Here is a 57,671-nt window from a genome sequence, read left to right on the forward strand (position 1 = left end):
GGGGAGTGGCTTTTTTGTGTTTAATTATGTATATGAGCTAAATTTAGAGTTGAGTGATTGTAGATTTTAGTTAGTTGCTCAATAAATCATGTTAAGCGCTCTATCGTCTCGCTTACTCGCTCAATGAGGCATGGCACGTGCTCTATCGTCTCGCTTATCCGCTCAATGAAGCGTGCCATGCGCTCTATCATCCCGCTTCCTCGCTCAATGCACCCAAACCATCGCTCTAGGTCAACGGTAATCCGCTCAATGCACCCAGACCATCGCTCTACATCAACGGCAATAATCCGCTCAATAAAACCCATCAAGTGTACTATTCATTCCCTTATTTGACTACACGACCCCTGTCATGCATTCTATTCTTCTCGTCCACTCCACAAGCGTCCATCGTAATCTACAATTTAAAAGACTTTCCTTGAGTTTTTAACTAAGGCGCGATACGATTATCCTACTTGTTTAAAGGAGTGGTGCAATGGTAATGATATTAATAATTTTCGCAATCAATATTGTCTATGTTACTTTCATGACAATACGAATAATCCTGACACTGAAAGGCTATCGTTATATTGCTGCAACTGTGAGTATGATAGAGACAGTAATATACGTCATCGGGCTTGGTTTAGTACTTGATAATCTAGATCAAATTCAAAACTTGATTGCTTATGCGCTCGGGTATGGCATCGGGGTTATTATTGGTTCGAAAATTGAAGAACGTTTAGCACTTGGTTATATAACGGTTAACGTGATAACGGCAGATATCGATAAGGAAATGCCTGCTGTGTTGCGAAGACTTGGATATGGTGTTACAGACTCGGCAGCTAATGGACTAAGTGGTTATCGTTCAACTATGCAAATTTTGACGCCTCGTAAATACGAAGTGCAACTGTATAAAACGATAACGGAACTAGATCCGAAAGCCTTTATTATATCGTATGAACCTAAGTCGATACACGGTGGCTTCTGGGTGAAGAGTGTGAAAAGAGGCAAGTTATTCAAATGAGTAAACAAAAGGTCTGGTTTGATAGAGAAGAAAATGAAACGCTTGATGAATGTTTGGAAAGAATTCAAAGTTTGGGATATACCGTTGTTGCTAGAAGAGAGAAACCCCTATTTAAACAGGTTGGAGAAGAGTATATTCCAATTAGACAACAAACACAGTTTCAAGCTATCAAAAATAGCTAATAACTGTTAAGGGAAAGAGAACTAACGTTTAACCATTCATATGTCAACTTAAAGACGAATGATTGTAAAAGACCTATAATGTAATGTTCGTCTTTTAGTTGACGGATTATGTATTAATTGATAATATAATAAGAGTAAATGAGTTCCCCGTATATGCCGCAGAATTGGCTGTGGCGTTTCTACCAAGACACCGTAAATGTCTATACTATGTGGGAAAGCAATTTTTCTTGGATAATCATGGAGAATGGCTAAGTTACGATAGCTACGTATCCATATTGGTAAGGGTCCTTGAAAGTTCTGCTTTTTGTGCATGTGAAAAGTGGAGTTTTCAAGGACCTTTTTATTATTTCATATTAAATCATGTTGTGCATGAAGGAGCGGATTAGATTTGGAACCGAAGATTGGGATCATAATGGGCAGTAAGAGCGACTGGGAAACAATGAAGCATGCATGCGACATATTGGATGAACTAGGAGTTCCTTATGAAAAGAAAGTAGTGTCGGCCCACCGTACACCGGATTTCATGTTCGACTATGCGGAACAAGCGGAGAAAAAAGGATTATGCGCTATTATCGCAGGAGCAGGCGGAGCTGCCCATCTACCAGGGATGGTTGCAGCAAAAACGCTAGTTCCTGTTATTGGTGTGCCTGTGCAGTCTAAAGCATTGAATGGTATGGACTCGCTGTTATCCATCGTTCAAATGCCAGGAGGTGTACCTGTAGCGACTATGTCAATTGGTAAAGCGGGTGCTACAAATGCAGGCCTCCTTGCAGCTCAAATGCTCTGTGCACAAGATGAAGTATTACGCAATAAACTGCAGCAAAGACGCGATGAAATGAAGCAAATCTCGCTAGAAAGCAGTGGTGAATTAAATTGAAAATGATTCAACCAGGACAGACAATCGGTATCATCGGTGGAGGGCAATTGGGACGGATGATGGGACTTGCGGCAAAAGAGGCTGGTTTCAAGATTGCGGTACTTGATCCAACAAAAAACTCTCCATGCGGACAGTTAGCTGATATCGAAATAGTGGCATCGTATAATGATGAAGAGGCATTGAATGAATTAAGCCAAGTAAGTGATGTTATTACATTTGAATTTGAAAATATCGACTATGAAGGTTTGAAGCGGCTGACAAAGAAAGCTTACGTACCCCAAGGTGCTGAGCTAGTCCGTATCACACAAAACCGCATCAATGAAAAGGCCGAAATTCAAGCGGCTGGAGTACAGGTTGCGCCTTACATAACCGCTGAAACATATAAAGAGTTAGAAGAGAAAATTGATGATTTTGGGTTCCCATGTATCGTGAAAACTGCTTTTGGAGGCTATGACGGTAAAGGTCAAGTAAAGCTTGAATCGAAAGAACAAATTGAAAGTGCCAGAGATTTGTTTACACATTCTTCTTGTATAGCGGAGGCCTTTGTTCCATTTGAAAAAGAGATTTCCGTTATCATTCAAAGAAATCCAGCAGGACAAACATATTGCCTGCCAATTGCTGAAAATATTCATAAACATCATATCTTGCACGAATCGATTGTACCGGCACGAGTAGAACAAAGGGTTTTGGAGCAAGCAGAAAATGCTGCAAAGAAAATCGCAGGCCATTTAGAATTAATAGGAACACTAGCAGTTGAAATGTTCGTACTGCCTGACGGTGAAATCATGATTAATGAATTAGCACCGCGCCCGCATAACTCTGGTCACTATTCAATAGAGGCATGTAACATCTCACAATTCCATCAACACATTCGTGCAGTCTGCGGTTGGCCGTTACGTGAGCCGAAGTTATGGGGGTCGTCCATAATGGTGAATGTACTTGGGGAACATGTAGCACCGCTTCAAGAACGTATCGCGGACTATCCAGATTGGTCCATTCATTTATACGGCAAAGCAGAAGCAAAAGAAAAACGTAAAATGGGTCACGTGACGATAATGACAGAAAACCTTGAAAAAACTTTGCAAGAAATTGAGCAGTCTGGTATTTGGCAAGATATTAACTAATAAAAACTATTATTTCCACTTTGGGAGGAACCGACAATGACGAAAGTAACAATTTATGTAACACTACGTGAAAGTGTTGTAGATCCACAAGGCATCGCGACAACTGAAGCACTTCAAAAGATGGGCTACGAAGACGTAAAAAGTGTACGAGTTGGAAAATTAATTGAATTAGAGCTTGATGGATCAGAACAGACAATCGAAACACGCGTGAATGAAATGTGTAACGATCTATTAATTAATAAAGTCATTGAAGATTATCGCTTTGAAATCGGGGAGGTTGCCAGCAAATGAAGTTCGCCGTTCTAGTATTCCCAGGTCTTACTTGTGATCTTGATATGTACCATGCAATTGAGGAAACAGTAAAGCAAGATGTTGAATACGTTTGGCATACAGAGGCCGACCAACTCGATTCATTCGATGCGGTACTATTACCGACAGGCACTTCATACGGCAACTACTTGCGTCCGGGTGCATTGGCGAAAAGTTCACCTGCGTGTAAACAATTACAAGCATTTGCTGAATCAGGTAAATTAGTTCTTGGCGTAGGTAATGGTTTTCATATTTTAGTAGAAGCAGGCATTCTCCCAGGTGGATTCTTACGTAATCAAAACTTGAAATTCCGTTCAGCCCTAGAAACAGTACGGGTGGAAAATAATAATACTGCGTTTACAAAAGACTATACACAAGGTCAAATGCTCACATTGCCAGTTGCTAATGAATTTGGTAACTACTACGCGGATGAGCAGACAGTGGAAAAACTTAAAAACAATAATCAAATTGTCTTCACATATGCGGATGAAAATACAGATGGTAGCACAGAAGCTATCGCGGGTATCACAAATGAAAGAGGCAATGTTCTTGGTATGATGCCACTACCTGAACGTGCAGTAGAAGCAATCATCGGTGGAACAGATGGAACGGCTTTATTCCAATCAATCATGAACAGTCGGGGTGAACAGCATGTCAATTAATCACGAACCTACAGCGGAGCAAATTAAAGAAAATCGTCTATATCTCCAAATGGGCATGACGGATGCAGAATATGAGCGTGCAGTGGAAAAACTTGGGCGTATTCCAAATTATGTGGAAACAGGTTTGTTTTCAGCTATGTGGTCGGAGCACTGTTCATATAAAAGCTCAAAATCTGTATTACGCAGATTTCCTACTGAAGGTGCACGTGTACTACAGGGACCGGGTGAAGGTGCTGGAATTGTAGACATCGGTGACAACCAAGCTGCTGTTTTTAAAATGGAGTCCCATAACTCACCATCTGCAATTGAGCCTTTCATTGGTGCAGCAACAGGTGCTGGCGGAATCATTCGGGATGTATTTTCTATGGGTGCACGTCCAGTAGCATTAGTAAATTCACTTCGTTTCGGAGATTTAACAGAGCCTCGAGATAGATTTTTGTTTGAAGAAGCAGTTGCTGGAATTGCAAGTTACGGTAATGCAATGGGAATCCCGACAGTAGCCGGTGAAGTCCAGTTCGATCAGTGCTATTCGAAACGTCCACTAGTCAATGCGATGGCAGTCGGTTTGTTGAATCATGAAGATATTCAAAAGGGTGTTGCGGCTGGTATTGGCAACACAGTGATATACGCCGGTGCAACTACAGGGCGTGACGGGATTCACGGAGCCACCATGTCTTCTTCTGAATTATCTATTGAAGAAGAGCAAGAACTGCCGGTAATGCAGGCGGGAGATCCATTCATTGAAAAGTTATTGATGGAGGCTTGCCTAGAACTAGTTCAATCAGATGCGTTGATCGGTATTCAAGATATGGGTGCAGCGGGTCTAACTTCATCAGCAGCAGAAATGGCTTCAAAAGCCGGCTATGGCGTGGAATTGAACTTAGACCTTGTACCACAGCGTGAAGAGAATATGACAGCGTATGAAATGATGTTGTCCGAATCTCAGGAACGTATGTTGATCGTGGTGAAAAAGGGTCGGGAAGAAGAAGTGATTGCCCTCTTCACAAAGTACGGAATTACTGCAGCGACAATTGGACATGTAACAGATGACAAAATGCTGCGTTTGCTTCATAAAGGTGAAGTTGCAGCAGAAGTTTCGGCAGATCTACTAGCTGAAGATGCACCGAGCTATCAGAAAGAATCTAAAGAACCTGCATCATTTGCGAAAAACCAAGCGATTGAAAACAAAGAACCACAAGTAACGGACTTAAAAGAAACTTTACTCGACTTATTGCAACGTCCTACGATTGCTTCTAAAGAGTGGGTATATAATCAGTTCGACACAGGTGCAAGAACGAATACAGTTTTAGCACCAGGGGCATCTGCAGGTGTGATCCGTGTTAGAGGAACAAACAAGGGTATTGCAATGACGGCGGATTGTAACTCTCGATTCATTTATTTGGATCCAGAAGTTGGTGGTAAGATTGCGGTAGCTGAAGCTGCACGTAACCTTGTATGTTCAGGCGCAGAACCAATCGCTTTGACTGACTGCTTGAACTTCGGTAGCCCAGACAAGCCAGAAGTATTCTGGCAGTTGGAAAAATCAGCGGACGGTATTTCAGAAGCATGTCGTAAATTAAATGCACCGGTCATTGGTGGTAACGTATCTCTTTCCAATGAAGTAAACGGTGTGCCAATCTATCCAACACCAACCATTGGTTTGGTAGGAATCGTCCATGATTTAGGTCAAGTGACAACGCCTGGTTTCAAACAAGCTGGAGATGCAATCTATTTGATCGGTCAAACAGAAACAGAGTTTGGCGGCAGTGAGTTGCAACAAATGATCGAAGGAAAGATCTTCGGTAAATCACCTGCAATCGATTTAGACATAGAGGCAACTCGTCAACAACAGCTTCTTGGGGCAATCCAAGCTGGAATCATCCAATCGGCTGATGATTTGTCAGAAGGTGGATTTGCAGTAGCGCTTTGTGAAGGTACATTTGGTTCACAAGGTTTGGGTGCTGACGTAACAGTGGAAGGCTCAGCAATCACTGCGTTATTCAGTGAAACACAGTCACGTTTCTTGGTTACTGTACAAGCTGATCAAGTAGCCGCATTTGAAGAGAAAGTTCAAGATGCTGTGAAAATAGGAACGGTAACAGATGGCGAAGAAATCGTCATCAAAGACGCAGAGGGAACTGTCTTAGTAGAAGGGACGGTAGAAGAATTCCAAACTGCTTGGAAAGGGGCAATAGCATGCTTGCTGAACTCAGAGGACTAAACGAAGAGTGCGGCGTATTTGGGATATGGGGACATGACGATGCAGCACAACTTAGCTATTATGCATTGCATGCTCTTCAGCATCGTGGACAAGAGGGAGCTGGTATCGTCGTAAAAGGCGATAATGGCCTCCATGCAGTTAAAGGTGAAGGCCTGGTCAATGAAGTGTTCTCAGGTGAAAAGTTGGACTCGCTTGAGGGACGAGGCGCAATAGGGCAAGTTCGTTATACGACAAAAGACGGACGTGGTATAGAAAATGTTCAACCACTTGTCTTTCGTTCCACAACGGGTAGCTTGGCGATTGCGCATAATGGGAACTTGATCAATGCGACAGATTTGAAAGAACATTTGGAGCGGCAAGGTAGCATCTTCCAAAGTACATCCGATACAGAAGTACTTGCTCACTTGATAAAACGAAGCAGTGGTTCACGTAATCATCGTGACCGGGTGAAGAAGGCACTGGCTATTTTAAAAGGTGCATTTGCATTCGTTTTAATGACAGATGAAGGGTTGATGGTTGCGCAAGATCCAAACGGTATGCGTCCATTATCTTTGGGGAAAATTGGTGATGCATGGGTCGTTGCTTCAGAAACTTGTGCGTTTGAAATTATCGGTGCTGAGTATGTTCGTTCTGTGGAACCAGGTGAATTGCTAATCATCAATGATAATGGATTAGTGTCTGAGCGTTTTGCAGAACCGGCAGACAACGCGATGTGTTCTATGGAGTATGTCTATTTCTCTCGTCCTGATTCAGATATCGATGGGATCAATATTCATGCCGCGCGTAAACGTTGTGGGAAGCAACTGGCGCGTGAAGTACAAATCAGTGCCGATGTCGTCACTGGGGTTCCGGATTCTAGTATTTCAGCAGCTATAGGATTCTCTGAACAAAGCGGGATTCCATATGAATTGGGATTAATCAAAAATCGCTATGTTGGACGAACGTTTATCCAACCATCTCAAGCATTGCGTGAAAAAGGCGTAAAAATGAAACTGTCACCTGTACATCAGGTCGTTTATGGTAAGCGTGTGGTTATGGTCGATGATTCAATTGTTCGTGGAACGACATCTAAACGAATAGTCTCCATGCTTCGCGATGCGGGAGCAAAAGAAATACATGTCGTCATTGCTTCACCGCCATTAATCGCGCCGTGTTATTACGGTGTAGATATTAGTTCAGATTCAGAATTACTTGCGACAGGTCGTACTATAGATGAAATGCGCGATGTGATTGGTGCAGATTCACTATCATTCCTATCAATAGAGGGAATGTTGGAATCGAATGGCCGGTCATCTGAAATGAAAAACTGCGGACAATGCTTGGCTTGTTTCACGGGTGAGTATCCAACAGAGATTTATTCGGATACGGCAATGCCGCACGAAAAAGAAATCGTACGATAGGAGGCCTTTCCATGTCGAAGGCATATGAAAAAGCGGGAGTAAATATTGAAGCTGGCTATGAGTCAGTTGAACGCATGAAATCTCACGTAGCACGAACATCTCGTAAAGGTGTAGCAGGTGCATTTGGTGGATTTGGTGGAATGTTCGATTTATCTGCACTCGAATATAAAGAACCAGTACTAATTTCTGGAACAGACGGTGTTGGCACGAAGTTGAAATTGGCTTTCATGGCGGACCGTCATGACACAATTGGAATAGACTGTGTCGCAATGTGTGTAAATGATATCGTAGCGCAAGGTGCTGAGCCTCTCTATTTCCTTGATTATGTAGCATTAGGTAAAGCGGTTCCTGAAAAAGTGGAAGCAATCGTCAAAGGTGTAGCGGATGGTTGTGTACAATCGGGTGCAGCATTGATTGGTGGAGAAACGGCTGAAATGCCAGGACTTTACGAAGAAGATGAATACGATTTGGCTGGTTTTGCCGTAGGAGCGTGTGAAAAGAGCAAGCTTGTTACGGGTGAACGTGTGCAAGCAGGAGACGTACTAGTTGGAATCGCATCGAGCGGTATTCACTCGAACGGCTACTCTTTAGTACGCCATATTGTATTCGAACAATTGGGCGCCGATATTAACGATACGATTGAAGGCTATGAAGATCTTGGCACAGTAGCTGATGCATTGTTAAAGCCAACTAAGATTTACGCAAAGCCGGTACTTGAAATGCACCAACAGCTTGACGTGCACTCCATGGGTCATATTACAGGCGGTGGATTCTTTGAAAACCTTCCGCGTATGTTCACTGAAGAATTTGGAGTAGAAGTAGATCTAGGTGCTTGGCCAGTACTTCCTGTATTCCACATGTTGAAAGAAAAAGGTGAATTAACAGATCGTGATTTATATAGCGTATTCAACATGGGTGTTGGATTCGTTGTAGCCTTGCCGGAAGCAGAGGCTGAAAAAGCAATTGAAATCGCTAAAGCACACGGTGAAGAAGCATATGTAATCGGACGTGTTACGAAGCATGCAGGCGTAACATTTAACGGTGAGCATGACGGGACATTGTCATAATGAATAAAGTAAAGATCGCAGTATTTGCTTCAGGAAGCGGTAGTAACTTTGCCGCTTTGGCAGAGGCTTGTAAAGCGGAGCGAATTCCAGCTGAAATCGTTTTGATGGTAACAGATAAACCAGATGCTTTCGTCAATGAACGGGCGAATGAAAAAGGTATTTCAATTGCAGCCATTCGTCCTCGTGACTTCGAAACGAAAGAAGCATATGAACAAGCAATACTCAAAGCATTACAAGAAGCACAAGTGGAGTGGCTAATATTAGCTGGCTATATGCGATTGATCGGTCCAGTTTTATTGGACGCATATCCTGAACGGATTATCAATATCCATCCATCGCTGTTGCCTTCATTCCCAGGTAAGGATGCAATTGGACAAGCAGTAGCTGCTGGCGTTAAAGTAACTGGTGTCACAGTTCATCTGGTAGACGAGGGGATGGATACGGGTCCGATTTTAGCGCAACGCGCAGTGGATGTTGTTGATGGGGATGCCGAGCAGACCGCTTTAGCTATCCATGCCGTGGAACATGAATTATATGTAGCAACATTGCAAAACGTATTTAAAAATTGATGAGCCTGTTGAGATGACAGGCTTTTTTTATAAACTGGAGGGAATTCCTTTGAAAAAACGCGCATTGTTAAGCGTATCGGATAAAAGTGGAATAGTAGAATTTGCGAAAGAACTTGAACAGCTTGGATATGAATTATTGTCTACTGGTGGTACGATGAAGCATTTGAAAGACAATGGCGTTGCCGTAACGGCTGTAGATGAAGTAACAGGATTCCCTGAAATCATGGAAGGCCGCGTGAAAACGTTGAACCCGATGATTCACGGTGGGTTACTTGCAAAACAAGATGACCCTGGACATCAAGCACAAATGGAAGAGCACGGCATCCAGCCAATCGATGTAGTTTGTGTGAACTTGTATCCATTCAAAGAAACGATTTCCAAACCAGATGTATCAGCGGAAGATGCAATCGAAAATATCGATATCGGTGGACCAGCAATGCTTCGCGCGTCTGCAAAGAACCATGCATACGTAACAGTCATTGTGGATGCAGCTGACTATAGTGTAGTACTTGACGAACTAAAAACGGATGGCAAGACGACTCTTGAAACACGTCGTCGTTTGGCAGCTAAGGTGTTCCGTCATACGGCAGCTTATGATTCATTGATTTCAGGCTACTTAACAGACCTTGCAGGCGAACAATTCCCGGAACAAGTTACCTATACATATGAGTTGAAGCAACCATTGCGTTATGGAGAAAATCCTCATCAGCAGGCAGCGTTCTATAGCCGCCCGCTTGGATCTGATTTCTCGATCGCCTATGCGGAACAGCTTCATGGTAAAGAACTCTCTTATAACAATATCCAAGATGCGAATGCAGCGATACAAATCGTTAAGGAATTTTCTGAGCCTGCAGCTGTAGCGGTTAAGCATATGAATCCATGTGGTGTGGGTACAGGAGAGACCATTGCTGAAGCTTTCCAAAAAGCCTACGAAGCAGATGCTACATCTATTTTTGGCGGAATCATTGCATTGAATAAAGAAGTAGATCAAGAAACGGCAGTGCAACTTGCCGATATATTCCTTGAAATCGTTATTGCTCCTTCGTTTACAGAAGAAGCACTTGAGAAATTGACGAAAAAGAAAAACATCCGTCTCTTGATGATTTCATTTGAACAGCAGAAAAAAGATCAGTGGAACACGGTATCTGTTGAGGGCGGATTATTAATGCAACAGCCTGATGCCGACGGTTTTGAAGAAGCAGATATCAAAGTGGCAACAGACCGTGAGCCGACTGAGGCAGAATGGAATGCGATGAAACTTGGATGGGCCGTTGTGAAACACGTGAAGTCTAATGCAATCGTCATTACAGATGAGCATATGACAATCGGCGTTGGCGCAGGTCAGATGAACCGTGTAGGTGCTGCGAAAATTGCTCTGACACAGGCAGGCGAACGTGCAAGAGGGGCAGCTCTTGCTTCTGACGCATTTTTCCCTATGGATGATACAGTTGAAGCAGCGGCAAAAGCGGGTATTACGGCAATCATTCAACCGGGTGGTTCGGTGAAAGATGAGGATTCCATTAAAAAAGCCAATGAATACGGCATGACGATGGTATTCACAGGCGTACGTCATTTCAAACATTAATAGTGCAGGGAGTAGATGAACATGAAAGTACTTGTAATTGGAAGTGGCGGTCGTGAACATGCCATAGCCAAACAGTTCAACCAAGCGCCTTCTGTATCGGAAGTATTTGTGGCGCCTGGTAACGACGGAATGCAGCAAGATGCAACATGTGTCCATATTGCAGCTACAGACTTTGAAGCTTTAGCAAATTTCGCAATTGAACAGCGTGTTACGTTGACGTTTGTTGGACCGGAACAGCCGCTTGCGGAAGGTATTGCTGATTACTTCCTAGAAAAAGGTTTAACAGTATTCGGTCCGACCCAGGCAGCTGCTCGTATCGAAGGTAGTAAGTCATTCGCTAAGGAGATCATGGACAAATATGATATACCAACAGCGGCTTATGGAACTTTCACGGATGCTGAAGAAGCAAAATCATTCATCCGTGAACAAGGTGCTCCAATCGTAGTGAAGGCTGATGGATTAGCAGCTGGAAAAGGCGTAATTGTCGCAATGGAATTACAGGAAGCATTAGACGCGGTAGATGACATGATCGGCAATCAAAAGTTCGGTGAATCATCATCACGTGTGGTGGTAGAAGAATTTTTAGATGGCGAAGAGTTCTCATATATGTCGTTCGTCCATGATGGACAAATCTATCCAATGGTAATTGCACAAGATCATAAACGTGCGTATGATGGAGATCGTGGTCCAAATACAGGTGGAATGGGAGCTTATTCCCCAGTCCCACAAATTTCGGATGCAATTGTGCAGGAAGCGTACGATCGTGTAGTCGTACCAACCGTTGAGGCTATGACTGAGGAAGGAATTCCTTTCACAGGAATCCTGTATGCTGGTTTAATACTTACTGATCAAGGTCCGAAAGTTATTGAATTCAATGCCCGCTTTGGTGATCCTGAAACACAAGTTGTCTTGCCACGTATGAAGTCGGATTTTGGTAAGTTCATGGAAGCCCTGATGGCTGGAGAATCATTTGATCTTGAGTGGCATGAAGAAGCGATGTTAGGCGTAGTCATTGCATCGGAAGGGTATCCTAACGACGTAGTGAATGGTCACGCACTTCCTAACCTTGATGTACTAACAGATCAAGGGCTTGATGTATTCCATGCAGGGACTAAACTGGAAGATGATCGCTTTATCGGAAATGGTGGTCGTGTACTTCTCGTTGCAGCGAAAGCAGCCACTTTAAAAGAAGCACAAGAAAAAGTCTACACTGGTCTCGCTGATCAACAATGGGATGGATTCTTCCATCGTACGGATATCGGATGGCGTACATTTGAATAATAGATGAAACAGGATTGTCTTAGAAGTGTTGTCTGACTTCTAAGACAGTCTTTTTTTAATACTAAAGGAAGATGTTTAGAGTCTACGAACTTATAGTAAATGCTGCATACACTTTAGTTGAGTTGAAAAATATGTTATCCACAGCATTTTTTATGATCTGTGGTTTATAAGTGGAAAAGGTGTGGGTAAGTTGTTGGTAATGTGTGTAAGTTTCCAGTTTTTTGTGGATTAGTGAAAATCTACTTGTGGACAACCTTTGCACGACACATCTATTCGAGATTGGATTGCTATGTTACTATAAAGCAATAGTTAACAAATAGTAAAACTACTTTTAGGGACGGTGATCTGCATGTGGAGTGCGAAAGAAATACAATCGCAACTAGCGATTATTAATGGTCAGAAAGCGCCTGACATCGTAATTGAAAATGCTACCTACTTACATTCTATATTCAAGAAGTGGATGCAAGGGAATATTTGGATTCAGGGTGACCGGATTGTCTATGTAGGGGAACGCATGCCGGCTTTGCTTGAAGGAACAGAACGTGTCGATGCTTCAGACAAGAAAATAGTACCTGGATATATCGAGCCGCATGTTCATCCATTCCAATTATATAATCCCGAAACATTTGCAGACTACGCCTCTCGCCGTGGGACAACCACTTTTATATCAGATAACCTCATCTTGTTTTCAATGCTGAATCAGCAAACTGCAATTACGTTCATTGATCAACTAAATGAACTGCCATTTGCATTTTATTGGTGGGCACGTGTTGATTCACAAACCGTACTGCAAAATGAAAAAGAACTTTTCAATCCCGTAGATATTGTGAAATGGATGGAGCGTCCTGATGTGTTGATGACAGGAGAGCTGACAGGTTGGCCTAAATTACTACAAGGTGATCAAAATATGATGCAGTCATTAGTAGAATCAAAACGTCTTGGTAAAAAGATTGAAGGACATTTTCCAGGTGCATCGGAACGTACACTGGCCCGGATGAAATTACTTGGAGCGGACGGCGATCATGAAGCGATGACTGTAGATGAAGTAGAAAGACGCTTGCAGCAAGGGTATGCTGCCACATTACGCTATTCGTCAATTCGTCCCGACCTACCAGATTTATTGAAAGGTATTGTAGAGAAGGAATGGGATGTCTTTGATCATTTGATGATGACGACTGATGGTTCTCCACCTTCGTTCTACCGTGAAGGTGTTATGGACCAATGCATCCAGGTAGCACTTGACGCGGGAGTATCACCGATTGATGCGTATCAAATGGCATCGTATAACGTGGCGAGGTACTATGACATTACGGACTTGCATAGTGTAATTGCGACGGGCCGTTTTGCGACATTGAACTTTTTAGAGAATGAACATAACCCTGTGCCGACTGACGTGCTATCTAAAGGGAAGTGGGTTCTACGAGATAGTACATCGTCTGACGCCTTTAAAGCAGTAGATTGGAAAGCATTACCGACATACGAATTGCCTTATGAACTGACAGATGAAGACTTCACATTCTCATCTTCAATAGGGATTCAGATGGTCAATGATGTTATTACGAAAGTATACGAAAGTGATCTGGATCTCACTAGTCCTACTATTGCTACTGGTGATGAGTGCTATTTGATATTACTGGATAAGAACGGAAAATGGCGAGTCAATACTATGTTGAAAGGGTTTGGTAATAATCTGCAAGGTTTTGCATCTTCCTATTCAAATACTGGAGATGTATTATTAATAGGACAGGATTGGCAAGAGATGAAGAGAGCATTTAATGAAATCAAGAATATAGGTGGAGGCATGGCACTCGCTGAAAATGGTAAAATTATTGAAACATTACCTTTAGTGGTAGCAGGCGGACTGTCAGTTCAACCGATGGAAGTGATTATCGAAGAAGAGCTAGCAATGAGAAAAGCGCTAGGAGAACGTGGCTACGCACATGGAGATGCCATATATACGTTATTATTCCTTCAATCTATTCATTTGCCATATATCCGAATCACGCCAGTTGGTGTCTTGCAAGTAATGAAAAATGAACTATTAATTCCTCATGTAGAAAGGTAGGAACGTATATTGATAGGGAATGGACGGAAGTTACTCATGATAGCCTTAGTTAGCGCAGTATGTCTTGGAGGTTGTTCTTCGAAAGATCAATCTGAACCGGAGGAACAAGGAAAAACGAATGAAGTATCGTTGTTTACAGGCGAGATAATTGCAGATTCCATAGACAACCGTCCTATTTTAGCGACAATTAGCAATATACCTGCAGCACGTCCACAGTCGGGACTTTCAGATGCCGATCAAATATACGAATTCTTAGCAGAAGGTCAAGTTACGCGCTATGCTGCACTTTTTCAAAGTAAAGTACCGGATCAGTTAGGGCCTATTCGAAGTGCACGTGATTATTTTGTACAATTAGCTGTAGGTATGGATGCATTTTATATAGCGCACGGTTATAGTCCGGATGCAAAAAAATTACTTGATGATCGAGTAGTTGATCATATAAATGGCATAAATCATGACGGGACTTTATTCGAACGTTCAACAGATCGCCGTGCCCCACATAACTCTTATATTTCAAAGGAACATATTGAAGAAGCTTTTAGTCTCGTGAATGCTTCTGAAAAGATCACTGAACGGCCGTCCTTTTCTTTCCTAAATCCTAATGAAAGTGATAAAATAGGGGATATGGCATCAGCGGTACAAGTATCGTATAGTTCAGACCCGAATTTTATTAGTACGTATCAATATAATCAACAAGCAAATCGATATTATCGATCTGTTAATGGCATTGATACAGTGGATAAGTTAAACGAACGACGTATAGAATTAGCGAATATTATCGTGATGGAAATGGATCATCAAACAGTTGATCAAAAAGGCCGACTTGCAATAGATCTAGAATCAGGCGGCCCTGCTATGCTGTTTCATGAAGGGATCGCTAAACCGATCGAATGGCAAAATAAAGATGGGTTTTTAACTCCAATGGATCAAGGTATACCTGTTAAATTAACGGTAGGAAAAACTTGGATCCACATTGTTCCATCCTTATCAGGTCCTTCTGCTTCCGTCACTTATACTCCGTAAGATCGACATAGAGAGAGGGCGAGAACATGCAAATAGATAAAATCCGCGGAGAACAAATAGATCAGTTGTTTCAAGCCATTCTACAGCTAAAAAATGTAGAAGAATGTTACATGTTTTTCGATGACATTTGCACGATGAGCGAAGTTCAATCACTAGCACAAAGACTGGACGTCGCACATAAACTTAAACTGAAAAAAACATATGATAGTATCCAACAAGAAACAGGTGCAAGCACAGCTACGATTTCCCGCATACGTCGTTGCGTAGACTACGGGTCTGGTGGTTACAACCTCATGTTGGATCGACTCTATCCTGAACTCCAAAACAACCAAACAAAAAACGACTAACACAACCGGCCAGGGATAAAACCCCACCGGTTTTTTAAAAGTTATATAAAACGAATATACTAAAAGAAGGTGGAAAGAAAATATGGACTATAAAACATGGCGGCATGCATTTAAAATTGATCCGGCCAAATACCTCTCAGATGAACAGATAGAAGCGGTGGCGGAATCTGGAACAGATGGAGTCATCATCGGTGGATCTGACGGAATTACATTGGAAAACGTACTTGATTTACTTGCACGTTTCCGTCGCTTTTCCGTGCCACTTGCATTGGAAGTATCTACTGTAGAATCGGTAACACCAGGCTTCGATTATTACTTCATTCCAACGGTCTTAAATACGACAGATTCGAAATGGCTGAACGGTTTGCATCACGAAGCACTTCGAGAATACGGCCACATGATGAACTTCGATGAAATGGTTACAGAAGGTTACTGCATTTTAAATCCGGATTGTACAGCTGCGAAAGTGACAGGTGTAGATCGTGTTCCGGATGAAGAAGATGTACAAGCATATGCACGTATGGCTGAACACTTATTTTCCTTGCCGATTTTTTATTTGGAGTACAGTGGACAATACGGTGATCCACAGATTGTTCGGTCAGCGAAAGAGTTACTAACTCACACTCGTCTCTTTTATGGTGGTGGAATTCGCTCAACAGAACAAGCAAAAGAAATGGCGGCTATTGCAGATACTGTAGTGGTAGGAAATGTTGTATACGAAAATCTACAAATGGCTCTTAAAACAGTCGATGCTGTGAAATCTGTTCCTTTACCTGTGTGAGTACTATATAATGAGAACAAATGTTCATTAAAGGCGGTACGAATATGAATAAACTATCAGATGATTTACTAAAAGGCATGAATCCTGAGCAAGCGCGCGCGGTCAAAACGACAGAAGGCCCTTTGCTTATTATGGCGGGTGCTGGTTCAGGAAAGACCCGTGTATTGACGCACCGAATTGCATATTTGGTTGTGGAAAAACAAGTGTATCCTTCCAATATATTGGCCATTACATTTACCAATAAGGCAGCACGTGAAATGCGTGACCGAATTGATGGCTTACTTGGTCCGGGTTCTGGAGAACGTATGTGGGTTTCAACATTCCACTCGATGTGTGTTCGAATTCTACGTAGGTTCGTGGATCGGATCGGTTTATCCAAAAACTTCACGATCCTTGACAGTGCGGATCAACTAACTGCAATGAAACGTGTTTTGAAAGAACTGAATCTCGACCCGAAGCAGAATGATCCGCGGGCAATGCTCGGAATAATTAGCAATGCGAAAAATGAATGTATAGATGCGATTGAATTCCGGAAAAATTCGAATCCTCAAAATCCCCATGAACGTACAGTAGCAGATATTTACGATCGTTATACTAAAAAACTACGTCAGAACCAATCAATGGATTTTGATGATTTAATTATGATGACCACGGTCTTGTTTGAACGAGTTCCTGAAGTGCTCGAGTATTATCAAAATAAATTTCAGTATATTCATGTGGATGAGTACCAAGATACAAATAACGCGCAATATCGTCTCGTGAAAATGCTGGCATCAAAATTCCGTAATGTCTGCGTAGTAGGCGATTCCGATCAGTCAATCTATCGCTGGCGTGGTGCGGATATCGGTAATATTCTGTCTTTCGAGAAAGATTATAAAGAAGCGAATGTCATTCTTTTGGAACAAAACTACCGTTCCACCAAGAGAATTTTGCAAGCAGCAAATGAAGTGATCGACAATAACAAAAGTCGCTATGATAAGAAATTGCGCACAGATAACCCCGAGGGTGAATTAATCTCAATCTATAAAGCGCGCGACGAAAAAGATGAATCACAATTTGTTGTACAACAAATCATTGAGTTAAAAGAAAAACTAGGATTAACATTGGATCAATTTGCGATTCTCTATCGAACTAATGCACAATCCCGTCTAATTGAGGAATATTTATTGAAGTCAAATCTCGATTATACAATTGTAGGCGGGACGAAGTTCTATGATCGCAAAGAGATTAAAGATCTACTCGCCTATTTACGTCTCATTGCGAATAACGATGATGACCTAGCTTTAGCGAGAATCATTAATGAACCGAAACGAAGCATCGGTGCAACTTCATTTGAACGCATGGCTACTTTTGCATTACAAAATGACCGCTCCATATTTGATTCGCTGCAGGAAGTGGATTTCATGGGTTTACCTAAACGAGCATTAACAGAAGCGGTAAAATTCCATGAACTCATCAATGGATTCACTCAAATGCAAGAGTTTTTATCAGTCACTGAACTAGTGAAAGAAGTCATTGATAAGTCAGGCTATCGTGAGATGTTGGAAAAAGAAAAATCCATCGAAGCAGAAAGCCGTCTGGAAAATATTGAAGAGTTCCTATCGGTTACAGAAGCGTTTGAGAAACGTGCAGCGGAGGAAGAGGAGGAACCTTCACTCGTTGCATTCTTGACTGACCTCGCTTTAGTAGCGGATATCGATACATTGGATAAAGAAGAGAACACTTCTACTGAAAAAATCGTCCTAATGACGATGCACGCAGCAAAAGGCTTGGAATTCCCCGTGGTCTTCGTTCTCGGCATGGAAGAAAACATATTCCCGCATATTCGGGCACTGACAGATCCGGAAGAAATGGAAGAAGAAAGAAGACTCGCGTATGTGGCGATTACACGCGCGGAACAGCGCCTTTACCTGACTAGCGCAGGTCACCGGATGTTGTTTGGTAAGTCAAACTTTAATCAACCATCCCGTTTCCTCAATGAAATCTCGCAAGAACTGACAGAGCTGTTGGCCGATGGGAATGGCATGAGTGTACCTTTCGCCCAAGCACCCAAAGCAAAAGCTAAACGTCCTGCAGTCAAACGTCCAGCCTATAATGAAAGTGGCGGAGAAAAAATGCAGTGGAAACCTGGAGACAAGGCATCCCATAAAATATGGGGAACTGGAACGGTTGTGAGTGTTAAAGGTGAAGCAGAGGATATGGAGCTGGACATTGCCTTCCCTAATCCAGTAGGTATTAAGCGACTTTTAGCTAAATTCGCACCGATTGAAAAAGAATAAAGCCCCTTTAAGGAGTGTGGAAAATAGATGGATGATGTTCTAGAACTAGAGAAGCGGGTAGAGGAGCTCAATAAAACGTTGCATAAATACGGGCGCGCATACTATGACTTGGATGCCCCCATCGTTCCCGATTCGGAATATGATGAGAAGATGAAGGAATTGTTGGCGATTGAAAAAGAACATCCCGACTTGATCTATCCTGATTCACCGACACAACGGGTGGGTGGAGAACCACTTGAGGTGTTTAAAAAAGTCGTTCATCGTTATCCAATGCTAAGTTTAGCGAACGCCTTTAATGAAGAAGACTTAAAGGATTTCGACAGACGGGTAAAAGAAGCAACAGGTAACGCGGTGTATGTTTGTGAACTGAAGATCGATGGTCTTGCCGTTTCATTGCAATATGAAGAAGGTCGCCTTGTGCAGGGCGCTACTCGTGGAGATGGTTCAGTTGGAGAAGACATCACAGCTAACTTAAAAACTATTCGCTCAATTCCACATAAATTGAATGAGCCTTTAACGATTGAAGTGCGTGGCGAAGCGTATATGCCGAAGAATTCATTTGTTAAATTGAATGAATACCGTGATGAAGCGGGTGAAGTTCCTTTTGCCAATCCACGAAATGCAGCTGCGGGATCACTTCGTCAACTAGACTCAAAAGTAGCAGAGAGCAGAAATTTAGCTACTTTCATTTATGCGGTAGGCGGCGATGCAGATGTCTATGGTCTAGATAGTCACACGGATGCGCTCAATAAAGTGGATGAACTAGGTTTGACGACGAATAAAGAACGTAAGCGTTGTACAACAATTGAAGAAGTATTGGACTACGTAGCCTACTGGTCAGAAAATAGACTACACCTTGATTATGAAATTGACGGTATTGTAATAAAAGTCGATAACTTCGAATCGCAGGAGCAACTGGGCTATACGGCAAAGAGTCCTAAATGGGCAATTGCCTATAAGTTCCCTGCAGAAGAAGTGCACACTCAACTGTTGGATATTGAGTTAAGCGTAGGGCGGACAGGTGTAGTGACTCCAACAGCTATTCTTGAGCCCGTTCTTGTGGCAGGTACGACAGTGGGACGAGCATCTTTGCATAACGAAGACTTGATCCGAGAGAGAGATATTCGTATCGGTGATCACGTCGTGTTGCGAAAGGCAGGCGATATCATACCTGAAATCGTCATGTCATTGAAAGAACAGCGAACGGGTGAAGAAGAACCATACCATATGCCTGACAACTGTCCTGTTTGCGATTCAGAACTTGTTAGGATTGAAGGGGAAGTAGCACTGCGTTGTGTGAACCCTAAATGTCCCGCGCAGATGAAAGAAGCGTTAATCCATTTCGTTTCAAGAAGAGCCATGAATATAGATGGCGTGGGCGAAAAGCTTATTGAACAATTGTATACGGCTGATTTGGTACAAGATGTATCTGATTTATATATTTTAACGAAAGGGTCGCTATTGAGCTTGGAACGGATCGGTGAGAAATCCGCAGCAAATATTTTGACGGCCATTGAACAGTCGAAAGAGAATTCATTGGAAAAATTGCTATTTGGATTGGGTGTTCGTCATGTCGGTGAAAAAGTTGCAAGAATCTTAGCGGAAGAATACCGTACTCTCGATGCGTTAGAACAAGCAACAGAAGAAGACCTTATGAAAATTTTTGAAATCGGTGCGATAGTTGCTGATTCTGTGACAACGTACTTTAGTACAGAAGAAGTTCACGAAGTGATGAACAAGTTGCGCTCTTACGGTGTAAATACCGTTTATAAAGGTACCACACGTGAGGAGTTGCCAACTACTGGACCTTTCGCTGGAAAAACCATCGTATTGACAGGAAAGCTCTCAGAATTGACGCGTGGAGAAGCTAAAGAACAAATTGAATCACTTGGCGGAACTGTTAGCGGCAGTGTTAGTAAGAAAACAGATCTGGTCATTGCGGGTGAAGATGCAGGATCCAAATTGACCAAAGCAAAAGAATTGGGGATTGAAATTTGGGACGAACAAGCTATGCTTGATGCCCTTGGAGTGGATATGAATGAAAAGAAAGACTAAATGGCTTATAACGGGTATTCTGTCGACAGTATTGCTGACAGGCTGTGTACCTTCGCCGAGCGATGATCAGGAAAAAGCAGTGCAGGAAACAGAAGAGAGTGAGCAGGAAATGGTGCTCATCCCTGATGCTCAAATTAAAAAATCCTATTACCGGACACCGGTTCCATTTAAAAAGAGCGCCAGCCGGGGGTTGATCGTCAATAATCTCCATACGAAGTACGATATTCAGGAAACAGAGGAAGGCTTACTGCGCCTGTCATCGTTGTATTACGACCCGAAAGATTATTTCTTCCAGGAGGGTCAGTATATTGACCGCGATACTGCGAAGCAATGGATCTCCAGAAAATCCAATTTTGAAGCAGGTCTCAATCCGGCAATAACCGATGATATGTCACCGGCTCAAATTGCAGATGAGGCACCGATATATCTTGCACATATCGTCGAGCAAAACTATTTACAAATGACGGACGATAAAAAAGTGAAATTGGCTGGCATTTCTATTGGACTAGCGATGAATTCGGTGTATTATCCACGTGAAGCCAGTGAACGTCGGATTGATGATAAAACAATTGAAGAAAAAGGCAAGAAGATGGCGGATATTATTTTAAGTCGGTTACGCAGTAAACCAGAGCTTGCTGATATACCAATAGCGGTTGGATTGTTTAAGCAAGAAAGTCGCAACGATATTGTACCCGGTACATATTTTGCCACTTCATTTGCTGCAAAAGGAAAAAAAGAATTCACGGGTTGGAAAGAAGTAGACGAGCAGTATGTATTACTTCCCGCGACTTCATCAACAGGGAATTATCGTGACTTGAATACGACATTCAAGAACTTCAAACAAGACATTGATGATTACTTCCCGAGCTTTGTGAATGTCATTGGAACAGCTTTTTATAAAGATCAGAAACTCAATTCATTACGCGTGGAAATTCCTATACAATTTTTTGGCAAGACGGAGCTGATTGGGTTTTCACAATACTTAACTTCATTGGTTAAAACACATTTTAAAGATGTTCCTATTGAAGTAAGTGTTACCTCAGTAAATGGGCCCGAAGTGCTGATTGTAAATGACAAGGATCGGGAGGAACCGTTTGTACACGTCTACGGATATTAACAGATTTTAGGGAGTAACACGAACTTTCCAAGAAACTGATTAAATGGTATGATTAATTGTACGATTGCAAAATGAGGAGGAACGATGTATGACAACATTTTCGAAAGAAGACGTCAAGTATTTTGCGGATTTCGTCCGTATTGGCCTCTCCGAGGAAGACAAAGAAAATTTCTCTGCAAAGATAGCAGATTTGATTGAAAGTGTAAGTGATTTAAAAGAAGTGGATATTACAGGTGTAAAACCTATGACGCACCCAGTTGCTATGATCAACGTCTTACGTGAAGATGAGCCAAAAGATATCTTGGACCGTGAAGTAATGCTGGCCAGTGCAGAAGATCAGGAAGATGGACTTATCAAGGTTCCGGATATTCTGTAATCGAATTCACAGTATAAAATACCATTATTGGCACAATGACAGTAGGAGGAAAAGTGATGACGTTAACTAGTAAAACAGCAACTGAACTTCAAGCTCTTTTACAAAAAGGGGAAGTTACTGCTAAAGAAGTAACAGAGGCAACATTACAAACGATTGAACAGCACGAAGAGAAAATCAACGCGTTCATTCACGTCGCAAAAGAAGAGGCAACAAAGCGTGCAGAACAGCTTGATCAAGAAGCTGCAACTAAACGTGGCCGCCTTTTCGGAGTTCCAATCGGTATTAAGGACAATATTGTAACAAAAGATATGAAGACAACATGCGCAAGTAAAATGTTGGAAGACTTCGTACCTGTTTACAATGCTACGGCTATAGAAAAATTGGAAGCTGCGGGCGCAATTAATATTGGAAAACTCAATATGGACGAATTTGCAATGGGTTCTACAACTGAAACATCTTTTTTCGGTAATACATTAAATCCTTGGAATACAGACTATGTGCCAGGTGGCTCTTCAGGCGGTTCGGCAGCAGCAGTCGCAGCAGGTGAAGTCCCACTATCCCTCGGTTCGGATACGGGTGGTTCAGTTCGTCAACCAGCTGCATTCTGTGGAATTGTTGGAATGAAACCTACATACGGTCGTATTTCACGTTTTGGTTTGACAGCATTTGCTTCCTCACTTGATCAAATTGGTACCATGTCACGAACTGTGGAAGATAACGCATTATTGCTAAGCGTAATCGCGGGAGAAGATGACAATGATAGTTCATCTTCTGCAAAAGCAGTTCCTGATTTCACAGCAGCTCTTACAGGCGATATAAAAGGTCTAAAAGTTGCAGTTCCGAAACCTTACTTAGGTGAGGGTGTTGATGCAGAAATCGTTACAGCAGTAAGAGAAGCAATTACTGTACTGGAATCACTTGGAGCCGTTTGTGAAGAAGTAGAATTGCCACATATTCAATATGCGCCAACTACGTATTATGTAATCTCTTCTTCAGAAGCTCAATCCAATCTTTCACGTTTTGATGGATTGCGTTATGGCTATCATACTGAAAACGCTGAAAACCTCGAACAAGCATATTTCCGTACACGTCAAGAAGGTTTTGGTGATGAAGTGAAAAAACGCATTATTTTCGGTACGTATGCAATGAGTGCGGATCATCATGAAGATCTGTATGTACGCGCACAAAAGACACGTACATTGATTGCACAAGACTTTGACTCTGTATTTGAAAAGTATGATGTAGTAATTGGACCAACTGCTGCTACAACAGCATTTAAACTTGGCGAAACAGGCGGTGATCAGCTCGTTCATTATGCAAATGATGTCTTGGCTGTACCAGCGAACCTGACAGGCCGTCCAGCACTATCCGTACCATGTGGTTTCGTTAACGAACTACCAGTTGGAATGCAACTCATGGGTAAGCACTTTGACGAGGAAACATTATATAAAGTCGCCCATGCCTATGAGCAAGCAACTGATTTCCACAAACGCACTCCATCGATTCAGGAGGGGAAATAATCATGAACTTCGAGACAATTGTTGGATTAGAAATCCACGTAGAGCTTAAAACAGATACTAAAATCATGTCTCCAGCACCCGCTCATTTTGGTGCAGAGCCGAATAAAAATATACACGTAACAGACATCGCGTATCCTGGTGTTTTACCTACGTTAAATAAAAAAGCTGTTGAATTTGGAATGAAGGCATCTATGGCACTAAACTGTGACGTTGCGCCGATCATGAACTTTGACCGCAAGCATTACTTCTATCCTGATAATCCAAAAGCCTATCAAATCTCTCAAGACAAGCGTCCTGTAGGAGCAAACGGTTGGATTGAAATTGAAGTAGACGGTAAGAAGAAAAAAATCCGTATTGAACGTGTACATTTAGAAGAAGATGCAGGTAAACTAACGCATACAGAAAATGGCTATTCATTAGTCGACTTGAACCGTCAAGGAACACCGTTAATCGAAATCGTTACAGAAGCAGACGTGCGTTCTCCAGAGGAAGCATATGCATTTCTGGAAAAACTAAAAGCGATCATTCAATATACAGGAGTATCTGACGTACGTATGGAAGAAGGTTCACTTCGTTGTGATGCAAATATTTCCTTACGTCCATTTGGCCAAGAAAAATTTGGAACGAAGACAGAATTGAAAAACTTGAACTCGTTTAACTTTATTCGCCGCGGTATTGCAAATGAAGTAGCGCGTCAGGAAAAGATTCTCTTGTCTGGCGGTACTATTCAACAAGAGACTCGTCGTTATGATGAAGCAACTGGTGACACGGTATTGATGCGGATTAAAGGCAGTGCCAATGATTATCGCTTTATTAATGACCCGGACTTACCTGAAGTTCATATTGAACAGGAATGGATTGACCGTGTTCGTAAAGAAATTCCTGAATTACCAGATGCTCGTAAAGCACGTTATGTGTCTGAACTGGATCTTCCGGAATATGACGCACACGTACTAACTTTAACAAAAGAAATGTCTGATTTCTTTGATGCAACAGTAAAAGCTGGAGCGGATCCTAAATTGGCTTCCAACTGGTTGATGGGGGATGTATCTGCCTATCTAAATGCAGAATCGAAAGAACTGCACGATACTCCACTGACGCCTGAAAACTTGGCGCAACTTGTAAAATTGATTACAGATGGTACGATTTCTTCTAAAATCGCGAAAAAAGTATTTATTGATCTCGTGAAAAAAGGCGGAAACCCTGCCGATATCGTCAAAGAAAAAGGACTTGTCCAAATTTCCGATGAAGGTACATTGCGTACAATCATTACCGAAATTCTAGACAACAACGAACAATCAATAGAAGACTTTAAAAATGGTAAGGATCGCGCAGTTGGGTTCTTAGTTGGACAAGTTATGAAAGCTACCAAAGGACAAGCGAATCCACCACTTGTTAATAAATTATTGATGGAAGAGATCAAGAAGCGCTAATCTATCAATTAAATGAAAACGTTCCAGGAGAGGTCAAAATAGCCTGAACCTGGACGTTTTTCCACGTTAACTTACACAGTGAAACAGGGGGGGATTGTATTGAAAACAGAACAACAATATTTTGAAGATGCTGTATCCCTTCAAACGAATATGGACAAAATGGAAACACATAAGGAAAACAGTTTTTTGATCTATAATGCATTTGAAGTACCACAGGATGATGAATTTATTGAATTGTTGAAAGAAAAGCAACCCCATATTTTAGTCATTACAGAAGACTGGTGTGGAGATGCCATGCTAAATAATCCCATCCTTCGAAAAATTGCTGAAGCTGCCAATCTAGATGTTCGCGCTGTTTTGAGGGATGAAAATCCAGAGCTGATTGATCGATATTTGACGAATGGTGGACGTTCGATTCCTATGTATCTGCTATTAAATGCTGCAGGTGAGGTAGTAGGTAAGTGGGGACCACGGGCACCAGTACTTCAAAAGTTTGTCATGGATGGTCGTGCCAAGTTGCCGGCTAAAGATGCACCTGATTTTGAAGATAAACAAAAAATGTTTTATTCCCAATTGACGGCTGAATATACATCTAAGCCCGAAAATTGGCTTGCTGTTTATAGTGATATTCGGTCGACATGGCTTCCTGTTTTACAATTGTCTCAGTAATTATGTGTAAGAAACCATTTGAAAATGGTAAAGGTCTGATTTGTTTCAGACGCGAAAGGATCGAGGGGAAAGTGTATGAAACGTGCACGCATTATTTATAATCCGACTGCAGGAAGAGAAGTCTTCCGTAAACATTTAGCAGAAGTCCTCGAAAAATTGGAGAATGCGGGTTATGAAACATCCGCTCACGCTACAACTTGCGAGGGTGATGCAACAGCGGCAGCGCGAGACGCGGTTCGCAGAGGTTTCGATGTGATTATTGCTGCAGGTGGCGATGGGACGCTCAATGAAGTAGTTGAAGGTGTCGGACATTTTGACAAACGTCCAAAAATCGGCTTGATACCTATGGGAACAACGAATGATTTTGCAAGAGCATTGCGTATACCGAGAGAAATCGATGACGCTGTAGATATCATTTGCCAAGGAGATTCGATTCCGGTCGATGTAGGTTTGATGAATGATCGCTACTTTATTAATATAGCGGGTGGCGGCCGAATGACGGAATTGACATATGAAGTTCCAAGCCGTTTAAAAACAGTAATTGGTCAGTTGGCTTATTATTTAAAAGGAATTGAAATGTTGCCTTCCATACATTCCAGTCATCTTCGTATTGAGTATGATGGAAATGTATTTGATGAGGAAGCCATGATGTTTTTGATTGGCTTGACCAACTCGGTTGGCGGGTTTGAGAAATTAGCACCTAACTCCAGTATCAACGATGGATATTTTACATTGCTTATTTTAAAGAAATGCAATATTGCAGAATTTATTCGTGTGGTTACGCTAGCTTCTCGCGGAGAACATCTGGATGATCCTTTAGTTGTTTCAGCGAAGGCGGAAAAAATTGTGGTGACTTCCAAAGACGAAGTGTTATTGAACTTAGATGGAGAGTACGGTGGCGTATTGCCAGCAACTTTCCAAAATTTGTATCAACATGTTGAGATGTTCGTACCGCTTCAGAAATTACGCCCTCAGGATAAAGTGAAGCAAATCAAATAAAAGAAATAATAAAAAGACTATTCCAGTCGAATTACTAACGTTCGGATGGAATAGTCTTTTATTGTGAAAAATTAATTGGGTGAGCCCGATGCAATGCGCATCGTATCAGGTCGATATCAGATGTATTCAATCGCTTCTCCTTGTTTAGCAGCTAACTTTGGCACTTCTTTCAACGGCATCCAACGATAGCTGAATAATTGACCTGCGTCTTTACCTTCACCTTCTACGATATATTCCCATTCGTGCTTGTTTTCTCCTGTATAGGAAAAGTGGAAAATCGTACGTTCATAAATTACATTTTTATCTTCCGGGAAATATTTTGAAGCTTTCACTTTACCTTCTAGTATAAGTTCATCACGCACGATACCGGATTCTTCTTCGATTTCTCGATATAATGCATCCAATAATAGTTCGTTGCGTTCGATTGTACCACCAGGAACTTGTAAACCTGCTTCAGGCTGATCCTTTTGCTCATAAACGAGCAATTTACGGTGTCTGCCTTCCCCTTTTGTAATATACGCTATTACTTTTCTTTTTACTCTTTTCATTGACTTTCACCTCTCATTAGTTAACTAATTATACTGTAAAAACTAACAAATTACAAGTGAAATGGGTTAATTTATTAGTATACAATAATAAGATGTTCTATGAATGCAGAAATACGTCTAAATTTCAACAAATCGCTTTAAATAGGTTATTGAAAGGTGTTTTAAGGGAAACCCTACAATAGAATTGTGCTTAGGAGTGATTGGGTGTATAAAAGGCAAGAAAAGTGTCTGATGTGGTTGGCATTTATTGTAGCGGGTATAATGTTGCTATCAATTATTGGAAGATTATTCTCGTGAAAAGAGGAGGTGGCCTGTGTGGATCCAGTTTTATATTCTAGAATCTTGACCGAACTAACTTTATCGTTTCATATTATCTATGCCACCATAGGGGTCGGTGTCCCGCTCATGATTATGCTAGCCCAGTGGGTGGGTATCAAGAAAAACGATGAGCATTATATTTTGTTGGCTAGACGTTGGGCACGCGGTTTCGTTATCACCGTGGCTGTAGGGGTAGTGACAGGAACAGCAATTGGTTTGCAGTTGTCCTTATTATGGCCGAACTTTATGGAGCTTGCGGGAAATGTGATTGCATTACCATTATTTATGGAGACATTCGCTTTCTTCTTTGAAGCGATTTTCCTCGGTATTTACCTTTATACATGGGATCGTTTTGAAAATCAAAAGAAACATTTTCTACTCCTTATCCCTGTCGCGCTTGGAGCTTCATTCTCTGCAGTATTCATAACCATTGTAAATGCCTTTATGAATGCACCACAAGGCTTTAACCTAGTGAATGGGGAATTAATTAACGTCAATCCACTTGTGGCAATGTTTAATCCCGCCATGCCCACAAAAGTGGCACACGTAGTCGGGACAGCTTATATGACATCCGCCTTTTTATTGGCGGCTATTGCAGCATTCCGTTTGTTGCGTGGTTCGAATCACGTCTATCATAAAAAAGCGTTATATCTGACATTGAAAGTGGGATTCATTTTTAGTGTGAGTGCAGTGTTGGTTGGAGATTTATCAGGTAAGTATTTAGCAGAGTATCAACCTGAAAAACTGGCAGCAGCAGAATGGCATTTTGAAACGGAAGAAAATGCTCCTTTAATTTTGTATGGTGTGTTGGACGATGGGGAAGTTAAATACGCCATTAAAATACCGTACGCACTTTCTATCTTAGCGCATGGATCTCTTAGTGCAGAAGTCGTTGGGTTGGATCAATTTCCTGAAGAAGATATCCCTCCTCTCTATATTCATTACCTCTTTGATATTATGGTAACAATCGGAATGACATTAATGATGTTGTCAGCTATATACTGGATTGGTATGTGGCGAAGATGGTCATTTGTCGAGTCACGCTTATTCCGTTGGCTAATTGTCGCGGGAGGACCACTCGTTTTCATTTCTCTTGAAGCGGGTTGGTGGCTAGCGGAAGTAGGACGTCAGCCGTGGATAATGCGTAATATTATGCGTACTTCGGAAGGCGCGACAACTAGCGGGCAAGTACCGACTATGCTTGTACTGTTTGCGCTTCTTTACCTGGTTCTAGGAGTCGGTAGTGTTGTTGTTTTAAGGAGAATGTTCATCAGGAATCCTGTAGAACAAGAAATCAAAGATCGGCAGCAGGAGAGAGGCGGTGACATTCGATGAATATCGAAATTCTTGGGATTACGGTATTGTGGGTGTTTTTGTTCGGCTACATTCTAATTGGTGCCATTGATTTTGGAGCAGGCTTTTTCAACGCATACAGTTTATTTACGGGCAGACAGCGAATATTGACTAATGTCATTCAGCGCTACTTATCGCCAGTCTGGGAAGTAACGAATGTCTTTTTAGTATTCTTCTTCGTAGGAATTATTGGATTCTTCCCGAAAACCGCCTTTTATTATGGAACCACACTGCTAGTCCCGGTGAGTTTTGCCATTATTCTTCTGGCGGTTCGTGGTTCCTACTATGCATTTGAGACGTATGGAGCCCGTGGTCATAAAGGATATTCATTTGCTTACGGGTCCACGGGTTTATTACTTCCGGCATCACTATCGATTGTACTAACAATTTCTGAAGGTGGATTTATTGAATTAGTGAATGGGCAACCGGTTTTGGATTACTGGAAGTTGTTCACTAGCCCATTAACTTGGTCGATTGTAGTGCTTAGCATAGCGGCAACACTTTATATCTCTTCCGCATTTTTGACGTGGTATGCGAACAAAGCCAGGGATCACGAGGCGACGCATCTTTTGAGGAAATACGCGCTGATCTGGGCATTGCCGACGATCATCGCAGCCGGCGGGATTATATTTGAATTACGTAAGCATAATCCACACCATTACGAGAGTATTCAAACGTTCTGGCCTATGTTTCTGATATCGCTCGTACTGTTTCTGGGTACGGTTTACCTCATTTGGAGACAGCGTCATTATGGTGTGGCGTTCAGTTTACTAATGGGACAGTTCATGTTCGCTTTCTTTGGCTATGGGGCATCACATTATCCGTACTTGCTCTACCCGTATTTGACGATCTACGATAGCTTTACGAACCAAGCAATGGCGGTTGCTTTAATCATTGCTTTCATATGTGGATTATTGCTTCTAATTCCATCGCTTTATTTACTATTACGTATGTTCCTGTTCAATAAAGAATACGTAAAAGGAAACGAAAATCATCATGCATAAGGAGGCAATTCGATGAATGAATTTTTGATTTTCTATGCGCCTTTTTTGGTGATCATTGCGGGTATACTATTATCGTTCTTTGTGGTCTTGAAAGACGATGCAGTGACAAAGAATGAGTATAAAGACAATAAAGGAACAGACGTGTGATTACGTCTGTTTTTTTGTTTGCTGCCCCGTGTTACACTAGAAGTATCTGAAAGATGGAGGAAAAATCATGAGCTTTGTAGTAAACAAAAATGAAAAAATACGAGTGACTATAGAAGATCTGACACATGATGGAGCGGGCGTAGCGAAAGTAGAAGGCTATCCGTTATTCATTCAAGGAACGTTGCCTGGAGAAACAGTCGATGTCCATGTATTGAAGACATTGAAGAAATATGGATTCGCCAAGCTGCTGAATATCGTGGAACCATCTCCATCCCGTGTAACGCCACCATGTCATGTATTCCCGACATGTGGTGGATGTCAATTGCAGCATTTGTCCTATGAGAGTCAATTGATACAGAAACGCAAATCGGTACGGGATGTAATGGATCGGATAGCTAAGCTTCCTGACGTGCCTGTACATGAAGTAAAAGGCATGAATGATCCGTGGCGTTACCGCAATAAATCACAAATCCCATTTGATACGGAGAACGACCGTGTAATTACTGGCTTCTATAAGGCTCGTACACATCATATTGTCGATACAGATGTTTGTCTGATCCAAACGAAAGAAGCAGACGAACTGATGACGATGCTTAAGTATAAACTTCAACAGCTTGGTATCGAGACGTATGACGAACATACACACAAAGGTTTGCTACGTCATGTAATCGTTAGAAAAGCACGTCAGACGGGTCAAGTCATGGTTGTACTCGTTACGCGACATAAAAAGTTCCCGCAAAAAGACGCGGTAGTCGAATTAATTCTACAACAATTACCGAACGTGACGTCTATTATGCAAAATGTGAATACAGCGAATACGAATGTCATCATGGGGAATGAAATGATTAATCTATACGGAGCGGATGTCATTATTGATCGGATTGGAGATACTGAATTCGAGATTTCAGCACGTTCTTTCTATCAAATAAATCCTATTCAAACGGAAGTACTGTACCAACAGGCACTTGATTATGCTGACCTAACCGGAAATGAAACGGTAGTGGATGCGTATTGTGGAATAGGAACGATTTCATTGTTCTTGGCTAAACAAGCGAAGGCTGTTTACGGAGTTGAAATAGTACCGCAGGCGATAGAAGATGCAAAGCGTAACGCGGAACTAAACAGTATTACTAACGCACATTTTGAAGCAGGTCCTGCAGAAGAGGTTATTCCAAATTGGTACGCGCAAGGTAAGCAGTTTGACGTATTAGTCGTCGATCCACCACGTAAAGGGTGCGATGAAAAATTACTAGAAACCATTCTAACTTATAAACCGAAGAAGATTGTGTATGTGTCTTGTAATCCAGGAACATTGGCACGAGATTTACGCATTCTCGAAGATGGCGGCTATCGCACGAAGGAAGTCCAGCCGGTAGATATGTTCCCGCATAGTAGTCATGTGGAGTGTGTGGCGTTGATAGAGTTGAAATAACTTGGCGACAACAGGTTAGTAATTTCAGTAAATATAGATGTATATTTTAAAAACCCTCGGACGGATAGTTCGAGGGTTTTTTTTGACCTTACGGGGAACCAAAACGTTATGTGAAATACGGAACAACCGATGCTGTATTTTAATAAATAACGGAAAAACGAACGAAGAAATATCGTAAGTTTCGACTTCATGTTACAATTACTGAATTAGTTCATAATGTGAAGGAGGTTACACAAATGGCATTAGATATATTGGAGATCATGTATATAGTTTTAATAATTATAGCTATAGGAATTCAAGTTGTATTATATAAAAGTAAAACCAATAACAGTATAATCATTATCAATATGTTATTTGGCCTGCTTTTATCCTACCTAGCGTTTACATCTTTTCCTACAAACTTTACAATTCAAAAAACTCTAGCCATCTTAATGGGGATTGTAGCTATATTGGCAGTTGTTATGAAGTTTAGAAATGATGAGCTTGTGTTTTTAAGTAAAATTGCGTTCTCTATTTCTATCGTGGTTAGCTTAGGGTTGCTGTTTTTATAAAACACCTTTTACTGTGAACACACAATGCCTACTCGCTTAGGTGAAAGGACAAAACAGTATATTCCAATTCAGACAAGACACCGTGTAAATGAGTGCCTTGTCTTTTTTTATTTTTCAATCATAGCAACAGCATATTTCAGCATACTAGATATACTTATTGTGGGTTGACTGTGGGGATTCGATTTCTTCCGCGATCGCTTTCGTTTCATGAATCGTTCCATGTAGATGATTGGGTGGTGCATAAATAGAATACAATTTGATAGGAACAGTACCAGTATTTAATAAATTATGCCAAGTCCCAGCCGGAATAATAACAATATCCCTATCTTGAACGTGTCGCTCGAGGTCTACTTGATCTTTTCTATGTCCTATCTGAACGATCCCTTGCCCTTCCTCAAGCCGAATAAATTGATCGGTATGTGGGTGCATTTCCAAACCCACATCTTCTCCCGGCGAAATACTCATTAGTGTGAGCTGAAAATGGTCACCTGTCCATAGTACGGTACGGAACGTTTGGTTTCGTGTTGTTGCCTCTTCTATATTGATCGTTAAAGGCATTGGACCATAATCCGTTCGACCATCGTGTGGTAGCACAGACGAATTTTCAGCTTGATTCATTTGCTGTAAAGGCAATACGTTAAAACATGGATATATATACACAGGCTGATACCAACACACTAATTTGAAATTAGAAACAGATGGATTGATCACACTCATTCCTTTCATTATGTTTTGACCATAGTATATGCCTTACATACTGATCTGTGTTTAATTGAAAGTGATAGGGAAAAGAGAGTAAACAACCAAACGTACAGTGACTAGAATTCACAAAGTGGTCATATGTAAGCGTTTCGACTTTGAATGAATTGTGAAAGTCTTCACAATGTAACCAAATCGTTTGCTGAGCGTAGTATACTAAGGTTAACAAGAGAAGTTGGTCATGGATTCTCGCTTAAAGAATTAAAATACAACCAAAAAGGAGACTGAACAACATGTGGGTTATCACATTGTTCGAAACAGAAAAGGTACGGATCTTTGAATATGCGGAGAAAGTAGAGGCTACTACTGCTATGAAGAAGTTCAATCAGTACGCTGTTTTATCCTACACAAAGTAAAATCACTGAACAAACACAGAGCGAATAAAAATAAATGATTAAAAAGAAAATCGAAGGGAGACTGACAAACATGTGGGTAATTACTTTATTTGATCAAGCGAACGTACGAATATTTGAGTATGCGGAGAAGGTAGATGCGATGAACGCAATGAAAAACTTTAGCAAATATGCCGTTCTTTCTTACACTAAATAAGAAGTGATCATTTTAACCGTAGCGTACGTAGCTGCGGTTTTTTATATGTACGTGTTGTTGAAATATATCTAGTCAGAGAGGCTAATATATAGAAACTGCTGAAAAAAGTACTTTCTTGTTGATGAAAAGATTAAGTTAAATTGAAATATATGCATAAATTCTATTTCGCTAATAAGAAAACGTTTGCAGACACAATTGCGACATATGTAAGCGTTTTGACTTTGAATGATTTGTGAAACGCTTCACATATCGGTTTCTTTTGTTGTAGAACAGAGTATGATAAGGGTAACAAAAGAAATTGGTTAGCAGATTCCATTCAAGGAACTATGCTGCCAAACAAAAGGGAGACTACACAACATGTGGGTTATCACATTGTTTGACCAAGCAAACATACGAATCTTTGAATATGCTGAGAAGGTCGACGCAACAAATGCAATGAAAAACTTTAACAATTACGCAGTCCTGACATACACATACTAAGCGTTGGTTTTATTATTGATAAATGAATACACATTAAAAGGAGACTGGAAAACATGTGGGTAATTACATTATTTGATCAAGAAAACGTACGAATCTTTGAATATGCTGAGAAGGCAGAAGCAACAAGTGCAATGGAGAACTTTAACAAGTACGCAGTCCTAACATACACATACTAAGCACTGACTTTACTATTGATAAATAAATACAAATTAAAAGGAGACTGGAAAACATGTGGGTAATTACACTATTTGATCAAGCAAACGTACGAATTTTTGAATATGCTGAGAAAGCAGAAGCTACAAAGGCGATGAAGAACTTTAGTAAATATGCTGTTCTTTCATACACAAAATAATTTTACGAAAACAGAACCGTAGCGATTCAGCGCTACGGTTTTTTTATGCATCTGTAATTTTTGTTAGGTTCAATATAGATTCTCACACAATCTATTATGCTAGAATACGACTATATCAACCATTACGTCAGGCTAGTAAAGAAGGGAATTATATGTTTACTAATTTGAATGCATTTTTACAACGATGGATTGCCATCTTAACACCTCTCAGCTTAGTAATAGGTGTCGTGTTTCATCAAGTAGGGGAGCAGTTATTGTTTATTGTCTCCTGGTTGTTTGCGTTTATGACGTTCGTGGGCAGTCTTGGCATGAATATAAAAGAAGTACACATGGTCAGGAAGTATCCTGCCGTAGTACTTGTTAGCATCGCTTTTCTGCACATAGTGATGCCGGCATGGGCGTACTTTTTATCCACGGTATTTTTTGATGATCACTTACTGACGGTAGGTTTTGTGTTAGCAGTCGCAATCCCGACAGGTGTTACGAGTGTGATTTGGGTAACGATTTCGAAAGGCAATCTACCTCTATGCTTATCTATCATATTGATTGATACATTATTGGCACCTATCATTTTACCGGTTATTCTTCATATCGTCGTGGGAGAAAGAGTATCCATTGATAGTATGTCACTAATACTTAATTTACTTTGGATGATCGTACTACCTACAATAGCAGGTATTACGTTAAATGAACTCTCAAAGGGGAGTGTTCAAAAGAAATGGGGGCCTCGCTTAGCTCCTTTCTCTAAATTAAGTTTGTTTGCGATTGTTGCGATTAATGGTAGTGCAGTAGCGCCTTATGTGCAGAAGATTTCTTTTGAACTCGCCGGTATTATTGCGCTTGTACTGTTCATAGCATTAACGGGCTATGCAACTGCCTTATGGATAGCGCATGTACTGTGGAGAGATCCAGTGATTGCTACGACGTTCATGTTTGTGGGCGGCATGCGAAATATCGCGACAGGTGTTGTCATCGCGACAACGTTCTTTCCGCCGAAAGTCGCAATGCCTGTCGTTTTCGGTATGCTCTTCCAACAAGTACTTGCCTCTATATTCAATAAGGTGGGGAACTGGTATGGAAGACGTCATTTCAAGATTAACGAAGAGATATAAAATAAAACAACTGCCGTCATTCTGTGAACAGAACACGGCAGTTGTTTTATTTTTTCTTCTTTTTATTTTTTGGCCTAGATCCAAACTCTGCAGAAAACTCTTCTAAAGAATGGCCCTCTGGATGTTGATTATTACTGTTACTGGCTTCTTTGTTTTTATTTTCATACGTTTTCAACGGGTTATGTGTCCGTTCATTCATGGTTTTCTTATTATTTTTATTCGCCATGTTCGTCCACCTCCTACAGACTAGAATGGACAAAAGTCGAGGTTTTATGCGGTGACTGACAATATCAAAAAACGTCTAAAAGATGTTATCATGACTAAAAGAAGAGGTGGAACTATGCGAAAGGTATCTAGAATATTCCTGTTACTCGTCATTGGTGCACTTTTTATGATAGCAATAGGGTGTTCAAATCAAGAGAACGATAAGAATGAACAATCCAAACAAATAGACATGCGAAATCAACAGAAAGAACAAGAGCTGATTGCGGTACACGATGCCGCTGAAAAAGGAAAGCTACCCAGTCAACCATGGCAAGTGGGGAAAACTACTTTTCAACAAGTCCAAGACCAATTGGGGAAAGTAGATAAAGTAGAACGTGATCGTAAGGGAATATATGCTTCTTATGAAAAAGAAAAACTAAAGCTTAGTTTGACAGAGAACAAGAAGGTTTATAAATTACGTATAGCGGAATCGAAATTCGTTGACATAACGCAATTGCAGACCAAGGAAGTACTAGGAGTTCCAGATGGACTTGAACAAGTAGGTGGGCAAACAGCATTTGTTTATGAATTGAATGATGAATACCAATTAACTTTGCTGTTTTCCTCAGCAGAAAACGATGCAACCATCGTAGAAATTGCTGTTCTCCATAAGCCGAGTGCGGAAATTCAGGATTTGATACAGGAAATGCAACTTGATGAAAAACTCGGTCAATTGATTCTTATGGGTGTGCAAGGTCCGCAACTGGATTCTGTAGCGAAGGAATTTATTCAAGATAGGCATGTCGGTGGCATTATTTTATTTAAACGCAATTTCGTTTCTGTTTCGCAATCGCTTAGTTTGATTAATGATTTGAAACAGGCGAATACGAATGCGAAAACACCGTTATTTATTAGTGCAGACGAGGAAGGTGGACGTGTTACACGATTGCCAAAAGAACTCGAAAAAACACCTTCTAATCGTAAAATCGGACAAGCTGAAAACGGGAAATATGCATATGATGTTGGAGAGTTAATTGGCCGCAAAATGAGTGCATTCGGATTGAATATGAATTTTGCACCTGTACTGGACGTCGATAGCAATCCGAATAATCCAGTGATTGGTGATCGCTCGTATGGCCATGACGCACGGCTAGTCAGTAAAGCAGGAATCGAGCAGGCCAAGGGTATGATGTCGCAACATGTCATACCTGTCGTCAAACACTTCCCAGGACACGGTGATACCAGTGTAGACTCACATATTGATTTGCCCGTGATCAAGCATACTAAGGAGCGCTTGAAGAACGTAGAACTATTTCCCTTTAAACAAGCGATTGAAGGTGGCGTAAATGCGATTATGGTCGGACACTTACTTGTAGAGGCATATGATCCGAAAACACCTGCATCATTTTCAAAAATCATCATTCAAGACGTATTACGTGATAAACTACAGTTCGATGGTGTGGTGATTACAGACGACTTGGTCATGGGAGCTATTGAAAAGAACTATACAATTGGAGATGCGGCAGTTCAATCTATTGCAGCAGGTGGAGATATTTTACTTGTTGGGCATAAATATACGCCAGTAGACGAGCTACTCACTGCATTACAAACGGCTATAAGTGAAGGAGTCATTACAGAACAACGAGTCAATCAAAGCGTCGAGCGGATTTTACTGCTAAAGCAACAGTATAAAGTGGTGGATATTCCACAAGAGCAAGTCCATGTGGAAGAACTGAATGAACAAACGAAGGAGCTTGTAAAGAAAATTCAATCGGGTATTTAACGATAAAGGGGTGTTCGCATGGAAGAACGTGTTCTTTTGTTACATGGTTTCAATAAAAATTCACGTGATATGCAGACGTTGTCTATCTATTTAGAACATCAGGGATTTCATTGTAGATCACTCGACTTACCGTTAACATATCATGAATTTGACCAATCCATTTATCTTGTGGAAAAACATTTGTCCGATATGATCTCACAAAAAGATACTCCTATTCATTTGGTTGGTCACAGTACAGGCGGTCTACTTATTCGAAAAGTGTTGCAAGAAACTGAATGGAAGGATTCAATTGGTCACTGTGTGCAAATTGCTACGCCAAATCGTGGAAGTCAGCTGGCGCATGTGGCGAGTAAAATTACAGGATACACTGAACACTACAAGACATTACGCTCATTAAACGCAACGTATATTGAACAGTTAAACTTGCCGGATATGACTCCTTTTGCGATTGGCGCAATTGCGGGGAATCGAAATCATTTATGGCTTGGGAAATTGCTTCAAGGAGAAAATGATGGACGAGTAGAGTTGGATTCAGTTTATTATCCGGGACTTGCTGATTTTATTAAGTTGCCCTATGGACATAAAGAAATTCATCACCAGAAAGAAGTAGCGGAATTAACTGCACGCTTTTTGCTAACTGGGCATTTTTGATGAAGCATTGCTATTTCACTTGAAAAAATTCACAGCTCCAATTACCTTGTAATATTCACTTCAGCGGGCATGCTATAGCTGAGGGAATAAGGAGGATGATTGGATGAGTATTAGCGAAGAATTGAAAAAGTTGAAGGCATTTCACTGTGATGATCGATGTGTGCTGTCAGTATACTTAAACACGAATCCTGCAGATCCTGACCAACAACAAGCTGCGTGGAGAATTCATTTGAAATCAGGGTTGAAGAGACTTGATGAATACCTCGTCGCATCCGGAGATGAAAAAGAATTGACTGCATTTCGTTCATTGAAAGACCGTGTGATGAAAGAAGTTGAAGATAAGCAAAATGATTTGGCGAAAGGGGTTATCATTTTTGCGGCAGCGGATCCTGAAATATGGTCTGTTCATTATGTTCAAGTAGCAGTCAAGACGAGCTTTCATTGGGAAAACCAAGCCATGACGAATGAATTTGAGTATATGTTACAAGCATATCCAGAAGCGGGAATTATACTCCCAAGCTACAGTAATGTCCGGATTTTGGATACAGCAATGGGGAGAGTCCATGAAGAAACGGTGTATGAATTTGATTCGGGTCTCGATGTCTGGAAAGAACAGAAAGGTGTTAAGTCGTCCATACAACGGGGAGTAGGTGGACATACAGACGAATTTGATCATCGGTTAAAGGAGAATCTGGATCGTTTTTATAAAGGCATGGGTTCTGTAGTGGGTAACATGAAAAAGAAGCGCGGATGGAAAGAAGTGCATGTGGCAGGGGAAGCCGAACTGGCCAATAGCTTCGCGTCCATCTTGCGTGAAAAACCCGCAAGCTGTATTCATAAAAACTTTGGAAAATCGAACAATAATCACGTCATCCAAAAGATTTTCGAATCCCGCTAAGAAGAATCAAAAGAGGATGTCCTAGAAGTCAGCGACTTCTAGGACATCCTTTCTTTATGTAGTTTGTATTTTGAAAAATTCAATACAGTTAAAGGAATTGAAGTTTCAGTTTCACTACATTCCTTTAATGGATAATAATTAAAGGAATTTCAGAATATTACTAGTATACTAAGTTCTAAAGGGGGGAATGACATGGGAAGAGGCAGAAAGATTACACTGTGGGCACTCAGTATACTGTCAATTATAGCTGTGTTTGTTGTGATATTTGCAAACGCTTACATTTTGAAGTCGAAACCGCTTGTAGAAGGAAACCATCAAGTCACATTCATCGATCAAGAAGTAATCGTTACACGGGATAACAATGGGGTACCGCATATCAACGCTGCTTCGGATGAAGATCTATACCGAGCGCAAGGTTATGTGCAAGCGCAAGACCGTTTATTTCAAATGGATCTAGCCCGAAGGCAGGCGAGCGGTCGTCTGGCGGAAGTCATCGGTGATAAGGCAGTCGATACTGATAAGTTATTTCGTACATTTAGTTTGCGAAATGCCGCAGAAGCTTCATATGATGGATATGGAGAACAGGCAAAAGCAGTACTTGGCTGGTATGCGGAAGGAGTCAATGCATTCATTCGGGAAGCTATATCGGAAAATCAATTGTCTTATGAATTTGCACTTCTTGGATATGAGCCTGAAGAGTGGGCACCGATTGATTCATTAACGATCGGGAAGTATATGGCTTATGACTTGGGGGGGAGATGGCAACCGCAAGCCTTCCGCCACTGGGCGATCAATGCGTTTCCAGAAGAAAAAGTGAAAGATTTATTCCTGACGTATCCGAAAAATGCAGAATCTATCATGACGGCTAATAAAGAGCATAACGTAGAGGTAGCGGGACGTTTTCTACCGGAACTTTCACCACCTGAATTCAATGGAAGTAACAACTGGGTAGTATCAGGAGAAAAGACGGCTTCCGGTAAACCATTACTAGCTGATGATCCGCATCTAGGACTGAGTACACCGTCTATTTGGTATCAAATGCATTTACAATCCCCTGAACAAAATGTTGAAGGAGTAATCTTTGCAGGAATTCCTGGAATTATTTTGGGGAATAATGAAGATATCGCATGGGGGGTTACGAACGTTGGACCGGATGTGCAAGATCTTTATATTGAAGTCCCGCATCCAAGTAAAAAAGCTCAATTCCGTTATGATGGCAAGTGGGAACAAGCAGAAGTACGGGATGAGACGATTAAAGTGAAAGATGCTGAAGATGTTCCATATGAAGTACTTGTCACAAAACACGGTCCGATTATTTCAGATGTTATGTACAAAGAAGAAAATCCTGATGCATTATTCTCCATGCAGTGGACGGCACTCGAGCCCACGCTTGAGCTCGAAGCAATTATGGAGATGAATAAATCAACAGATTGGAAAAGTTTTGAGAAAGCATTGGAGAAGTTTCACGCACCTGCACAGAACTTCGTCTTCGCTTCGACGGACGGCACAATCGCGTATAAAGCAAACGGTCGCATTCCCATCCGTAAACAAGGTGACGCACAATTGGCAGTGCCAGGAGATTCTTCTGATTACGGTTGGGAGGGTTATATTCCCTATGAAGAACTACCACGTGTAGTGAATCCCGAAGAAGGTTTCATCGCCACAGCAAATAATGAAGTGGTAGATGAAAATTATCCATATCACATCACAAAGTTCTGGGCACAACCATACCGCTTTGAACGGATTGCAGAAGTGCTACGAGGAGGAGATAGTTTCACAGTGGATGACATGATGAAACTGCAAATGGATCAAAAAAACCTTTACGCTGCGGAATTCCTTGCATCCATGATTACATCAGTAGAGAACAAAGACCAATCAGGTGATTACAAAGAAGTATTAAATACATTGAAACAATGGGATCAAGTTGATTCAAAAGATAGCAGTGCTCCGCTAATTTTCCACAAATGGATGAAACAACTGCAAATCGATATGTTCCGCGATGAAATGCCGGATGATGTCTATGAACTAATGCCAGGTAAAAACCAGATTACAGACGAACTTCTGCGTAAAGGCTATAGTGGAGAAAAAAGTGTCTGGTTAGAAGAAAAGCTAGGCATCGATCAATGGGTGTATGATTCATTCATTAACGCAATAAATAAAATTTCTGATGACTTCGGTGACAAACAACAAAAATGGGCATGGGGCGACTATCACCAATTGACATTCCCACACCCGCTAGCAAGCGCATCACCTGTATTCGCCAAATTATTAAATCCCGAAAAACAGCCAATCGGCGGTTCCAATATTACAGTGCAAGCTGCTTCCTTTAAAGACGACGGCTCCGTCAACCACGGTGCATCATGGCGTTTTGTTGCAGATCTAGACGACTTAACAAAAACATATCATGTCGTTGGGCCCGGCCAAAGCGGACATCTGAAATCCAAATGGTTCCACGACCAAGCAGAAGACTGGGCAAAAGGCCAATACCACGAAACACTCATGACACAAGAAATCCCTGACGGACGTGTACTTACGTTGCAACCGACCGTAAATAACGGAAAATGAATTAGTAGTTAATTATGTAGTATAAGGCTGAAGACAAATTCCTGAATTAGGGGGTGTCTTTAGTCTTTTTTCCAATTTAATTTTGTATCAAAACATAAATTTTAGAAGCGATATTAGTTGATCGTAAGTGTAAGACTACCGGAGGGTGAGCGTGTGCCTGAAACGTCGTTCAACGGTACTTCCTCAAATCCTTATCTATTCTTATCCTATATGATAAAAAAAATACTCTCATGGTATACTATATGAATTCTAATTTGCACGGCACTATTGGAGGAATCGTCTAATGAAACATCTAGCAGGCGGCGTACAATGGACCATCTTTCTCATTGCATCATCTATTGCTGCCCCCATCGCAATCGCGCACGCCTTTGGTATGGACTCAGTAGCGACATCGCTATTTATGCAAAGAACTATATTTGTTCTCGGTATTGCCAGTCTGATTCAGGCATTTTTCGGACATAAAATGCCCATCAACGAAGGTCCCGCAGGCTTATGGTGGGGAATTTATGTGGTCTATGCCGGTATGGTCGGCATTTTTTATACAACCTCAACAGACGCCTTGCAAGCATTGCAAAGTGGTATGTTGTATAGTGGTGTGCTATTCATTATCCTCGCTGCGACAGGAATCATTGCGAAAATGAAAGTACTCTTCACACCAGCAATAACGTTTACGTATCTAATGTTGCTGATCTTACAATTAAGTGGAACCTTTATTAGGGGAATGATAGGGGTAGAAGAAGTAGGAGACCAACTGGATCCAGTCATTTTTCTCGGAAGTTTCATTGTTTTACTCATCACGTTTATTGCGATGGCAAATAAACGCCCGTTCATATCTAAATATGCGATATTGATCTCCATTGCAATTGGCTGGGGGATTTTCTTACTACTAGGAAAAACACCAACCATCGCGAAAGTGTCCGATCAGCTAATCCAACTACCGAAAATGTTTGTTTATGGAAAACCTGTATGGGATAGTGGTGTTCTTGTTACAGCGATCTTCATTACATTATTGCTAGTAGCGAATATGCTTGCATCAATTCGTGTCATGGAACATTTATTGAAGGAGTCTTTTCATATTAAAGCGCCAGATCGATTACGCCAAGGAGCATTTGCTTCAGGATTCATCCATCTGATCGCAGGCACTTTTTCCGCCATTGGATCCGTACCGATTTCAGGATCTGCTGGATTTGTTGGCACGACACGTATGCCGTCTATAAAACCATTTATTATTGGCAGTATGCTATTAGTGCTCATTACACTGTTTCCAAGTATTATGGCGATATTTGCGGCTTTACCAGCACCGGTTGCATACGCTGTAACTTTCGCCATCTTTACAAAAATGGTCTCGATGGCATTCAATGAACTTGATGCTGATCCAGAAAAAGAGCGTGCACGTCAAGCTGTAGCTTTTGGATTAATGGTAGGTGTAGGGACTATGTTTGTCCCGGGAGAAAGTTTGTCGCAACTTCCTCCCATTGTAGCTTCCACATTATCTAATGGATTGATTACAGGAACGATCCTCGCGATACTTATTGAGCAATATATGATACGCAGAAGTCGGAGAAATCATTATAGTAAGATGTAAAAAGCCAAACAGTGTGAACTGTCCGGCTTTTTCACGAATTATTTTCTTTTATCCTCTGTAGCCCGATAGACTTCTTTCAAAGCATCCCGATACTCTTTACCGCTCGCATTCTCTCGGGCACGTGAAGCTTCTTCGGCAGATACTTCAAACTCCATTCCCATTTCTTCGTTGATCGTTCCTTTATGAAACAAATGACGTATATCTCGATCCATAGAAATCCCTCCTACTCATAATATGGTGTAATTTGCGATAGTCATACATAAAGAAGAGGAATTCAGCAAAAGAAAGAGGATTCATTCTCAAATTGTCGAAAGAAGTAAAGTAGTAACACAATTTAGAATAGGGAGAGGATCTGCGCATGAGTAAAAAAGTATTGATTCTTGGTGGAGATGCAGTAGAAGCACTGGAAATTTTCTATCCTTATTATCGTTGTTTGGAAGAAGGATTCGACACAACTATTGCTTCACCATCAGTAAAAAAATTATATACCGTTACCCATGATTTCATCGATGGAATGGAAACGTATGTTGAAAAACCCGCTTATGGCTTGGATTCACATATTGCCTTCAAAGATGTCAATCCTGCAGACTATGATGCGCTCATTATTCCAGGTGGACGTGCACCAGAGTATATTCGTCTAGATGAATCATTACCAGATATTGTCCGCCATTTCTTTGAAGAGAATAAACCCGTGGCGGCAGTTTGCCATGCTGCTCAAGTGTTATCCGTTATTCCGGATCTCATGCAAGGCAGGGAATATACAGCATATATCGCGTGTAAGCCAGACGTTACAGCAGCTGGTGCTACGTATATAGAAAAAGATCTTCATACAGAAGGGAATCTAGTATCAGGACATGCTTGGCCAGATCTTCCAGGCTTAATGAGAGAATTCATGAAAATGATCAATAAATAATAAAACGCAAAGCACATTAGGCTTTGCGTCAGACTGAAGACGTTTCCAGAAGTGGAATCGCCTTCGGTTTTTTTATATATTGAATTTAGTAAGCCCAAAAAACAACTATCAAAAAGATAATAAATGGAATCATTAATGCTAAAAATAAACCGGCAACAATCATAATCGTACCAAATCCACGCCATGAAGAGAAGTGATGGACAATCCCAATCCCTTTCGATAATATCACTGTACTAAAGATACCTAGAGCCAATGTTAGTAAATTAGCGAGTAATAATACAATAGATAATGATCCAAAAACGTCAACATTTGCAGTATTCGTCATATCCACAAATAAATTCTTGCCGTAAATAATGACTAATAGCAAGTTAATCGGCATCATCCAAATCAAAGGTATCGAAGCGATTGGCGTCATTTGCACAATATCCTTAAAGTTCCCTTTACCTCCGAGCCATTTACCTACCCACGTGTAGAGAGCAGAACTAATGAACAGGCTGATCATAGTCCCGATGAATGATGACACGATACCGAGTAGGATCATTACCGGCAATGACAGATCGGGTAAAATATCCGTTTCAGCGAATGATGTTATACCGACGCTGACCGACGTAAGGAATAAGATGAAAAAACTATAACTCCATGTTTTGTATTCAAGAACATAACGAATCGTTTGTTTAGGTTGTGTCCATATTGAAATAAGTGGTTGCATAAGAAGACCTCCTTTCATATAGTCTACTATACGTTCAAAGACTACCATATGTTTCATAAAGGTCGTTTAAAATCCTCGAACAGTAAAAATTAGCAGAGATTTGCTATACTTTCTCTAGTAACTATTAGAGGAGGAATTATTGATGGCAAAATTATTTAGTCCTTATACTATACGTGGTGTAGAGTTTAAAAACCGTATCGCAATGGCACCGATGTGTATGTATTCTTCACATAATCAGGATGGGAAAGTAGAAGACTGGCATAAAATCCACTACGCAACTCGTGCGGTAGGACAAGTTGGTCTGATCATCGTTGAAGCAACAGCCGTTCAACCGCAAGGAAGAATCTCAAGTGAGGATTTAGGGATCTGGTCAGATGAGCATATTGAAGGTTTAACTGAAATCGTTCGTTTAAACAAACAGCATGGTGCCCGTACAGGTATCCAATTAGCACACGCAGGAAGAAAGGCGACAGTGGATGGAACAATTCATGCGCCAAGCCCTATTGCGTACAATGAAAAACACAAAACACCGACAGAAATGACTGTCACTGATATTGAAGAAACCATTGAAGCATTCAAACAAGGAGCGCTCCGTGCCAAACAAGCTGGATTTGACGTGATTGAAATCCATGGTGCACATGGCTATTTACTTAATGAATTCCTGACTCCACTATGTAATCATCGTGAAGATGAATACGGGGGATCAGCAGAAAATCGCTATCGCATACTTAGGCAAGTAATTGATGCAATTCGTTCTGTTTGGGAAGGTCCGTTATTTGTCAGAATCTCGGCAGAAGATTATAAAGAAGGCGGCATGGATTCTTCGCAGTATGCAGAAATGGCGGGCTGGATGAAAGAACAAGGTGTCGATCTAGTCGACGTTAGCTCAGGTGGAGTAGTTCCGGCTGCTATTCATCCTTTCCCAGGCTATCAAGTGCCATTTGCAGATACAATCCGTCAGCGAGCAAATATTGCAACGGGTGCGGTAGGATTGATCACATCAGCCCTACAAGCAGAAGAAATTTTACAAAATGACCGTGCGGATATCGTATTGCTCGCTCGCGAATTATTACGTGATCCTTATTGGGCGTACACAGCAGCAAAAGAACTGGGAGTAGAAATCGAATCACCCGTTCAATATACACGCGGTTGGACATATTAATCCATTCATTTTGTACTTTACGTTTTATCATCAAAAAATAATAACTCTGCACGAATCCCATCATCAATATGTAAGATAGCGAAAGAGTAATGGGGTAATTTTCGCTTATCTGTTGGTGAACCGGGATTGAGTAATAGGGTTTTATTCAAGTAACGAAGCATAGGAATGTGGGAGTGTCCGAAGACGATGACGTCCAGTGGCACTCCTTCAAATGCTTCAATAGCCCGTTTTTCTGTAGTCTTTTTCTCCCCATGACCATGTACTAATCCAATGTTTACGTGCCCGGCTTGAATCACTTGCTGCAATGGAAACAGTTCTTTTATATCCTCTCCATCCACATTTCCAGAAACGCCTTTTACTTCCGCAAATTCAGAAAGTATCTGCACGACATCGACCGATTTCCAATCACCTGTATGTAAAATTAAATCGGCCGTTTCACATTCATTTATTAATCGTGAAGGCAAGCCTTTTCCTCTTCCAGGCATATGTGTATCTCCTGTAACGACGATTTTCATACTGAACCTCCTGTATTTGTAATTGCTTATACCATTTCCATTAACGCTGAATAGCAAACAAAGAATCGGACATACTACTGCTATGACGGGAGGCAATTTTATGGAAGACTATACATTTACGGATGCGGTACTGGCAGATTACAAAACTGGTATGGGTGCAATGAGCGAACAGTTGCCAAAGTTCATGAAATCATTCCACGCATTTACGGAAATTGGTTTTGAAGAAGGAGAGATCAGTCAGAAATATAAACAGCTGATTGCACTAGCAGTAAGTGTCTATGCGCATAGTGAGTTCTGTATTATATTCCATACAAAAGCTTGTATGGATGCAGGTTGTACAGTTTTAGAAGTGTTAGAAGCTGTTGGTGTTGCAGCTGCGCTTGGTGGTGGAAGTGCCTTAAGCCAAGCAGTCACATTGGTTATGCAAACGATTGATGAATTACAGGATAATCCAAAACCTATACAATGAGAAAACATCTTATCGATCGCCATTCGATAAGATGTTTTTTTTATTTCATATGTTTCATTATGCGAAAGACGGGGTAACGGATATACAGCATAGTATGTTAGAGGGGGATAAAACGTTGATTCAAACATCAAACGCTTTATTGACAAAGGAAGACTTTTCAGAACGTAATGATTTACCGGAATGGTTACATAGAGAATATCAGACATTTCATGATATTGTGACCGATAAAACATTCCCATGCTATTTTGGTATGGCTGGTGAAAATAAAGGCGAGTTGCGCTATGCCTATATTTCACAAAAAGACTGGTCGAACTTACCGCAAGCGCTAGAAGCTTTTTTAAAACTATTTGAAAATCCAAAGCATAAACGCCATGGTCTGTTTGTGTTTGTTGAACCCTTTGAAAAAGAAGGAACAATAGAAGAATATCGCCAACAGTTTTGGGATATTTTGCAATACTTGCATAAAGAAGATAAAGAAGAATGGCCTGCTGAAGCGCCACGAGATCCTAATCATTATCTGTGGGACTTTCATTTCCAAGGTGAGCCGATTTTTGCTTTTGGTAATGCGCCTGCCTATAAGCAACGCAAGACGCGTGATTTGGGAAATGCAATGGTCATCGGGTTCCAGCCGCGCAAAATTTTTAAAGGTCTGACAGGTACGGAAAAAGGCGGAATCAACTCACGTGAAAAAGTTCGTGAACGTGTAGAGGTATGGGATAACCTACCGAAGCATCCCGATATCAGCCATTACGGAGATCCAACGCATAATGAATGGAAACAGTTCTTCATCGGCGACGACAGTGTGCCGTTAACAGGAAAATGTCCATTCACTCATAAGGATATGTAAACAGAGGATGTCTCTGCAGTCGTAAACTTACGGTTGCCGGAGACATTTTTTATATGACTGAGTTTCGAAACCAAGGTTGAATAAAAAGAGATGAGTGAGTAGATTGAAGCTTGAACCCGGGACGCGTATTTTATAGCCAAAGTGGTGAGTCTATCAATTTGCAGCCCCTTACTCATCCACTCCATTTCAAATCCCTCTCTATTTCCAATTGCTTTACAGGCCTCCATACTTTTATGATGTACATAAGAGGGGTGCGTAAAAATGAAAAAATACGATCAAGAAGTTCGGGGCTTACTAGTGGATGATGAAACGCGCTGTATCCATTACGCAACAGAAACAGACAGAATTGCCATCAAGTTCTATTGTTGTGAAATCTATTATCCATGTCACCTATGCCATGAAGAAGCGGGTTGCGGTCATCATGCTGTTTGGCCAGTTAGTCGATATAATGAAAAAGCCATACTGTGCGGTAATTGCGGCTACGAACTCACCATTACTGAATACTTGCAATGCGACTATCAATGTCCTTCTTGCGACGCGGGCTTTAATCCAGGTTGTGGTCTGCATAAGAATCTATACTTCGAAAACGAGGCGAGCCACTAAATGGTTTTAACCAGGACCAACAGGGAACACTAAGTAAAACAAGTAAAGTGAGGGATTTGCATGAAGATGCCGACGATGGATACAGAAGAATTACTGTTATTTGCAAAAGAAGCGGATGAATCGGGAACAACTTGGATTCAGCAAGCCGATTATGAAGCAGAAGAGGCAATCATGACGGATGAGGACCTTGCCGGAAGAGAACCTTTGCAACGGCTTAGAATAGTAGTAGAGTCGAATGGAAATACCAAATACTTCGAATCCCTTTTCTCTACTGGAGCTGAATTAGAAGAGTTAATGTGTGAACTAGAACCGGTTTTCAAGAAACATCCTAAAAAAGTGCTAGATTCAGATGAAATGGATGAAAAAATACAAGGTTTAAAAAAATAGTAAAGAGGATCTTCTGCCAAAAATTCGGCAAGAAGATCCTTTTTTCATTCCAAGTACTGTAGTATTTCTTCAATTGCTAGTTCACCGGCAATTTCCCAACGACTTTTATCACGAATTTCTGCATCTCGATCCAACGGTTCTTGGAATTGATTGAATGAACCACTTATTAAAGAACTTGAGTCGGGATCTAATCCCGTATTCACCACATGTTTGATGACGTAAGGTTTTTTGAATTTAATGGATGTGTTGAAATCATCAAGTTCACCGTCATGAACTTCAAAGGGCACACGTAAGTAAATGGTTTCTCCAGCTTCTCTATGAAGGATGGAATCAAAACTACCTTTATGATAATCCCAGCCTCCGCCAAAATGATACCCGTGCTGATCGACTTTATCCCGTAAAGTCCCAAAACAAGCTAGTTTGCCTTCAATCGGCGTATCTAATTCCAGCATGAAATCACTCCTTTTTAACAGCATTCCTTACTAGCAAATATTTATACATCCTCCAAAAAATTTAACGAAAAGGTTTCTAATTTCTATAACCCGGGTACATGTATCAACACGACGTTAAAAGAGTTCTCAATAATTCATTACAACATTAGGAGGAGATTTATATGGGTAAAAATAGATATATTGGAATGTACTATAATGAAACAGATCTGGTGAACCGTCTGGATGAGTTGAAAAGAGAAGGATGGCCTGAAGATGATATTTATGTCGTTGTGAAAAATGAAGATCAATTAACTATGCTTAGAAGTCGTACGGATGCAGAAATTAAATCAGCTGACGATTCATGGTGGGATCGTTTTATGGGGTTTGTTTCTGGAGAAGACCATGTACGTCGTATGGTAGATAGTTTAGATTTCGGAACAGAAGACACAGTAAAGTATTATCAGGAAATTGAACAGGGTGGCATGTTGCTATATGTTGATTCTGGTGAAGCAAATCGCCACTACATGGACAACACCGAGTTCTACGGCAGAATTGGAAAAAGTACAGACGTGAATCTTGGGGCGAATGGCTTGAGCGTAACTGACCAAGAATTGAATGGAGGAGATCCGGCATTCAGATTGAACCAAACGCTTCCAGATCATACACTCAATCAACACAATCGGGACGTAGATTCTGGCCTTCATGCAACTGAACATGTTTTCACTGACACAGATACAGAAGAAGAGCGTCTACGTTTACACGAGGAACGTCTTCAAGTGGATAAGCATGAAACACAGCGTGGAGAAATCCGTGTTGAAAAAGAAGTAGTAGAAGAACCTAGATCAGTAGATGTTAGCGTTTCGCACGACGAAGTGACAATCGAACGTAGACCAGTTGTAGATGGAGAAGGTGGTTTTGACGGTCGCAATGGCAATGACGCGGCAGCGTTCAGGGAAGATGACGAGACAATTCGTATTCCGATTACTGAAGAACAAGTGGAAGTAACAAAGAAACCAGTTGTCACGGAAGAAATCATACTCAAGAAGCGTGAGGTTGTAGAGAATGAAACGATTCACGAATCAGTGAAACGTGAGGAAGTACATTTTGAAAAAGAAGGGGACGTAGAAGTTAAGGGCGATCAGTTGGATAAAGACCGTTTCTAAAAAAAGACATGTAGCAAATACCTTGTCATTCCCTTTCTGGATACTGTAGGATAGATGTAACAGCCAGGAAGGGGAGATGACATGTTTAAGCATCCAGGTATTGCCGCCGTGCTTAGTTTTTTCTGGACTGGCGTCGGTCAAATCTATAATGGACAAATCCTTAAAGGGATTTTACTTATTATCTTGCAAGGAATCAACGGTCTGCTCATGTTTGTAGGTATCGGTTTCATTACGTATCCCATTGTGTGGATTTGGGGTATGTACGATGCCTATAAGACTGCCGAGCGTATGAACTACAATCAAAATTAATATAATCAACATTGAAAAATGTCCCTGCCACTACTGGCTGGGACATTTTTATGTTCACTTATTTAATTTCCATGTAGAGTAATTTAATACTAATGCAAACATAACCCATCCAATATAAGGAACCATCAATCCGCCTGCGATACGATCAGTCTGATTAAATTCATAAGCGGTCATAGCAATAGCACCTAACAAAATCGTCATCTCTATCAGTGCTGTACCTCGTAAATTCCATTTGAAGAACAAGAAGGACCAAAGAAAGTTAAGGCCTAATTGTACGTCATACAACGAGATAGCGGTATCTTTCCATTGCGATGGCTGCTTCATTTCCACGCGGTAATTCGCAACACCCATTATCGTATATAAAGCTGTCCAAGCAAGTGGAAATGTAGCTCCAGGAGGAGAAAATGAAGGTTTCTTCAACTTGGCATACTGTTTTTGTGTATTGCGGTTAGCAAGAAATCCGATAATCGACCCGCCCACTACTGGAATTAACACGTTACGGGTGAGCTTCTTCCAATCCAGTTCACCATATACTTTTAATAATTCCAAGGTAAAACCTCCTTTTTAGAAAGTTTCCCCCATTCGCTAGTTACTAAACAGTGATTACGTATTCGCCGTATACATAATTTCACCAGCGACAATAGTTTTTTCTACTTGTATTTCAGTTATTCGATCCACATCTATAGTGAAAACATCATCTTTCAAAACAGTGAAGTCTGCATCAAATCCGACTGAGAGTTTTCCTCTTGAATGCATTTTACCTATAGTAGCCGCTGCGCCTGAAGTAAATAATTGTACTGCCTCATAGCGACTAAGTTTTTCATCTGGTAAATGCCCTTCATGCTGTTCCGTACTCAATCTTCTGGTGATCGCTGCGTGTATACCTAGCAAAGGATTCGGGTCTTCAATAGGAGCATCTGATCCCCCGCCACAAATAAAACCTTTAGTTAGAAGCTTCTTCCATGCATATGCCCAGTCAAGCCGGTCTTCACCCAGTCGGTCCCTAACCCAAGGGAAATCAGAAGGAACGAACGCAGGCTGTATATCTAAAACAATAGGAAGCCTTTGCATTCGCTCCACTAAATCATCACGTAATAAAATGACATGTATAAACCGATCTTTCTTGCCGGCTGGAGCAGGATACTTTTCAATGACATCTAGTGCTTTTTCAACTGCCAGATCACCAATCACATGTATGGCAACAGCTTCTCCATAGTGTCTTGCCATTTTGACATAGTTCTCGATCTCTTCATCAGTCAATACAGCTGTTCCTACATTATCGGGTTCATCGGTGTAAGGCTCACTTAACAGCGCAGTACTGCCCCCGAAAGCACCATCTATGAAGAACTTCATCTCGCCAGGTTCTACCCACGGTGTATTATACAGCATATGGTCTTCCATCAAATCAGAAAATACACTAACATGACGCAGTAAATGAGCACGGAACTTTCGATCACCACCGAGAACATTATTGAAAGCTTTCAACGGCGTCTGATAGTAACCGTAGTAACCTAAGTCATCCGTCACAACACCTGTCAACCCAACAGATAGTAAATGATCTACAGAAGTTTCCAAAGCTTTCGTTACATAGTCCTCTGTTGGATTCGGTAAAAGTTGGAGCACTCGCTGCATAGCGCCTTCTTTCAATAACCCTGTTGGCTCACCGTTATGATCGCGTTCAATGACGCCATCATCAGGATCTGGTGTATCTTTTGTGATACCAGCTAGATCCATAGCCTTTGAATTGACGATAGCAGCATGCCAACAAGTGCGTTTTAATAGCATGGGTGAATCTGTTACAGCATCCAACTCATAGCGAGTGAAGATTTTCTTGTCAGGAAAATTATTCTCATCCCAACCTTCACCAATGAACCACTCGTCCTTTGGTAATTCTTTATAGGAGTTTAGGAGTAGCTCCATCATATGTTCTGAAGAAGTGGTGTTGGATAAATCAAGGCGCAACAGCTTTTCACCTTGGCCGATCATGTGCATATGATTATCGATAAAACCAGGGTAAACAAAAGCACCTTGCAAGTCTATTTGAGTATCAGCTTGATTTTTTAGTTCATCATATGAACCGGTCGCTAGTATTTTTCCGTCGTTTGTCAGTAAAGCATCTATTGTATGTCCTTCATTTTGCATCGTATAAAAGAGTGCATTAAACCAAATCGTTGTCATACCGAAACCTCCTTATCTACCTATAGTAAACTGAATAAGATGAATCAACAAATAGTAGATGAAAAATTTTATATGAAATACGTTGAGCTAATTAGCGATTCTGAAGTGTAGGTTGGATATTCACACAACAGAGTAGCACATGAATACATAACGACGTCATACTTTTACCATAGTAGGTGAGGTTTTCATGCATTCCAGTGTAGGAAAGGTTGTAAGATGAATCACGTTTTGACTGGCTTATCATATGCTGATAAAGAAAGGGGTGGGTGTCTTGATTGAACATCAAAGCATATCTATAGATGGACAGTCATTTCAAGCAGTTACGGTAAAACTACCGAAAACGACGCTACTTACAGTTTCGAATGACAAAGGGTATATTATGTGTGGGGCACTTGATGTAGGATTATTAAATAGTGTACTAGCAGACCGTAAAATTGTTGCGGGACGCGCGGTTGGTGTGAAAACGATAGAGCAATTGCTGGCAGCCCCGCTAGAATCTGTAACGCTGGAAGCTGAGAACTATGGCATTTCCGCAGGTATGATTGGATCAGAAGCACTGTTAAAAATGACATAAAAAGTGACGCCCGTTTTGATGGGCGTCACTTTTCTAATCTGCTTTCATATCGGTTAAGTACTCCACGAGTTTGTTACAGTGTATTTCAAAACATCATTATTCCTTTTCATATTTCTCTTCACTGGACGAACGATTTTTCGTCTCACGATGATGTCTTTCTTCTTCTTCCTCCATACGAACATCTTCTAAAGGAATAGCGTCTACGGTCTGCATATCTTCATGCATATCGTAAATGCTTTCCTTATCGGTTTTTAAATTTTCGGGGTTATCCATATAACCGCCCTCTGCCTTGTTACGGTCTTTTTCTGTAAAAACTCTTTTCTCTTCGCTCATGCAAATCTACTCCTTTGCGATTCAATATATTTAATCTAAAAATCTACCTAGTAATCCTTTATTTGGTTCGGGTTTCTGAGTGTTACCTTTACGTTCGCCGCGCATAGGTGTGTCATTGAACTCGTCGAATTGACGAGACAATTTGTCCCGTGCATCTTTGTTACGCATTAAATAGGCTGCTCCTAAACCAATAGCTGTCAACGCCATTCTTTTTTTCATATAATGCTCCTCCTCGTTATTGTTTCTTATATGTTGTTTTCCCAGTTTTCATTCATACTAAACAACTCACATGGTTTAGCAACAAAACAAAAAACAGTCAGTGATTAAAACCTTCTAATCACTGACTGTTCTTCTCTAACTATGCGGAAAATTTTATGTTGCGATTACTCCATACTGACGATATTGTACCCTCGTAGTATGCGTTTTACATGTTGCACTGCTTAACTTCTTTGAAGCAGGAATTTCACTTGCACTTACACAAAAAACTTCTTTCGCATTACCTGGTAAACCTGTCTTTCATTTGGAATCTTAAAAGCAGATTCCCAAACCGAGTGTACCACTTGCCAGTAAAGAAAAATTTTCCGCCAAGGCTGTGCATCTCGTCCAGATCTAGCAGCTTACTTCACTAACTAGTTCCTTCAGTTTGCCTTGTAGTAATAGTATACCCATACAAACTATTTCTAAACATCTTTTTTAAATTAATTTGAAAAGTTTTTTTGAGATTTTTCTTACTCGCGGTATATGCACTTATGATCTATAATAGAGGACTGAGGTGAGAGCTTTGAACAAGGGAATAACAGGGAGAAGCATGATGTATAATCTTGCTGAAGTAAAGCCCTATGTTGAAAAGAATGAACTACCATGAGTGTGTTAAAAAATATAGAAATGATACTTTGCAGTCTGGAAATAACGAAAAATGCACGAAAAGGTTTGGAACAGTGGTTTCTAAGTGAAGAGGCTTTTGTTTCTTCAGAGTCTGTTTTTGATATACATATTGAAAAGAAACCAGAGAATCGTATGGGGAACCAATCCTATGCGCTGTTTTTTGATCCACATACAAATAAAAGGTTTGCCAAAGAAGTACAGCAACGTGTGGCAGTTATGGAGTGCGTATTGAAACCGGACGGCTTGCTGGCAACAGGCTTTCACGTCAGAGGCGCAAGAGAGCCTGTCCAGACAAATCGGCGGCTACATACAGCAATAAAATTCAGGTTAAACCGTGCAGGAGTCGCACTGCCAATCGAATTTTATACGAGGTTACGCCAATTGCCCATCGCAGAAGAGCGTTCAGAATATGTAAAAAAACGCATTGAAAGTTGGGAAGGCTATCTACAAATTGCAGAGAAAAATGCGGATGTAGCGGATATCTCCTGTACATTTAGCCAAGCCAGTTTTACTAGTGATTTTACAAAGGTACGTCTTCAATGTAAAGATTTGCAAATGAAAAATTGGAAGCAACTCCGTGGATTTAGTGTAAAAATGAATGAACTCTCCACTGAGATCGGTCAAGTCATCGATGCTCAGAAAGGACAGAAAATCCTTGTCGTAGAACTAAATCAACGGTTTCAGAAGAAAGCAAGATCTGAACACTGGTTACCAACACGTAATAAAAGCCTAGTGCTGACGAACTATGCTGAATTAAGTCAGATTCGTCGGTTACGTAAAGGTTTCAAAGACTTACAAGATGGTCTAGCGGCAAATGCGAATTTGGAAAAGATCTTATTTGAGGAACGACCTGTCGTGCAAATTACGAATAAGCAGCCGAAACTGGAGTTTCATAATAATTTGAATGAATTCCAGCAAGAAGCAGTCTCGGGTGCGATGAAAGCACATGACTTGTTTGTAGTCCAAGGTCCTCCCGGCACAGGTAAAACAACGGTAATATCCGAAATTTGCTATCAGAACGTCAAAGCCGGCTTGCGGACACTTGTTGCATCCCAATCAAATCTAGCAGTAGATAACGCACTCGGTCGATTACTTACAGATCCAGCGACACGTATTTTACGTTATGGGCGATCGGAAAGTATCGAAGAAGAGGGCAAGCGTTTCATGGAAGAAAATGTGGCGTTGCACTGGAGAAATGAAACAATTGAAACCGTACAAGCAACACGTGCAATTTATCGAAAAAAAGATATCGAATTGCAAAAGCATGCGGATCAATTATCCAATCAGGTTAAACAGAACACAGAATTGAAAATCACATTAACTGAGCAACTACAAATGCAAAACATAGTGCAAGAGAAGTTGAAAAAACTAAAGTCTGAATACTTTTCTCTGAAATCTCTGCTTGAGCAGTCTGTACGCAGGCTTTCTCAAAAGCAGCAAAAAATGGCGCAAACTGAAGTTGACCTTGATCAACACGTAAAGGAAATTGCAGGGTTACAGAAACAGCTAAAAACAGAGCCGGATAAAGAAGAATTGTCAGGTCAATTGGAAGAATCGTTACAAGAGCAGTGCTTATTAAGACAGACACAATCATATATCAACTGGCTTGCAGAAATGCGGAGCAATACCGAAGCACACCAAAGGATTATGGAAGAATACAAAACTCTTCCTGATAAAGAACAATTGCTACAAGCAACACATCGTCTCGTAAAGTCTCAGACGAAAATGAAAGATATCCAGCTGACGCTCGCTGAAAACCAGATTGAATTACCTATTCATATTACGTTGCGGAATAACGACTTACAACGAATCATCAAGTCGATTGAAAGTGGAGAGTATTCCTATGAATTCCAGGAATGGAAGGAACTTCATGAGAGATTTCAGACGGCTATTAAAAAAACAAAATCTCTTTTGCAGACGCACCGTTATCCGGTAGAAACCATTACTAAGCGCTCAACCGAAAATTTCACAACTATACAAGAAATGCATGAAATGATTGATCGTTTAGGAAAGTTTTTAATCAATCCTACAACAAAAAAAGTGCTGCAAAATAAAGAAATTTCATCCGGGAAAACGGAAGTTCTACAAAAAATCGCACAAGGTATGTCATTGTTTTACGGTAAAGAAGAGATCGTTCGTGCAAAAGGAATTGATCTTCAACAACAGAAAGTCCACTCTGTAAAGGAAGTATTTGCGGAAGTGAAATATGAAATTTTGAGATTCCTTCAACAGGAACTTCATGATATACAAGCCAATATACAGCGAAAGGAAGAGTTGAAGCAACATCTGGAATCTAAGCAAATAGAATTGGAGAAACAGATTGATGAATACCTACAAACCAACGGGCCGCCTGAAAAACAGTGGCAGGGAAATCAACTCACACAGGCAATTGATCAGCTTGAAACGAAGATATTGGAGTGCCGACAACGAATAAAAAACGTAACGCAATTAGCAGCAACCTTAACTACTTCGGAACTAAAGTATTCTCAAGCAAAACAACTACTTGAACAAGAAAAAATAGAAGTCAGAGAAGTAGAGCAAAAAACATTGCAATTACAAGAAGAACAGCATCAACGACAGCAGAGAATAGAAGAACTTGCCGTTCAATTGAAACCAGATTTACAAGAGCAATTAGAGAAAATAGAAATAGAACTTGCTCAAGCTGAAACTCGAAAAGCAGAAATAGTAAAAGAACAACAACAGCTTCCTATCCTACAAGAACTACAGGCGCAGTGGGAGGAATTGCTGCGTGATGCCAATGAATATGACCTTGACGAAATCCGTAAGCTGTATATCGATCATGCGAACGTAATAGGCACGACATGTGTCGCATCAGCTTCTAAAAAGTTTATGGAAGAATACCCTGTCTTCGACGTAGTGATTATTGATGAAGTATCTAAAGCGACACCGCCAGAATTATTATTACCCATGCTAAAAGGTAAAAAAGTTATTCTAGTGGGT

61 protein-coding genes and 1 riboswitch (1 of these 62 running past the window's edge) are annotated in these 57,671 nt (G+C 41.0%); of the genes, 50 read left to right on the plus strand and 11 right to left on the minus strand.

Going from position 1 to position 57,671, the window contains the following annotated elements; genetic code table 11:
- Positions 1 to 472: 472 nt before the first annotated feature.
- The 24 genes from CSV75_RS14095 (at position 473) to CSV75_RS14210 (ending at position 26,941) form a co-directional block, all read left to right on the plus strand.
- Positions 473 to 1,000 carry a DUF2179 domain-containing protein gene (locus CSV75_RS14095; RefSeq protein WP_099636888.1) on the plus strand — a complete coding sequence of 176 codons (528 nt, stop codon included), beginning with the start codon at positions 473 to 475 and terminating at the stop codon, positions 998 to 1,000.
- Positions 997 to 1,182 (plus strand): NETI motif-containing protein, encoded by a 186-nt coding sequence (locus tag CSV75_RS14100; RefSeq protein WP_099673386.1) that lies wholly within the window; start codon positions 997 to 999, stop codon positions 1,180 to 1,182. The genes CSV75_RS14095 and CSV75_RS14100 overlap by 4 nt, the downstream gene beginning before the upstream one ends.
- Positions 1,183 to 1,309: 127 nt before the next feature.
- A riboswitch (purine riboswitch) is annotated at positions 1,310 to 1,410 on the plus strand.
- Between the two features lie 160 nt (positions 1,411 to 1,570).
- On the plus strand, positions 1,571 to 2,059 hold the full coding sequence (gene purE / locus CSV75_RS14105) for a 5-(carboxyamino)imidazole ribonucleotide mutase (RefSeq protein ID WP_099631666.1): 489 nt from the start codon (positions 1,571 to 1,573) through the stop codon (positions 2,057 to 2,059).
- 2 nt (positions 2,060 to 2,061) lie between these two features.
- A complete protein-coding gene (gene purK, locus CSV75_RS14110; protein ID WP_099676439.1) occupies positions 2,062 to 3,183 on the plus strand; it encodes a 5-(carboxyamino)imidazole ribonucleotide synthase in 1,122 nt (373 codons plus the stop codon).
- A gap of 36 nt (positions 3,184 to 3,219) precedes the next feature.
- On the plus strand, positions 3,220 to 3,474 hold the full coding sequence (gene purS / locus CSV75_RS14115) for a phosphoribosylformylglycinamidine synthase subunit PurS (RefSeq protein WP_099631667.1): 255 nt from the start codon (positions 3,220 to 3,222) through the stop codon (positions 3,472 to 3,474).
- Complete coding sequence (gene purQ / locus CSV75_RS14120) at positions 3,471 to 4,154, plus strand: phosphoribosylformylglycinamidine synthase subunit PurQ (RefSeq protein ID WP_099676348.1); 684 nt, start codon at positions 3,471 to 3,473, stop codon at positions 4,152 to 4,154. The genes purS and purQ overlap by 4 nt, the downstream gene beginning before the upstream one ends.
- A complete protein-coding gene (purL, locus tag CSV75_RS14125; protein WP_099673383.1) occupies positions 4,144 to 6,375 on the plus strand; it encodes a phosphoribosylformylglycinamidine synthase subunit PurL in 2,232 nt (743 codons plus the stop codon). The genes purQ and purL overlap by 11 nt, the downstream gene beginning before the upstream one ends.
- Entirely contained in the window at positions 6,351 to 7,775 is a 1,425-nt protein-coding gene (gene purF / locus CSV75_RS14130) for an amidophosphoribosyltransferase (protein WP_099673382.1), read from the plus strand. The genes purL and purF overlap by 25 nt, the downstream gene beginning before the upstream one ends.
- An 11-nt stretch (positions 7,776 to 7,786) precedes the next feature.
- Positions 7,787 to 8,842: a phosphoribosylformylglycinamidine cyclo-ligase gene (purM, locus tag CSV75_RS14135; RefSeq protein ID WP_099673381.1), complete on the plus strand. Its 1,056-nt coding sequence runs from the start codon at positions 7,787 to 7,789 to the stop codon at positions 8,840 to 8,842.
- A complete protein-coding gene (gene purN / locus CSV75_RS14140) occupies positions 8,839 to 9,411 on the plus strand; it encodes a phosphoribosylglycinamide formyltransferase (protein WP_369802758.1) in 573 nt (190 codons plus the stop codon). The genes purM and purN overlap by 4 nt, the downstream gene beginning before the upstream one ends.
- A 49-nt stretch (positions 9,412 to 9,460) precedes the next feature.
- Positions 9,461 to 10,996, plus strand: a complete 1,536-nt coding sequence (gene purH / locus CSV75_RS14145; protein ID WP_099676349.1) for a bifunctional phosphoribosylaminoimidazolecarboxamide formyltransferase/IMP cyclohydrolase — start codon at positions 9,461 to 9,463, stop codon at positions 10,994 to 10,996.
- 21 nt (positions 10,997 to 11,017) lie between these two features.
- Positions 11,018 to 12,277, plus strand: coding sequence for a phosphoribosylamine--glycine ligase (purD, locus tag CSV75_RS14150; RefSeq protein ID WP_099676350.1), 1,260 nt, complete (start codon positions 11,018 to 11,020; stop codon positions 12,275 to 12,277).
- Between the two features lie 349 nt (positions 12,278 to 12,626).
- Positions 12,627 to 14,342, plus strand: coding sequence for an adenine deaminase C-terminal domain-containing protein (locus tag CSV75_RS14155; protein ID WP_099676351.1), 1,716 nt, complete (start codon positions 12,627 to 12,629; stop codon positions 14,340 to 14,342).
- A 36-nt stretch (positions 14,343 to 14,378) separates the two neighbouring features.
- Positions 14,379 to 15,365: a DUF3048 domain-containing protein gene (locus tag CSV75_RS14160; protein ID WP_233191682.1), complete on the plus strand. Its 987-nt coding sequence runs from the start codon at positions 14,379 to 14,381 to the stop codon at positions 15,363 to 15,365.
- Between the two features lie 26 nt (positions 15,366 to 15,391).
- Positions 15,392 to 15,712 (plus strand): YerC/YecD family TrpR-related protein, encoded by a 321-nt coding sequence (locus CSV75_RS14165; protein WP_099631677.1) that lies wholly within the window; start codon positions 15,392 to 15,394, stop codon positions 15,710 to 15,712.
- Between the two features lie 82 nt (positions 15,713 to 15,794).
- Positions 15,795 to 16,493, plus strand: coding sequence for a heptaprenylglyceryl phosphate synthase (gene pcrB / locus CSV75_RS14170; RefSeq protein WP_099676353.1), 699 nt, complete (start codon positions 15,795 to 15,797; stop codon positions 16,491 to 16,493).
- 44 nt (positions 16,494 to 16,537) lie between these two features.
- Positions 16,538 to 18,772, plus strand: a complete 2,235-nt coding sequence (gene pcrA, locus CSV75_RS14175) for a DNA helicase PcrA (RefSeq protein WP_099676354.1) — start codon at positions 16,538 to 16,540, stop codon at positions 18,770 to 18,772.
- Between the two features lie 27 nt (positions 18,773 to 18,799).
- Positions 18,800 to 20,827, plus strand: a complete 2,028-nt coding sequence (ligA, locus tag CSV75_RS14180; RefSeq protein ID WP_099676355.1) for an NAD-dependent DNA ligase LigA — start codon at positions 18,800 to 18,802, stop codon at positions 20,825 to 20,827.
- Positions 20,811 to 21,944 (plus strand): CamS family sex pheromone protein, encoded by a 1,134-nt coding sequence (locus tag CSV75_RS14185; protein WP_099676356.1) that lies wholly within the window; start codon positions 20,811 to 20,813, stop codon positions 21,942 to 21,944. Before ligA ends, CSV75_RS14185 begins: the two co-directional genes overlap by 17 nt.
- An 88-nt stretch (positions 21,945 to 22,032) precedes the next feature.
- Complete coding sequence (gene gatC, locus CSV75_RS14190; RefSeq protein ID WP_099676357.1) at positions 22,033 to 22,320, plus strand: Asp-tRNA(Asn)/Glu-tRNA(Gln) amidotransferase subunit GatC; 288 nt, start codon at positions 22,033 to 22,035, stop codon at positions 22,318 to 22,320.
- 56 nt (positions 22,321 to 22,376) lie between these two features.
- Positions 22,377 to 23,840, plus strand: a complete 1,464-nt coding sequence (gene gatA / locus CSV75_RS14195) for an Asp-tRNA(Asn)/Glu-tRNA(Gln) amidotransferase subunit GatA (protein WP_099676358.1) — start codon at positions 22,377 to 22,379, stop codon at positions 23,838 to 23,840.
- Between the two features lie 2 nt (positions 23,841 to 23,842).
- Positions 23,843 to 25,273, plus strand: a complete 1,431-nt coding sequence (gene gatB / locus CSV75_RS14200) for an Asp-tRNA(Asn)/Glu-tRNA(Gln) amidotransferase subunit GatB (protein WP_099676359.1) — start codon at positions 23,843 to 23,845, stop codon at positions 25,271 to 25,273.
- 99 nt (positions 25,274 to 25,372) lie between these two features.
- Complete coding sequence (locus tag CSV75_RS14205) at positions 25,373 to 25,942, plus strand: thioredoxin family protein (RefSeq protein WP_099676360.1); 570 nt, start codon at positions 25,373 to 25,375, stop codon at positions 25,940 to 25,942.
- 75 nt (positions 25,943 to 26,017) lie between these two features.
- Positions 26,018 to 26,941, plus strand: coding sequence for a diacylglycerol kinase (locus CSV75_RS14210; protein ID WP_099631686.1), 924 nt, complete (start codon positions 26,018 to 26,020; stop codon positions 26,939 to 26,941).
- Positions 26,942 to 27,057: 116 nt separating this feature from the next.
- Here the strand turns inward: CSV75_RS14210 and CSV75_RS14215 are convergent, their stop codons facing one another.
- Positions 27,058 to 27,489 carry an NUDIX hydrolase gene (locus CSV75_RS14215; RefSeq protein ID WP_099631687.1) on the minus strand — a complete coding sequence of 144 codons (432 nt, stop codon included), beginning with the start codon at positions 27,487 to 27,489 and terminating at the stop codon, positions 27,058 to 27,060.
- 315 nt (positions 27,490 to 27,804) lie between these two features.
- Here CSV75_RS14215 and CSV75_RS14220 point away from each other — a divergent pair, with 315 nt between their 5' ends.
- The 5 genes from CSV75_RS14220 (at position 27,805) to CSV75_RS14235 (ending at position 32,294) form a co-directional block, all read left to right on the plus strand.
- The gene (locus CSV75_RS14220; protein ID WP_099676361.1) at positions 27,805 to 29,142 is read left to right on the plus strand and encodes a cytochrome ubiquinol oxidase subunit I; all 1,338 of its coding nucleotides are present in this window, start codon (positions 27,805 to 27,807) and stop codon (positions 29,140 to 29,142) included.
- Complete coding sequence (locus CSV75_RS14225) at positions 29,139 to 30,164, plus strand: cytochrome d ubiquinol oxidase subunit II (protein ID WP_099676362.1); 1,026 nt, start codon at positions 29,139 to 29,141, stop codon at positions 30,162 to 30,164. The genes CSV75_RS14220 and CSV75_RS14225 overlap by 4 nt, the downstream gene beginning before the upstream one ends.
- Before the next feature lie 12 nt (positions 30,165 to 30,176).
- Complete coding sequence (gene cydS / locus CSV75_RS16675) at positions 30,177 to 30,311, plus strand: cytochrome bd oxidase small subunit CydS family protein (RefSeq protein ID WP_255406665.1); 135 nt, start codon at positions 30,177 to 30,179, stop codon at positions 30,309 to 30,311.
- A 67-nt stretch (positions 30,312 to 30,378) separates the two neighbouring features.
- Positions 30,379 to 31,743 (plus strand): 23S rRNA (uracil(1939)-C(5))-methyltransferase RlmD, encoded by a 1,365-nt coding sequence (gene rlmD / locus CSV75_RS14230; protein WP_099676363.1) that lies wholly within the window; start codon positions 30,379 to 30,381, stop codon positions 31,741 to 31,743.
- Positions 31,744 to 31,979: 236 nt separating this feature from the next.
- Entirely contained in the window at positions 31,980 to 32,294 is a 315-nt protein-coding gene (locus CSV75_RS14235; protein ID WP_099676364.1) for a hypothetical protein, read from the plus strand.
- A 144-nt stretch (positions 32,295 to 32,438) separates the two neighbouring features.
- Here CSV75_RS14235 and CSV75_RS14240 read toward each other — a convergent pair whose 3' ends face one another.
- Positions 32,439 to 33,020 carry a cupin domain-containing protein gene (locus CSV75_RS14240; RefSeq protein WP_099676365.1) on the minus strand — a complete coding sequence of 194 codons (582 nt, stop codon included), beginning with the start codon at positions 33,018 to 33,020 and terminating at the stop codon, positions 32,439 to 32,441.
- Between the two features lie 266 nt (positions 33,021 to 33,286).
- Between CSV75_RS14240 and CSV75_RS16680 the strand changes: the two genes are divergently transcribed.
- The 6 genes from CSV75_RS16680 to CSV75_RS14245 all read left to right on the plus strand — a co-directional run bounded on the left by CSV75_RS16680 (position 33,287) and on the right by CSV75_RS14245 (position 35,546).
- Entirely contained in the window at positions 33,287 to 33,409 is a 123-nt protein-coding gene (locus tag CSV75_RS16680) for a hypothetical protein (RefSeq protein ID WP_255397321.1), read from the plus strand.
- Positions 33,410 to 33,479: 70 nt separating this feature from the next.
- Positions 33,480 to 33,602, plus strand: coding sequence for a hypothetical protein (locus CSV75_RS16685; protein ID WP_255397322.1), 123 nt, complete (start codon positions 33,480 to 33,482; stop codon positions 33,600 to 33,602).
- Positions 33,603 to 33,959: 357 nt separating this feature from the next.
- Entirely contained in the window at positions 33,960 to 34,082 is a 123-nt protein-coding gene (locus CSV75_RS16690) for a hypothetical protein (RefSeq protein ID WP_255406666.1), read from the plus strand.
- A 53-nt stretch (positions 34,083 to 34,135) separates the two neighbouring features.
- A complete protein-coding gene (locus tag CSV75_RS16695; protein WP_255397360.1) occupies positions 34,136 to 34,258 on the plus strand; it encodes a hypothetical protein in 123 nt (40 codons plus the stop codon).
- 53 nt (positions 34,259 to 34,311) lie between these two features.
- The gene (locus CSV75_RS16700; protein ID WP_255406667.1) at positions 34,312 to 34,434 is read left to right on the plus strand and encodes a hypothetical protein; all 123 of its coding nucleotides are present in this window, start codon (positions 34,312 to 34,314) and stop codon (positions 34,432 to 34,434) included.
- Positions 34,435 to 34,586: 152 nt separating this feature from the next.
- Positions 34,587 to 35,546 carry a bile acid:sodium symporter family protein gene (locus CSV75_RS14245; RefSeq protein WP_099676366.1) on the plus strand — a complete coding sequence of 320 codons (960 nt, stop codon included), beginning with the start codon at positions 34,587 to 34,589 and terminating at the stop codon, positions 35,544 to 35,546.
- Positions 35,547 to 35,592: 46 nt separating this feature from the next.
- Here the strand turns inward: CSV75_RS14245 and CSV75_RS14250 are convergent, their stop codons facing one another.
- The gene (locus CSV75_RS14250) at positions 35,593 to 35,772 is read right to left on the minus strand and encodes a hypothetical protein (RefSeq protein ID WP_099636908.1); all 180 of its coding nucleotides are present in this window, start codon (positions 35,770 to 35,772) and stop codon (positions 35,593 to 35,595) included.
- Between the two features lie 114 nt (positions 35,773 to 35,886).
- Between CSV75_RS14250 and nagZ the strand changes: the two genes are divergently transcribed.
- The 5 genes from nagZ (at position 35,887) to CSV75_RS14275 (ending at position 43,232) form a co-directional block, all read left to right on the plus strand.
- Positions 35,887 to 37,533 (plus strand): beta-N-acetylhexosaminidase, encoded by a 1,647-nt coding sequence (gene nagZ, locus CSV75_RS14255; RefSeq protein ID WP_158231674.1) that lies wholly within the window; start codon positions 35,887 to 35,889, stop codon positions 37,531 to 37,533.
- An 18-nt stretch (positions 37,534 to 37,551) separates the two neighbouring features.
- Complete coding sequence (locus CSV75_RS14260; protein ID WP_099676368.1) at positions 37,552 to 38,184, plus strand: esterase/lipase family protein; 633 nt, start codon at positions 37,552 to 37,554, stop codon at positions 38,182 to 38,184.
- Between the two features lie 103 nt (positions 38,185 to 38,287).
- Positions 38,288 to 39,082: a VLRF1 family aeRF1-type release factor gene (locus CSV75_RS14265; protein WP_099631697.1), complete on the plus strand. Its 795-nt coding sequence runs from the start codon at positions 38,288 to 38,290 to the stop codon at positions 39,080 to 39,082.
- A gap of 192 nt (positions 39,083 to 39,274) precedes the next feature.
- A complete protein-coding gene (locus CSV75_RS14270) occupies positions 39,275 to 41,647 on the plus strand; it encodes a penicillin acylase family protein (RefSeq protein ID WP_099676369.1) in 2,373 nt (790 codons plus the stop codon).
- Positions 41,648 to 41,930: 283 nt separating this feature from the next.
- A complete protein-coding gene (locus tag CSV75_RS14275; RefSeq protein WP_099676370.1) occupies positions 41,931 to 43,232 on the plus strand; it encodes a purine/pyrimidine permease in 1,302 nt (433 codons plus the stop codon).
- Between the two features lie 38 nt (positions 43,233 to 43,270).
- Here CSV75_RS14275 and CSV75_RS16355 read toward each other — a convergent pair whose 3' ends face one another.
- A complete protein-coding gene (locus CSV75_RS16355) occupies positions 43,271 to 43,444 on the minus strand; it encodes a hypothetical protein (protein ID WP_158231675.1) in 174 nt (57 codons plus the stop codon).
- Positions 43,445 to 43,590: 146 nt separating this feature from the next.
- Between CSV75_RS16355 and CSV75_RS14280 the strand changes: the two genes are divergently transcribed.
- On the plus strand, positions 43,591 to 44,145 hold the full coding sequence (locus CSV75_RS14280) for a DJ-1/PfpI family protein (RefSeq protein ID WP_099631700.1): 555 nt from the start codon (positions 43,591 to 43,593) through the stop codon (positions 44,143 to 44,145).
- Between the two features lie 85 nt (positions 44,146 to 44,230).
- Here the strand turns inward: CSV75_RS14280 and CSV75_RS14285 are convergent, their stop codons facing one another.
- Positions 44,231 to 44,854, minus strand: coding sequence for a YIP1 family protein (locus tag CSV75_RS14285; RefSeq protein ID WP_158231676.1), 624 nt, complete (start codon positions 44,852 to 44,854; stop codon positions 44,231 to 44,233).
- Between the two features lie 142 nt (positions 44,855 to 44,996).
- On the opposite strand from CSV75_RS14285, the gene namA reads away from it, so the two are divergent.
- Positions 44,997 to 46,016: an NADPH dehydrogenase NamA gene (gene namA / locus CSV75_RS14290; RefSeq protein WP_099676372.1), complete on the plus strand. Its 1,020-nt coding sequence runs from the start codon at positions 44,997 to 44,999 to the stop codon at positions 46,014 to 46,016.
- A gap of 17 nt (positions 46,017 to 46,033) precedes the next feature.
- On the opposite strand, the gene CSV75_RS14295 is transcribed toward namA, so the two are convergent.
- The gene (locus CSV75_RS14295; protein WP_099676373.1) at positions 46,034 to 46,531 is read right to left on the minus strand and encodes a metallophosphoesterase family protein; all 498 of its coding nucleotides are present in this window, start codon (positions 46,529 to 46,531) and stop codon (positions 46,034 to 46,036) included.
- Between the two features lie 100 nt (positions 46,532 to 46,631).
- Here CSV75_RS14295 and CSV75_RS14300 point away from each other — a divergent pair, with 100 nt between their 5' ends.
- The 4 genes from CSV75_RS14300 to CSV75_RS14315 all read left to right on the plus strand — a co-directional run bounded on the left by CSV75_RS14300 (position 46,632) and on the right by CSV75_RS14315 (position 48,837).
- Positions 46,632 to 47,000, plus strand: a complete 369-nt coding sequence (locus CSV75_RS14300; RefSeq protein WP_099676374.1) for a carboxymuconolactone decarboxylase family protein — start codon at positions 46,632 to 46,634, stop codon at positions 46,998 to 47,000.
- A 94-nt stretch (positions 47,001 to 47,094) separates the two neighbouring features.
- A complete protein-coding gene (locus CSV75_RS14305; protein ID WP_099676440.1) occupies positions 47,095 to 47,847 on the plus strand; it encodes a YqcI/YcgG family protein in 753 nt (250 codons plus the stop codon).
- Between the two features lie 261 nt (positions 47,848 to 48,108).
- Positions 48,109 to 48,450, plus strand: a complete 342-nt coding sequence (locus tag CSV75_RS14310) for a CHY zinc finger protein (RefSeq protein ID WP_099676375.1) — start codon at positions 48,109 to 48,111, stop codon at positions 48,448 to 48,450.
- Positions 48,451 to 48,510: 60 nt separating this feature from the next.
- The gene (locus CSV75_RS14315; RefSeq protein WP_099676376.1) at positions 48,511 to 48,837 is read left to right on the plus strand and encodes a hypothetical protein; all 327 of its coding nucleotides are present in this window, start codon (positions 48,511 to 48,513) and stop codon (positions 48,835 to 48,837) included.
- Positions 48,838 to 48,881: 44 nt separating this feature from the next.
- Here CSV75_RS14315 and CSV75_RS14320 read toward each other — a convergent pair whose 3' ends face one another.
- Entirely contained in the window at positions 48,882 to 49,289 is a 408-nt protein-coding gene (locus tag CSV75_RS14320; RefSeq protein WP_099631707.1) for a YugN family protein, read from the minus strand.
- Positions 49,290 to 49,450: 161 nt separating this feature from the next.
- Here CSV75_RS14320 and CSV75_RS14325 point away from each other — a divergent pair, with 161 nt between their 5' ends.
- Entirely contained in the window at positions 49,451 to 50,431 is a 981-nt protein-coding gene (locus tag CSV75_RS14325; RefSeq protein ID WP_099676377.1) for a YsnF/AvaK domain-containing protein, read from the plus strand.
- Between the two features lie 81 nt (positions 50,432 to 50,512).
- A complete protein-coding gene (locus CSV75_RS14330; protein ID WP_099676378.1) occupies positions 50,513 to 50,740 on the plus strand; it encodes a hypothetical protein in 228 nt (75 codons plus the stop codon).
- Positions 50,741 to 50,794: 54 nt separating this feature from the next.
- Here the strand turns inward: CSV75_RS14330 and CSV75_RS14335 are convergent, their stop codons facing one another.
- A complete protein-coding gene (locus tag CSV75_RS14335; RefSeq protein WP_099676379.1) occupies positions 50,795 to 51,289 on the minus strand; it encodes a TspO/MBR family protein in 495 nt (164 codons plus the stop codon).
- Between the two features lie 54 nt (positions 51,290 to 51,343).
- On the minus strand, positions 51,344 to 52,918 hold the full coding sequence (locus tag CSV75_RS14340; RefSeq protein ID WP_099676380.1) for an amidohydrolase: 1,575 nt from the start codon (positions 52,916 to 52,918) through the stop codon (positions 51,344 to 51,346).
- 244 nt (positions 52,919 to 53,162) lie between these two features.
- On the opposite strand from CSV75_RS14340, the gene CSV75_RS14345 reads away from it, so the two are divergent.
- Positions 53,163 to 53,492, plus strand: coding sequence for a YunC family protein (locus CSV75_RS14345; RefSeq protein WP_099676381.1), 330 nt, complete (start codon positions 53,163 to 53,165; stop codon positions 53,490 to 53,492).
- Between the two features lie 96 nt (positions 53,493 to 53,588).
- On the opposite strand, the gene CSV75_RS14350 is transcribed toward CSV75_RS14345, so the two are convergent.
- Both CSV75_RS14350 and CSV75_RS14355 read right to left on the minus strand, forming a co-directional pair.
- Positions 53,589 to 53,825 (minus strand): hypothetical protein, encoded by a 237-nt coding sequence (locus tag CSV75_RS14350; protein ID WP_099676382.1) that lies wholly within the window; start codon positions 53,823 to 53,825, stop codon positions 53,589 to 53,591.
- Between the two features lie 30 nt (positions 53,826 to 53,855).
- Entirely contained in the window at positions 53,856 to 54,044 is a 189-nt protein-coding gene (locus CSV75_RS14355; RefSeq protein ID WP_099631713.1) for a hypothetical protein, read from the minus strand.
- A gap of 642 nt (positions 54,045 to 54,686) precedes the next feature.
- Here CSV75_RS14355 and CSV75_RS14360 point away from each other — a divergent pair.
- A protein-coding gene (locus CSV75_RS14360) for an AAA domain-containing protein (protein WP_099676383.1) crosses the window boundary here: on the plus strand, positions 54,687 to 57,671 show its 5' portion. The gene runs 864 nt beyond the window's last position; the window shows 2,985 of its 3,849 coding nt (coding positions 1-2,985); it begins with the start codon at positions 54,687 to 54,689; its stop codon lies beyond the right edge, outside the window.

The organism is Sporosarcina sp. P18a, assembly GCF_002743135.1.
Classification (GTDB): domain Bacteria; phylum Bacillota; class Bacilli; order Bacillales_A; family Planococcaceae; genus Sporosarcina.

Coding starts and splice junctions, on each gene's coding strand:
- purD (WP_099676350.1), top strand. CDS start 11,018: ATGAAAGTACTTGTAATTGGAAGTGGCGGTCGTGAACATGCCATAGCC.
- CSV75_RS14315 (WP_099676376.1), top strand. CDS start 48,511: ATGAAGATGCCGACGATGGATACAGAAGAATTACTGTTATTTGCAAAA.
- CSV75_RS14225 (WP_099676362.1), top strand. CDS start 29,139: ATGAATATCGAAATTCTTGGGATTACGGTATTGTGGGTGTTTTTGTTC.
- CSV75_RS14095 (WP_099636888.1), top strand. CDS start 473: ATGGTAATGATATTAATAATTTTCGCAATCAATATTGTCTATGTTACT.
- CSV75_RS16700 (WP_255406667.1), top strand. CDS start 34,312: ATGTGGGTAATTACACTATTTGATCAAGCAAACGTACGAATTTTTGAA.
- CSV75_RS14100 (WP_099673386.1), top strand. CDS start 997: ATGAGTAAACAAAAGGTCTGGTTTGATAGAGAAGAAAATGAAACGCTT.
- gatA (WP_099676358.1), top strand. CDS start 22,377: ATGACGTTAACTAGTAAAACAGCAACTGAACTTCAAGCTCTTTTACAA.
- purF (WP_099673382.1), top strand. CDS start 6,351: ATGCTTGCTGAACTCAGAGGACTAAACGAAGAGTGCGGCGTATTTGGG.
- CSV75_RS14330 (WP_099676378.1), top strand. CDS start 50,513: ATGTTTAAGCATCCAGGTATTGCCGCCGTGCTTAGTTTTTTCTGGACT.
- CSV75_RS14340 (WP_099676380.1), bottom strand. CDS start 52,918: ATGACAACGATTTGGTTTAATGCACTCTTTTATACGATGCAAAATGAA.
- CSV75_RS14280 (WP_099631700.1), top strand. CDS start 43,591: ATGAGTAAAAAAGTATTGATTCTTGGTGGAGATGCAGTAGAAGCACTG.
- CSV75_RS16690 (WP_255406666.1), top strand. CDS start 33,960: ATGTGGGTTATCACATTGTTTGACCAAGCAAACATACGAATCTTTGAA.
- CSV75_RS14345 (WP_099676381.1), top strand. CDS start 53,163: ATGCTGATAAAGAAAGGGGTGGGTGTCTTGATTGAACATCAAAGCATA.
- CSV75_RS14250 (WP_099636908.1), bottom strand. CDS start 35,772: ATGGCGAATAAAAATAATAAGAAAACCATGAATGAACGGACACATAAC.
- pcrB (WP_099676353.1), top strand. CDS start 15,795: ATGGACTATAAAACATGGCGGCATGCATTTAAAATTGATCCGGCCAAA.
- CSV75_RS14310 (WP_099676375.1), top strand. CDS start 48,109: ATGAAAAAATACGATCAAGAAGTTCGGGGCTTACTAGTGGATGATGAA.
- CSV75_RS14245 (WP_099676366.1), top strand. CDS start 34,587: ATGTTTACTAATTTGAATGCATTTTTACAACGATGGATTGCCATCTTA.
- cydS (WP_255406665.1), top strand. CDS start 30,177: ATGAATGAATTTTTGATTTTCTATGCGCCTTTTTTGGTGATCATTGCG.
- CSV75_RS14285 (WP_158231676.1), bottom strand. CDS start 44,854: ATGCAACCACTTATTTCAATATGGACACAACCTAAACAAACGATTCGT.
- purK (WP_099676439.1), top strand. CDS start 2,062: ATGATTCAACCAGGACAGACAATCGGTATCATCGGTGGAGGGCAATTG.
- ligA (WP_099676355.1), top strand. CDS start 18,800: ATGGATGATGTTCTAGAACTAGAGAAGCGGGTAGAGGAGCTCAATAAA.
- CSV75_RS14185 (WP_099676356.1), top strand. CDS start 20,811: ATGAAAAGAAAGACTAAATGGCTTATAACGGGTATTCTGTCGACAGTA.
- gatB (WP_099676359.1), top strand. CDS start 23,843: ATGAACTTCGAGACAATTGTTGGATTAGAAATCCACGTAGAGCTTAAA.
- CSV75_RS14210 (WP_099631686.1), top strand. CDS start 26,018: ATGAAACGTGCACGCATTATTTATAATCCGACTGCAGGAAGAGAAGTC.
- CSV75_RS14240 (WP_099676365.1), bottom strand. CDS start 33,020: ATGAAAGGAATGAGTGTGATCAATCCATCTGTTTCTAATTTCAAATTA.
- CSV75_RS16355 (WP_158231675.1), bottom strand. CDS start 43,444: ATGGATCGAGATATACGTCATTTGTTTCATAAAGGAACGATCAACGAA.
- CSV75_RS16685 (WP_255397322.1), top strand. CDS start 33,480: ATGTGGGTAATTACTTTATTTGATCAAGCGAACGTACGAATATTTGAG.
- purQ (WP_099676348.1), top strand. CDS start 3,471: ATGAAGTTCGCCGTTCTAGTATTCCCAGGTCTTACTTGTGATCTTGAT.
- CSV75_RS14295 (WP_099676373.1), bottom strand. CDS start 46,531: ATGAAAATCGTCGTTACAGGAGATACACATATGCCTGGAAGAGGAAAA.
- CSV75_RS16695 (WP_255397360.1), top strand. CDS start 34,136: ATGTGGGTAATTACATTATTTGATCAAGAAAACGTACGAATCTTTGAA.
- CSV75_RS14215 (WP_099631687.1), bottom strand. CDS start 27,489: ATGAAAAGAGTAAAAAGAAAAGTAATAGCGTATATTACAAAAGGGGAA.
- CSV75_RS14165 (WP_099631677.1), top strand. CDS start 15,392: ATGCAAATAGATAAAATCCGCGGAGAACAAATAGATCAGTTGTTTCAA.
- CSV75_RS14260 (WP_099676368.1), top strand. CDS start 37,552: ATGGAAGAACGTGTTCTTTTGTTACATGGTTTCAATAAAAATTCACGT.
- CSV75_RS14275 (WP_099676370.1), top strand. CDS start 41,931: ATGAAACATCTAGCAGGCGGCGTACAATGGACCATCTTTCTCATTGCA.
- nagZ (WP_158231674.1), top strand. CDS start 35,887: ATGCGAAAGGTATCTAGAATATTCCTGTTACTCGTCATTGGTGCACTT.
- CSV75_RS14235 (WP_099676364.1), top strand. CDS start 31,980: ATGGCATTAGATATATTGGAGATCATGTATATAGTTTTAATAATTATA.
- purL (WP_099673383.1), top strand. CDS start 4,144: ATGTCAATTAATCACGAACCTACAGCGGAGCAAATTAAAGAAAATCGT.
- CSV75_RS14300 (WP_099676374.1), top strand. CDS start 46,632: ATGGAAGACTATACATTTACGGATGCGGTACTGGCAGATTACAAAACT.
- CSV75_RS14305 (WP_099676440.1), top strand. CDS start 47,095: ATGTTAGAGGGGGATAAAACGTTGATTCAAACATCAAACGCTTTATTG.
- namA (WP_099676372.1), top strand. CDS start 44,997: ATGGCAAAATTATTTAGTCCTTATACTATACGTGGTGTAGAGTTTAAA.
- purS (WP_099631667.1), top strand. CDS start 3,220: ATGACGAAAGTAACAATTTATGTAACACTACGTGAAAGTGTTGTAGAT.
- CSV75_RS14325 (WP_099676377.1), top strand. CDS start 49,451: ATGGGTAAAAATAGATATATTGGAATGTACTATAATGAAACAGATCTG.
- CSV75_RS16680 (WP_255397321.1), top strand. CDS start 33,287: ATGTGGGTTATCACATTGTTCGAAACAGAAAAGGTACGGATCTTTGAA.
- rlmD (WP_099676363.1), top strand. CDS start 30,379: ATGAGCTTTGTAGTAAACAAAAATGAAAAAATACGAGTGACTATAGAA.
- CSV75_RS14320 (WP_099631707.1), bottom strand. CDS start 49,289: ATGCTGGAATTAGATACGCCGATTGAAGGCAAACTAGCTTGTTTTGGG.
- gatC (WP_099676357.1), top strand. CDS start 22,033: ATGACAACATTTTCGAAAGAAGACGTCAAGTATTTTGCGGATTTCGTC.
- CSV75_RS14270 (WP_099676369.1), top strand. CDS start 39,275: ATGGGAAGAGGCAGAAAGATTACACTGTGGGCACTCAGTATACTGTCA.
- pcrA (WP_099676354.1), top strand. CDS start 16,538: ATGAATAAACTATCAGATGATTTACTAAAAGGCATGAATCCTGAGCAA.
- CSV75_RS14265 (WP_099631697.1), top strand. CDS start 38,288: ATGAGTATTAGCGAAGAATTGAAAAAGTTGAAGGCATTTCACTGTGAT.
- CSV75_RS14355 (WP_099631713.1), bottom strand. CDS start 54,044: ATGAAAAAAAGAATGGCGTTGACAGCTATTGGTTTAGGAGCAGCCTAT.
- CSV75_RS14155 (WP_099676351.1), top strand. CDS start 12,627: ATGTGGAGTGCGAAAGAAATACAATCGCAACTAGCGATTATTAATGGT.
- purM (WP_099673381.1), top strand. CDS start 7,787: ATGTCGAAGGCATATGAAAAAGCGGGAGTAAATATTGAAGCTGGCTAT.
- CSV75_RS14350 (WP_099676382.1), bottom strand. CDS start 53,825: ATGAGCGAAGAGAAAAGAGTTTTTACAGAAAAAGACCGTAACAAGGCA.
- CSV75_RS14160 (WP_233191682.1), top strand. CDS start 14,379: ATGATAGCCTTAGTTAGCGCAGTATGTCTTGGAGGTTGTTCTTCGAAA.